38 protein-coding genes and 1 pseudogene are annotated in these 45,674 nt (G+C 71.4%); 13 read left to right on the top strand and 26 right to left on the bottom strand.

Going from position 1 to position 45,674, the window contains the following annotated elements; translation table 11 throughout:
• The first annotated feature begins 517 nt into the window (after positions 1-517).
• Positions 518-832, top strand: a complete 315-nt coding sequence (locus QSK31_RS45165; protein ID WP_285691276.1) for a PepSY domain-containing protein — start codon at positions 518-520, stop codon at positions 830-832.
• A gap of 167 nt (positions 833-999) precedes the next feature.
• Here the strand turns inward: QSK31_RS45165 and QSK31_RS45160 are convergent, their stop codons facing one another.
• Positions 1,000-1,500, bottom strand: coding sequence for an NUDIX hydrolase (locus QSK31_RS45160; RefSeq protein WP_285691275.1), 501 nt, complete (start codon positions 1,498-1,500; stop codon positions 1,000-1,002).
• A gap of 45 nt (positions 1,501-1,545) precedes the next feature.
• Between QSK31_RS45160 and QSK31_RS45155 the strand changes: the two genes are divergently transcribed.
• The 4 genes from QSK31_RS45155 (at position 1,546) to QSK31_RS45140 (ending at position 6,410) form a co-directional block, all read left to right on the top strand.
• Positions 1,546-3,192, top strand: coding sequence for a protein kinase domain-containing protein (locus QSK31_RS45155; protein WP_285691274.1), 1,647 nt, complete (start codon positions 1,546-1,548; stop codon positions 3,190-3,192).
• Positions 3,189-3,581, top strand: a complete 393-nt coding sequence (locus QSK31_RS45150) for a hypothetical protein (RefSeq protein ID WP_285691273.1) — start codon at positions 3,189-3,191, stop codon at positions 3,579-3,581. Before QSK31_RS45155 ends, QSK31_RS45150 begins: the two co-directional genes overlap by 4 nt.
• Entirely contained in the window at positions 3,578-4,237 is a 660-nt protein-coding gene (gene lepB / locus QSK31_RS45145) for a signal peptidase I (protein ID WP_285691272.1), read from the top strand. Before QSK31_RS45150 ends, lepB begins: the two co-directional genes overlap by 4 nt.
• 250 nt (positions 4,238-4,487) lie before the next feature.
• On the top strand, positions 4,488-6,410 hold the full coding sequence (locus QSK31_RS45140) for a hypothetical protein (protein WP_285691271.1): 1,923 nt from the start codon (positions 4,488-4,490) through the stop codon (positions 6,408-6,410).
• 21 nt (positions 6,411-6,431) lie between these two features.
• Here the strand turns inward: QSK31_RS45140 and QSK31_RS49040 are convergent, their stop codons facing one another.
• Genes QSK31_RS49040 through QSK31_RS45125 form a run of 4 tightly spaced genes read right to left on the bottom strand, consistent with a single transcriptional unit; the run spans position 6,432 to position 9,440 of the window.
• The gene (locus tag QSK31_RS49040; protein WP_352244658.1) at positions 6,432-7,172 is read right to left on the bottom strand and encodes an NAD(P)/FAD-dependent oxidoreductase; all 741 of its coding nucleotides are present in this window, start codon (positions 7,170-7,172) and stop codon (positions 6,432-6,434) included.
• On the bottom strand, positions 7,133-7,672 hold the full coding sequence (locus tag QSK31_RS49035; protein ID WP_352244656.1) for an NAD(P)/FAD-dependent oxidoreductase: 540 nt from the start codon (positions 7,670-7,672) through the stop codon (positions 7,133-7,135). Before QSK31_RS49035 ends, QSK31_RS49040 begins: the two co-directional genes overlap by 40 nt.
• The gene (locus tag QSK31_RS45130; protein ID WP_285691270.1) at positions 7,657-8,988 is read right to left on the bottom strand and encodes an aspartate aminotransferase family protein; all 1,332 of its coding nucleotides are present in this window, start codon (positions 8,986-8,988) and stop codon (positions 7,657-7,659) included. Before QSK31_RS45130 ends, QSK31_RS49035 begins: the two co-directional genes overlap by 16 nt.
• The gene (locus QSK31_RS45125) at positions 8,985-9,440 is read right to left on the bottom strand and encodes an Lrp/AsnC family transcriptional regulator (RefSeq protein ID WP_352244654.1); all 456 of its coding nucleotides are present in this window, start codon (positions 9,438-9,440) and stop codon (positions 8,985-8,987) included. Before QSK31_RS45125 ends, QSK31_RS45130 begins: the two co-directional genes overlap by 4 nt.
• A 195-nt stretch (positions 9,441-9,635) precedes the next feature.
• Between QSK31_RS45125 and QSK31_RS45120 the strand changes: the two genes are divergently transcribed.
• Positions 9,636-10,805: a saccharopine dehydrogenase family protein gene (locus tag QSK31_RS45120; RefSeq protein WP_285691269.1), complete on the top strand. Its 1,170-nt coding sequence runs from the start codon at positions 9,636-9,638 to the stop codon at positions 10,803-10,805.
• On the opposite strand, the gene gabT is transcribed toward QSK31_RS45120, so the two are convergent.
• The 8 genes and pseudogenes from gabT to QSK31_RS45080 form a co-directional block, all read right to left on the bottom strand.
• Positions 10,791-12,053 carry a 4-aminobutyrate--2-oxoglutarate transaminase gene (gabT, locus tag QSK31_RS45115; protein WP_285691268.1) on the bottom strand — a complete coding sequence of 421 codons (1,263 nt, stop codon included), beginning with the start codon at positions 12,051-12,053 and terminating at the stop codon, positions 10,791-10,793. The two genes, QSK31_RS45120 and gabT, sit on opposite strands and share 15 nt — an antisense overlap.
• A 2-nt stretch (positions 12,054-12,055) precedes the next feature.
• Positions 12,056-13,492 (bottom strand): gamma-aminobutyraldehyde dehydrogenase, encoded by a 1,437-nt coding sequence (locus QSK31_RS45110; protein ID WP_285691267.1) that lies wholly within the window; start codon positions 13,490-13,492, stop codon positions 12,056-12,058.
• A 1,272-nt stretch (positions 13,493-14,764) separates the two neighbouring features.
• A pseudogene (locus tag QSK31_RS49030) lies at positions 14,765-15,433 on the bottom strand (questin oxidase family protein); the annotation flags it as partial.
• A gap of 87 nt (positions 15,434-15,520) precedes the next feature.
• The gene (locus QSK31_RS45100; protein WP_285691265.1) at positions 15,521-18,109 is read right to left on the bottom strand and encodes a carboxypeptidase regulatory-like domain-containing protein; all 2,589 of its coding nucleotides are present in this window, start codon (positions 18,107-18,109) and stop codon (positions 15,521-15,523) included.
• 45 nt (positions 18,110-18,154) lie between these two features.
• The gene (locus tag QSK31_RS45095) at positions 18,155-19,594 is read right to left on the bottom strand and encodes a sensor histidine kinase (RefSeq protein WP_285691264.1); all 1,440 of its coding nucleotides are present in this window, start codon (positions 19,592-19,594) and stop codon (positions 18,155-18,157) included.
• Positions 19,591-20,271, bottom strand: coding sequence for a response regulator transcription factor (locus tag QSK31_RS45090; protein ID WP_285691263.1), 681 nt, complete (start codon positions 20,269-20,271; stop codon positions 19,591-19,593). Before QSK31_RS45090 ends, QSK31_RS45095 begins: the two co-directional genes overlap by 4 nt.
• A gap of 12 nt (positions 20,272-20,283) precedes the next feature.
• A complete protein-coding gene (locus QSK31_RS45085; protein WP_285691262.1) occupies positions 20,284-21,057 on the bottom strand; it encodes an ABC transporter permease in 774 nt (257 codons plus the stop codon).
• Positions 21,054-21,968: an ABC transporter ATP-binding protein gene (locus QSK31_RS45080; RefSeq protein ID WP_285691261.1), complete on the bottom strand. Its 915-nt coding sequence runs from the start codon at positions 21,966-21,968 to the stop codon at positions 21,054-21,056. The genes QSK31_RS45085 and QSK31_RS45080 overlap by 4 nt, the downstream gene beginning before the upstream one ends.
• Before the next feature lie 82 nt (positions 21,969-22,050).
• Here QSK31_RS45080 and QSK31_RS45075 point away from each other — a divergent pair, with 82 nt between their 5' ends.
• Positions 22,051-23,031, top strand: a complete 981-nt coding sequence (locus QSK31_RS45075; protein ID WP_285691260.1) for an LLM class flavin-dependent oxidoreductase — start codon at positions 22,051-22,053, stop codon at positions 23,029-23,031.
• Positions 23,032-23,296: 265 nt separating this feature from the next.
• On the opposite strand, the gene QSK31_RS45070 is transcribed toward QSK31_RS45075, so the two are convergent.
• The 9 genes from QSK31_RS45070 to QSK31_RS45030 all read right to left on the bottom strand — a co-directional run bounded on the left by QSK31_RS45070 (position 23,297) and on the right by QSK31_RS45030 (position 35,470).
• Positions 23,297-26,284 carry a P-loop NTPase fold protein gene (locus tag QSK31_RS45070; protein WP_285691259.1) on the bottom strand — a complete coding sequence of 996 codons (2,988 nt, stop codon included), beginning with the start codon at positions 26,282-26,284 and terminating at the stop codon, positions 23,297-23,299.
• A 98-nt stretch (positions 26,285-26,382) separates the two neighbouring features.
• Entirely contained in the window at positions 26,383-27,255 is an 873-nt protein-coding gene (locus QSK31_RS45065) for a pyridoxamine 5'-phosphate oxidase family protein (protein WP_285691257.1), read from the bottom strand.
• Positions 27,256-27,346: 91 nt separating this feature from the next.
• Positions 27,347-28,705, bottom strand: a complete 1,359-nt coding sequence (locus QSK31_RS45060) for an NAD(P)/FAD-dependent oxidoreductase (RefSeq protein ID WP_285691255.1) — start codon at positions 28,703-28,705, stop codon at positions 27,347-27,349.
• Positions 28,698-29,480: an ABC transporter permease gene (locus tag QSK31_RS45055; RefSeq protein ID WP_285691253.1), complete on the bottom strand. Its 783-nt coding sequence runs from the start codon at positions 29,478-29,480 to the stop codon at positions 28,698-28,700. Before QSK31_RS45055 ends, QSK31_RS45060 begins: the two co-directional genes overlap by 8 nt.
• Positions 29,477-30,340 (bottom strand): ABC transporter permease, encoded by an 864-nt coding sequence (locus QSK31_RS45050; RefSeq protein WP_285691252.1) that lies wholly within the window; start codon positions 30,338-30,340, stop codon positions 29,477-29,479. The genes QSK31_RS45055 and QSK31_RS45050 overlap by 4 nt, the downstream gene beginning before the upstream one ends.
• 4 nt (positions 30,341-30,344) lie before the next feature.
• A complete protein-coding gene (locus QSK31_RS45045) occupies positions 30,345-31,556 on the bottom strand; it encodes a polyamine ABC transporter substrate-binding protein (RefSeq protein ID WP_285691251.1) in 1,212 nt (403 codons plus the stop codon).
• Positions 31,557-31,594: 38 nt separating this feature from the next.
• Positions 31,595-32,698 carry an ABC transporter ATP-binding protein gene (locus QSK31_RS45040; RefSeq protein ID WP_285691250.1) on the bottom strand — a complete coding sequence of 368 codons (1,104 nt, stop codon included), beginning with the start codon at positions 32,696-32,698 and terminating at the stop codon, positions 31,595-31,597.
• A gap of 15 nt (positions 32,699-32,713) precedes the next feature.
• Positions 32,714-34,120 carry a gamma-aminobutyraldehyde dehydrogenase gene (locus tag QSK31_RS45035; RefSeq protein WP_285691249.1) on the bottom strand — a complete coding sequence of 469 codons (1,407 nt, stop codon included), beginning with the start codon at positions 34,118-34,120 and terminating at the stop codon, positions 32,714-32,716.
• Between the two features lie 192 nt (positions 34,121-34,312).
• Positions 34,313-35,470 (bottom strand): LolA family protein, encoded by a 1,158-nt coding sequence (locus QSK31_RS45030; protein ID WP_285691248.1) that lies wholly within the window; start codon positions 35,468-35,470, stop codon positions 34,313-34,315.
• 102 nt (positions 35,471-35,572) lie between these two features.
• Between QSK31_RS45030 and QSK31_RS45025 the strand changes: the two genes are divergently transcribed.
• The 3 genes from QSK31_RS45025 (at position 35,573) to QSK31_RS45015 (ending at position 38,426) form a co-directional block, all read left to right on the top strand.
• Positions 35,573-36,241, top strand: coding sequence for a response regulator transcription factor (locus tag QSK31_RS45025; protein WP_285691247.1), 669 nt, complete (start codon positions 35,573-35,575; stop codon positions 36,239-36,241).
• A gap of 12 nt (positions 36,242-36,253) precedes the next feature.
• On the top strand, positions 36,254-37,603 hold the full coding sequence (locus QSK31_RS45020) for a sensor histidine kinase (protein ID WP_285691246.1): 1,350 nt from the start codon (positions 36,254-36,256) through the stop codon (positions 37,601-37,603).
• A 67-nt stretch (positions 37,604-37,670) separates the two neighbouring features.
• Positions 37,671-38,426: a YcnI family protein gene (locus tag QSK31_RS45015; protein ID WP_285691245.1), complete on the top strand. Its 756-nt coding sequence runs from the start codon at positions 37,671-37,673 to the stop codon at positions 38,424-38,426.
• Positions 38,427-38,447: 21 nt separating this feature from the next.
• Here the strand turns inward: QSK31_RS45015 and QSK31_RS45010 are convergent, their stop codons facing one another.
• Positions 38,448-38,717: a DUF2277 domain-containing protein gene (locus QSK31_RS45010; RefSeq protein WP_285691244.1), complete on the bottom strand. Its 270-nt coding sequence runs from the start codon at positions 38,715-38,717 to the stop codon at positions 38,448-38,450.
• A gap of 98 nt (positions 38,718-38,815) precedes the next feature.
• The gene (locus tag QSK31_RS45005) at positions 38,816-39,721 is read right to left on the bottom strand and encodes an oxidoreductase (protein ID WP_285691243.1); all 906 of its coding nucleotides are present in this window, start codon (positions 39,719-39,721) and stop codon (positions 38,816-38,818) included.
• A gap of 126 nt (positions 39,722-39,847) precedes the next feature.
• Between QSK31_RS45005 and QSK31_RS45000 the strand changes: the two genes are divergently transcribed.
• Complete coding sequence (locus QSK31_RS45000) at positions 39,848-40,732, top strand: helix-turn-helix transcriptional regulator (protein WP_285691242.1); 885 nt, start codon at positions 39,848-39,850, stop codon at positions 40,730-40,732.
• A gap of 89 nt (positions 40,733-40,821) precedes the next feature.
• Here the strand turns inward: QSK31_RS45000 and QSK31_RS44995 are convergent, their stop codons facing one another.
• Positions 40,822-41,868, bottom strand: coding sequence for an NAD(P)-dependent alcohol dehydrogenase (locus QSK31_RS44995; protein WP_285691240.1), 1,047 nt, complete (start codon positions 41,866-41,868; stop codon positions 40,822-40,824).
• 97 nt (positions 41,869-41,965) lie between these two features.
• Between QSK31_RS44995 and QSK31_RS44990 the strand changes: the two genes are divergently transcribed.
• Complete coding sequence (locus tag QSK31_RS44990) at positions 41,966-42,538, top strand: TetR family transcriptional regulator (protein ID WP_285691239.1); 573 nt, start codon at positions 41,966-41,968, stop codon at positions 42,536-42,538.
• A gap of 47 nt (positions 42,539-42,585) precedes the next feature.
• Here the strand turns inward: QSK31_RS44990 and QSK31_RS44985 are convergent, their stop codons facing one another.
• Positions 42,586-45,351: an AfsR/SARP family transcriptional regulator gene (locus QSK31_RS44985; RefSeq protein WP_285691238.1), complete on the bottom strand. Its 2,766-nt coding sequence runs from the start codon at positions 45,349-45,351 to the stop codon at positions 42,586-42,588.
• An 81-nt stretch (positions 45,352-45,432) separates the two neighbouring features.
• Here QSK31_RS44985 and QSK31_RS49360 point away from each other — a divergent pair, with 81 nt between their 5' ends.
• Positions 45,433-45,603 carry a DnaJ family domain-containing protein gene (locus QSK31_RS49360; protein WP_502873115.1) on the top strand — a complete coding sequence of 57 codons (171 nt, stop codon included), beginning with the start codon at positions 45,433-45,435 and terminating at the stop codon, positions 45,601-45,603.
• The last annotated feature ends 71 nt before the right edge of the window (positions 45,604-45,674 follow it).

Here is a 45,674-nt window from a genome sequence, read left to right as displayed (position 1 = left end):
GTTCAAACTCGGTTCTACGGCCATCGCAGGTCTCTCCTTCGTGATCTAGACAATCCGAAGGATCTGCGATGGCCGCCTCTCATCACTGCAAAACTGCAGGTCATACACCACTTCGGTGGACGCGACCACCTACCACCGGCCGCGCGGGTGGTAGGACCGGATGGTCTGGCCGTCCGTCTCCGCCCGAGATGCCGCGCTGGCCTGCCACTTGCCTGCCCGGCTACCACCGTGGGCGGCGGCTGCCACCGTGAGCGGGCACCTCGGCCGCCTGGCAACCCGGCCCGACCCCGCGCAGGGCGCAGGCGGCTGCGGCAACAACGAGCAGGCACCAGGTCGCCGGGCAACCCGACTCGACCCGAACCGGGGAAGGCGACGGCATCCCGAGCCGTGTCCGCTCGTCAAGCCCGCGCGTGGATCCAGGGCCAAACGGGCAAAGCTCACGGTTGCTCATCGACAATAGTAGAAGGCTCAACTATCGTCATGCATCGATGTCCATCGACTCGATTGTGGGGGATTCATGACCAAGCGTTGGAGCCATGTGCTGGCCGTCGGTGCGTTCGTGCTGGTCGGCGTCGCGGGCACGGCGAGCGCCGCCTCGGCCGCCGTCGCGCCGCAGGCCGGTCCGAGCAGTACCTACGCCGCCGAGATCATCACCGCCGACGAGGCGAAGGCGATCGCGCTCGAGGCCAGCGGCGGCGGCACGATCACCAAGTTCGAGTTCAAGGAGGGCCACTCGGAGTACCGGGTGGAGATTCAGAACGGCCGGCTGGAGCACCGGATCCGCCTCGACGCGGCCACCGGCGAGATCACCCGGCACGACATCAAGGACTGACCGGTTCCGCCGGCTGGGACATCCGAGCCCAGCCGGCACCCGGCCGTCACGTCGCCCGGTGCTCGAGCCGCAGCCGGTAGGCGGCGAGCCCGTCCGGCACCGGCCGTCACGTCGCCCGGTGCTCGAGCCGCAGCCGGTAGGCGGCGAGCCCGTCCGGCACCCGGCCGTCACGTCGCCCGGTGCTCGAGCCGCAGCCGGTAGGCGGCGAGCCCGTCCGGCACCCAGTCCCACTCGTCGAGCTTGGCGGCCAGCTCCTCGTCGGTGAGGAAGGTGTGCCACGCGACCTCCTCGACCTGCGGCCGCACCGGCAGCGTGCACCGCACCTGGTAGGCCGCCGACCACCAGGCGTGCTCGTCGGTCTCGAACGGGAACTTGAACAGGAACTCCGGCGCCGGCAGCCCGGACACGCCCAGTTCCTCCTCGGCCTCCCGCAGCGCCGCCTGGTCGTAGGTCTCGCCGGCGCCCACGACACCGCCGACCCACATGTCGTACCGCGACGGGAACACCTGCTTGGTCGCCGTCCGCCGGTGCACGAAGATCCGGTCGTCCGCGTCGCGCACCAGGATGAACGCGCACCGGTGCCGCAGCCGCCGCGCGTACGACTCGCTGCGCCGCGCCTGCCCGATCACCCGGTCCTGTTCGTCCACGACATCGATGAGCTCGTCCACCGGGCAAACGTAGCCGGAGATCGTCCGTAGTAAGGTTCACCCTCGATGAGGGGCCCGCTGCGACCGAACGATCCGCGATGGATCGGCGCCTACCGTCTCGAGAGCCGTCTCGGCCAGGGCGGCATGGGCACCGTCTACCTGGGCTACGCCCGCGATGGACGGCCGGTGGCGATCAAGGTCATCAAACCCGAGCTCGCGTACGAGGAAGAGTTCCGCGCGCGGTTCCGCAGTGAGGTGAACCGGGCCCGCCAGGTGCCCCCGTTCTGCACCGCCGAGCTGCTGGACGCCGACGCCGACCACGAGACGCCGTACCTGGTCGTCGAGTATGTGGACGGCCCCAGCCTCGCCGACGTGGTCACCGAGCAGGGCCCGCTGACCGGCGGCAACCTGTACAGCGTGGCGGTCGGCGTGGCCACCGCGCTGGCCGCGATCCACGGCGCCGGGGTGATCCACCGCGACCTCAAGCCACGTAACGTCCTGTTCTCGCTAGGTACACCGAAAGTGATCGACTTCGGCATCGCCCGGGCGTTCGAGGCCACCAGCCAGCACACCGGTACCGATCAGATGGTCGGCACGGTCGGCTACATGGCCCCGGAGCGCTTCGACGCCGACTCCGCCCGGGCCGTCGGTCCCGCCGCGGACGTGTTCGCGTGGGGGGTCGTCGTCACGTACGCCGGCACCGGCCGTACCCCTTTCACCGGCGACTCCGCGGCCGCGACGGCCGCGCGCATCCTCACCCAGGCGCCCAACCTGGGCGATCTGCCCGCGCCGCTGCGTGACCTGGTCGCGATGACCTTGGAGAAGGACCCGGCCCGCCGCCCGTCCGCCGCCGAGCTGCTCGACCTGCTGGTCGCGGCCCGGGAGGCGCCGGCGGGTTTCGCGAACCGTCCGGAGCTGCGGCACGCGGCGCAGGCGGTGCGCATGCCGGCCGCCGACGACCGCACGACCGTCGTGTCGCGCCGCCGCTGGCGCCGGGCCGCGCCGATCCTGGCGGCCGCGGCCATCGTCGGCGTCGTGCTGGCCGGGGTGGTCGCGTTCACTCCGGTGCGTCAGCTGGTCGAGCCGGACACCGAGTCGGCGTTCGAGCCGGGCGCGGCCGCGTCCAGCCCGGCCGTCGTGCCGGCGCCGAGCGTCGAGGAGCAGCCGTCCACGCTGCCGTCGAGTGCCGTTCCCGTGCCGAGCCGGAAGCCGGCCGCGCCGGACGAGACCGGCCCGGTCATCGCGCCCACCCTGCAGGAGGACGACGCCCGTCTCTGCAAGAGTTCCGACCTGAGCGTCACGATCAGCGCGCAGAGCGACGACCCGACCGCGCTCGGCACCCAGAAGGGCCTGATCTCCGCGGTCAACACGTCGTCCTCGGCCTGCCGGGTCGACGGTCGGCTGTTCGTCAGCCTCTACAACGCCGCTGACGAGCGCATCGACGTGCCGACGACGTCGGTCAACGAGCCCGGTGCGGCGGCCGAGATCATCCTGCGCCCTCGCGGCGGCGCGTACCAGGGCATGAAGTGGCAGGCCTGCGACCGCGACGAGTGCCCGGCCGGCAACACGTTCCGCGCCAGCCTGGACTCGAAGTCCCGTGGCGTGGTCGCCGAGCCGGACGGCTTCCCCGACCCGGGCAGCAGCCAGATCGCGATGAAATCCCTCCAGCTGGGCACCCTGCAGCCCAGCCGCCAGGGCGTTGTCGCCTGGTGACCGCCCGAGGCGAGCTCTGGTGGTCCCGCGCCGACGACGAGTGGCCGATCGTGCTGCTGTCCGGCGCCGGCGAGCCCGAGCTCCGCGCCGTCCAGGTCGTCGCGCCGGCGACGGAGGACCAGAAGCGCGGTTTCGTCGTGCTCTCCCCGGAGCAGGTGACCGCCGACGTGGATCCATCGGCGGCGGGTGGGGTGGGCATCGAGGTTCCCGTCATCGTGGACGAGCACCGTGCCGGGGTCGTCCGCGTCGCGTTACCCCGGGAGGACCGCATCTTCTGCACGTGGCAGCTCACCGTCGCACCCGAGGACCTCATCGAGCGGGCGGGCATCCTGCCGGCCGGGACGATGCGGCAGTTGGAGTTCGCCCTGCGCCTGGCCGGTGTCGAGTGAGTCCGGAGAGCCCGGAGAGCCCGGAGAGCCCGGAGGGCGAGAAGCGTCGCGGTTCGTTCTGGCGCGAGCTTCCGGTCCTCGTCGTGGTGGCGGTCGTGGTCGCCGTCCTCGTCCGGGTCTTCGTGGTGCAGACCTTCTTCATCCCGTCGCCCTCGATGGAGCACACACTCGACATCGACGACAAGCTGCTGGTCAACAAGCTGGTCTACGACTTCCGCGAGCCCCGGCGCGGCGAGATCATCGTCTTCAAGGCGCCCCGGCAGTGGCGGAGCGGCGTCGAGGGCGAGGACTTCGTCAAGCGCATCATCGGGGTCGGCGGCGACCACGTGCAGTGCTGCGACGCCCAGCACCGCATCACGGTCAACGGCCACGCCCTCGACGAGCCGTACATCTACCGGGACGCCGACGGGGTTCCCGACGAGGCCGCCGGCGCGCCCTTCGACATCACCGTCCCGAGCGGCCGGATCTGGGTGATGGGTGACCACCGCCAGGCGTCCGCCGATTCCCTCGAGCACTGGCGGAACAACCCGGACATCCAGGAGGCGACGATCCCGGCAGGCTCGGTCGTGGGCCGCGCCTTCACCGTCTTCTGGCCGGTCGGCCGGGCGACGTGGCTGACCGTGCCACCGACGTTCGACGGCGTTCCCGCTTCCTGAGCCCGGCTACCTCCGGTGACCCGGCCAAGGCCGGGACCGCTTACGCGGCCAGGCGGGTCAGCTGCGCTTTCCGGACTTCCGCGCTCCAAAGGCCTCGCGGCCTGAGTCGAGTGGCCGGTCTCTTCCCGTTCGGCCCCGCAGGATGCCACGCGGCCGCAGTCCGCGTCCATGCCACACCGGTGCGGCATGGACGCCACTCCATGCACCGTCCAGGCTGTCGGAAAGGAGCCGAGACGGTAGGAGTACGCCTGTGTCATCGCCGAGCGAAGGACCACGTCTGCTCTCGCTTGCTGCCACGATCGCCCATCAGGCGGTCATGGCGATGGAGCGCGGTGAGGCCGGCACCGGCGGCGCGCTGATCGTGCAGGTCATTGCGTTTGCCCGGCACAGCGCGGATCTCGGCGTACTCGATGAGGTCTTGGTGGAGACCCGGGACCGGCTCAACCGGCCCGATCGCGGTCCGGCCGACCGCACTCGATCCACTCTGGACTGGATCGACCTGCTCTACCCGGTGCTGCTCGCCGGCCACCCCGTTCCGCCTCGGCTCGGTGCCCTGCTGGCTGCCCCGGACCCGGCATCCGAGGCAGATGCGGCACGCCGTGAGGCGCTCGGTGAGGCTGCGTACCGGCAGGCGGTCACCGCGCTACGCCGGGGCGACAAGGAAACTGCGCTCGCGTGGCAAAGGCTGGCGCACGAGAACGGCCACCCGCTGGCCGCGGCGGTTTCCGCTCCGCAACACCCGGTCATCGACCTGCCCGTTCGGCGCCGCGATCCCCGGATCGCGGCGTTGCTGAACGTGAGCGGCCTCGCCGCCGGCTACCTCTATCTGGGCCGATGGAAAAGGGCAGCGGTAGTACTCCTGGGAACTTTCCTCGTGCTCTGGTTCGCCGCTGCCCACGACGCTTCGCGGAGTCCCGGTCGCTGGCTCACGGTCGCCGCGCTCGGCGTCGGCGCCGCGACCTTCGACGCGTGGCGGTTGGCCCGGCGGCAGCACGGCGTGGCCGTCCGCGGCTCGATGCCACGGCGGCCGTTGGTGACCGCGGTGGCGCTGGTGCTGCTGATGGTCGCCGGGTTCGTCGGCTACCAGGCGGCCGGCCGGTCAGCTCTGGCCGATGCGCGCGCCGCGCATGCGGCCGGCGACTGTCCGGCGGCGTTGGACAGGTACGCGAGCGTCCAGTCCCGCTACGAACTCACCCTCACCTCCGTCACCGCCGTCGCTCGCGCGGACCAGCGCGAGTGCCGGGACCTGCTGGCCGCCGAGGCTTCCTCGGCTCCCGAGGCGTTCGATGCGCAGCTGGACGAATATCCGGACGGGTTGCTGGTCGCGCGGGCTCGAGCCGGCCGCGCGGAGGCGTACTGGCAACGCGGCAGGTCCTCCAGCAAGCGGGCGGCCGACCTGACCGACGGGATCGAAGCGGCGAACACGCGACGCCAAGCCGTCACCGACTACCAGGTGGTCGTCACCGACCATCCAGGCACCGCCCAGGCTGCCGCAGTCCGGTCCGACCTGGACGACGCCTACGCCTCAGTGATCGCCAAAGCTCTCGGCCGGCCTTGTGACGCCCTCGCGGAGCTGACATACCTCAGCACCGTGTCCCTGCCGGAGGCGAAGGCGGGGGCGGCCCGGGCCCTCGCCGCTCGTCCCGGCACGCTGTACAACTGCGCCTTGAAGGAAATCGGCGGCGGCGAGTACGACTCGGCCATCGAGCATCTGGATGAGTTCGTCGCCGACTACCCGCGCGACGCCCGGGCCGCGCAGGCCCGGCAGAAGCGGATCGCCGCCGAGGTCGCCAAGGTCAGGGCCGGCGCAACCGGCGACATCGCCCCGCTGGAACGTACCGGTAACGGCCCTTCCGGCACCGCCATCGTGCAGGTGGTCAACGACTCGCCGTACGCACTGGAGATCCTGTACAGCGGACCGGTCGCCGATCGAGTCACCGTCCCGGCCTGCGCATCCTGCCAGGTGCGCTCGTCGCCCCTGCTGAGTCGTTACTTCGCCCCGACGTGCGGCGGTACCGGCGTGCCCGCCAGGACCGTACGGCTCAAGCCCGGCAGCTACCAGGTCGTCGTCCGGGCCTCCGCGAGCGATGGTCCGAGACCGTACTCCGGATCGTGGAAGTTGGCGGGTGGAGCACGCTACGACAACTGCTACTACGCCAGCCGGGCCTTCTGAAGCGGCCCCGAAAGACGGAGGCTAGCGCCGGCCGTCCCAGCGGTCGCGCAGCATCACGGCTCGCAGCGCGGTGTTGATGCCGAGCCAGCGCGCCGGTTCCGGTTCCCAGGGCCGCGAGCGGTGGCCCACCCAGGGCAGCTTCGTGCGGTCGCCGGCACGGTTCAAGATCAGATCCGCGAGGGTACGCCCGGCGAGGTTCGCCGCGGCCACGCCGTCGCCGACGTAGCCGCCGCCCCAGGCCAGGCCGTCGTCGCGCAGTCCGACGGACGGGGTCCAGTCGCGGGGGATGCCCAGCGGGCCGCCCCACCGGTGGGTGATCCGCGGGCGGATGCCGAACAGCTCGGTGAGCGTCCGTTCCAGCCCGTCGAACACGGCGGGGACCTGGTCGTAGCCGGGCCGGATCCGCGAGCCGAAGTGGTAGGGGGCACCGCGCCCGCCGAACGCCAGCCGGTCGTCGGCGGTGCGCTGGCCGTAGACGACCAGCCTGCGCTCGTCCGAGAACGTCTCCCTGCGGCGCAGCCCGATCCGCTCCCACACCGGGGCGGGCAGCGGCTCGGTGGCGATCATCAGCGAGTACACCGGCGCCACGGTGCGCCGGAAGCCGGGCAGCGTCGCCCGCCACGCCTCCAGGGCGTGCACCACGACGCCGGCCTTGACCGTCCCGCGGTCGGTCACCACGGAGCCGGGGGAGGTGCGCAGCACGCGCGTTCCCTCGTGGATGGTCACGGTGCGGCGTTCGGCCGCGGAGGCGAGACCGCGCACGAGCGGGCGGGATGCAGGGCCGCGCAGTCGGGGCTGTAGATGCCGCCGAGCACGTCGGTCGCACCGCAGATGCCGCGGGCGGTGTCCGCGTCCACGAAACCCGGCGCCGAGGCGGACCTGCGGAGCTGGGCGCGCGTGCGTACCAGAGAAATGGTCCCGCCCTTGGTGAAGTGGCAGTCGATCCCCTCCGCGGCGGCGACCCTGCCGACCTCGTCGACCGCGTCGGCCAGCGCGGGCGCCATGCCGGGCAGGTCGGCGGGGAAGAGGCCGGAGCACCAGCCGCCGTTGCGGCCCGAGGCGCCGAAGCCGCAGTAGTTCGCCTCCAGCACGACGATGCGCAGCGACGGATCGAGGCCGGCCAGGTAGTACGCCGTCCACAGGCCGGTGTAGCCGCCGCCGCAGATGGCGACGTCGGCGGTCGTGTCGCCGTCGAGTGGCCGGCGCCGGCCGAGGTCGCCCATCGACGCCAGCCAGAACGACGGGCTCAGATACGGCTCCACGCCTCGGTCAGCACCGTACGCAGGACCTGCTCGATCTCGGCGAAGTGCTTCTCCTCGCAGACCAGCGGCGGGGCCAGCTGGACCACCGGGTCGCCGCGGTCGTCGGCGCGGCAGTACAGCCCGTTCTCGAACAGCGCCTGCGACAGGAAGCCGCGCAGCAGCCGGTCCGACTCGTCGGCGTCGAAGGTCTCCTTGGTCGCCTTGTCCTTGACCAGCTCGATGCCGAAGAAGTAACCGTCGCCCCGCACGTCGCCGACGATCGGCAGGTCGGTCAACCGGTCCAGGTACGACCGGAACTTCTCGCTGTTGGCGGTGACGTGACCGTTGAGGTCCTCACGTTCGAAGATGTCCAGGTTGGCCAGCGCCACCGCCGACGCCACCGGGTGGCCGCCGAAGGTGATGCCGTGCGCGAAGGTGGCGCTGCCGGAGAGGAACGGCTCGACCAGGCGCTCGGAGGCGATCATCGCGCCCAAAGGCACATAACCCGAGGTCATGCCCTTGGCGCAGGTGATGATGTCCGGCTGGTAGCCGTACTTGTCGGCGCCGAAGTAGTTGCCCAGCCGGCCGAACGCGCAGATCACCTCGTCCGAGACGAGCAGCACGTCGTACCGGTCGCAGATCTCCCGGACCCGCTGGAAGTAGCCGGGCGGCGGCGGGAAGCAGCCGCCGGAGTTCTGCACCGGCTCGAGGTAGACGCACGCGACTGTCTCGGGGCCCTCGAACTCGATGGCCTCGGCGATCCGGTCGGCCGCCCAGATCCCGAACTGCTCGGGCGTCATGTCCTCGTCGGGCCGGCGGTAGTAGTTGGTGTTCGGCACCCGGACCGTCGACGGCACCAGCGGCTCGAACTGCTGCTTGAGTGCGGGCAGCCCGGTGATCGACAGCGCGCCCATCGTGGTGCCGTGGTAGGCCACGTTCCGCGAGATCGCCTTGGTCTTCATCGGCTTGCCGACCTGCTTGAAGTAGCTGCGGGCCAGCTTCCACGCGCTCTCCACGGCCTCCGAGCCGCCGGTCGTGAAGAACACCCGGTCGAGGTCGCCCGGAGCCATCGCGGCGAGGCGCTCGGAGAGCTCGATGGCGGTCGGATGCGCGTACGACCAGAGCGGGAAGAAGGCGAGCTCGGCGGCCTGCTTGGCGGCCGCCTCGGCCAGCTCGGTGCGGCCGTGACCGGCCTGCACCACGAACAGCCCGGAGAGCCCGTCCAGATAGCGTTTGCCGTTCTGGTCCCAGATGTACGGGCCGGAGCCGCGCACGATCACCGGGGCCTCGCCGGCGGACAGGCGGGTGAAGTGCATCCAGAGGTGGTCCTGCGTCATCTCGTTCCCCACGCGTACGTCTGTTTTGCCAGCTTCAGGTACATGAACGTCTCCGTCCCGGCGACGCCCTCGACGCCGCGGACCTTCTCGTTGAGCAGGTCCAGCAGGTGCTCGTCGTCGGTGCAGACCAGCTCGACGAGCAGGTCGTAGCCCCCGGCGCAGATCACCACGTAGTCCACCTCCGGGATGGCGGCCAGCTTGTCGGCCACCACGCGCAGGTCGCCGACCACCTTGACGCCGACCATGGCCTGCCGGGCGAACCCGAGCGTCAACGGGTCGGTGACGGCCACGATCTGCATCAGGCCGCCGTCGAGGAGGCGTTGCACCCGTTGGCGCACCGCGGCCTCGGACAGCCCGATGGTCTTGGCCAGCGCGGCGTACGACATCCGCCCGTCGCGCTGCAGGTGCTCGATGATCTGCTTGTTGATGTCGTCCAGCGCCAGGTCCGTCACGCCGCGATTGTGCCCTCGGTCATCCAGCCTGGCAATGGAATCCGTGGTCGTGTTGCTGTCACCCCATTGAATCCGTTGCGCTAGTGGATGTACATACGTTTATCGCAGGAATCTTGGACCTTGACAAGTGTTTCCGTGGTGGCAACGCTGCGGTGACACGGTTTCAGTTCAGTGCGGCGGCAAATCGAGGCAAAGTTGCGGATTCTTCAGATAGGCGCCGGCGGGGTGGGTGCGGCGGCTGCTGGCATCGCCTCCAGACGCGAATTTTTCGACACTTTTGTAGTGGCTGACTACGATCTTGCCAAGGCCCGGGCCGCTTTGAGGGATGCGCGTTTCACGGCTGCGCAGATCGACGCGTCCGACCCGGCCGCCGTGGCCGCGCTCTGTCGCGAGCACAAGATCACGCACGTGCTCAACGCGGTGGATCCCCGTTTCGTGATGCCCATCTTCAACGGCGCGCTCGACGCCGGCGCGGACTATCTGGACATGGCGATGTCGCTGTCGGGTCCGGGGGTGATGCTGGGCGACGAGCAGTTCGCCGCGGAGCCCCGCTGGCTCGCGGCCGGCCGGCTCGCCCTGGTCGGCATCGGAGTGGAGCCCGGACTGTCCGATGTGTTCGCGCGTTACGCCGCCGACCACCTCTTCTCCCGGATCGACGAGATCGGGATCCGCGACGGCGGCAACCTGGTCGTCGACGGGTACGAGTTCGCGCCCTCGTTCTCCGTCTGGACGACGATCGAGGAGTGCCTGAACCCGCCGGTGATCTGGGAGAAGGACCGCGGCTGGTACACCTGCGAGCCGCTGAGCGAGCCGGAGACCTTCGACTTTCCCGGCGGCATCGGCCCGGTCGAGTGCGTGCACGTGGAGCACGAGGAGGTCCTGCTCATCCCGCGCTGGGTGGACGCCGGCAAGGTCACCTTCAAGTACGGCCTCGGCAAGGAATTCATCGACGTCCTCAAGACGCTGCGCAAACTCGGCCTGGACCGCACCCAGCCGGTGACCGTCGGCGGCGTGCGGGTGTCGCCACGAGACGTGGTGGCCGCGGTGTTACCGGACCCGGCCACGCTGGGCGACCGGATGACCGGCACCACCTGTGCCGGCACGCTGGTCACCGGCCTCGGCAAGGACGGGCTTCCGCGATCGGTCTATCTGTATCACCTGGTCGACAACGAGTGGTCGATGGCTTCCTACGGCGCGCAGGCCGTGGTCTGGCAGACCGCGGTCAACCCCATCATCGCGCTCGAGCTGCTCGCCGCCGGAACGTGGAACGGCACCGGCGTCCTCGGCCCGGAAGCCTTCGACGCTGTGCCGTTCCTGGACAAGCTCGTCGAGTACGGCACACCCTGGGGCCTACGGGAGCAGTAGAGCACGCTCCACGATGTCCAAGCCTCGGGCCAGCTCGTCGTCGGTGATCACCAGCGGGGGCAGGAAGCGCAGCACGTTGCCGTAGGTGCCGCAGGTCAGCACCAGCAGCCCCGCGTCGTGGCAGGCCTTGGCGGCAGTCGCGGCGCGTACCGGATCGGGCTCGATGCCGCCCGGCCGGACCAGCTCGACGGCGACCATCGCGCCCCGGCCCCGGACGTCACCGACAGACAGGGACCGCAGGCGGGGGAGCATGACGTCGCCGATGTGCCGGGCCGCCGCGGGCAGGTCCAGCTCGCGCATCGTCTCGACGGCGGCGAGCGCGGCCGCGCAGGCGATCGGGTTTCCGCCGTACGTGCCGCCCAGCCCACCCGCGTGCACCGCGTCCATGAGCTCGGCGCGGCCCACGACACCGGCGATCGGCAGCCCGCCGCCCATGCCCTTGGCCGTCGTCACGAGATCGGGCTCCAGACCCTCGTGATCGCTGGCGAACCAGTCTCCCGTACGGCAGAAACCGGTTTGGATCTCGTCGGCGATGAAGACCGCACCGGCGGCGCGCGCCCACTCCGCGAGGGCCGGCAGGAAGCCGGGCGCGGGCTCGACGAAGCCGCCCTCGCCCTGGATCGGCTCGATCAGCACCGCCGCGACGTTGGGCCCGCCGACCTGCTTCTCGATCACGTCGATGGCCTTCTGAGCGGCTGAAAAGCCGTCCAGCCCGCCGTCGCGCAGCGGATAGGACATCGGCGCGCGGTAGACCTCCGGCGCGAACGGGCCCATCCGGTGCTTGTACGGCATCACCTTCGCGGTCAGCGCCATCGTCAGGTTGGTGCGGCCGTGATAGGCGTGGTCGAACACCACGACCGCCGGCCGTCCGGTGGCGTGCCTAGCGATCTTGACGGCGTTCTCCACCGCCTCGGCGCCCGAGTTGAACAGGGCCGCCCGCTTCTCGAACGTGCCCGGGGTCAGCTCGATCAACTGCTCACAGACCGCGACGTACGACTCGTACGGCGCGACCATGAAACAGGTGTGGGTGAAGCGTTCCGCCTGAGCCTGGACGGCCGCCACCACCCGCGGCGCCGCGTTGCCGACCGACGTGACCGCGATGCCGGACGCGAAGTCCAGCCAGGTGTTGCCGTCCACGTCCCGGATCCCGGCGCCGGCCGCGGTGTCCACGTAGGACGAGATCACCGACGTGACACCCCGGGCGACGGCGGTGGCCCGGCGCTTCTGCAACTCCTCGGACGACGGCACGCTCACTCCCCGACGTTGTGCATGACGTGCTTGACCCGGGTGTAGTCCTCCAGGCCGTACACGGAAAGGTCCTTGCCGTGCCCCGAATGCTTGAAACCGCCGTGCGGCATCTCGGCGACCAGCGGGATGTGGCAGTTCACCCAGACGCAGCCGAAGTCCAGCCGCCGCGTCATCCGCATCGCCCGCCCGTGGTCGCGCGTCCACACCGACGACGCGAGCCCGTACTGCACGCCGTTCGCCCAGCGCACCGCCTCGTCCTCGTCGGTGAACCGCTGCACGGTGATGACCGGCCCGAACACCTCGTCCTGGACGATCTCGTCCTGCTGCCTGACGTTGGTGATGACGGTGGGCGTGTAGAAATAGCCGCGCTCGCCCTGCCTCGACCCGCCCGCGGCGACTTCCGCGTGATCGGGCAGCCGGTCCACGAAGCCGCTGACCCGTTCCAGCTGCCGGGCGTTGTTCAGGGGGCCGTAGAGCACGTCCTCGTCGTCGGCCGCACCGGTCCTGGTGTTCTTGGCCTGCTCGGCGAGGGCCGCCGCGAAGTCGTCGTAAACCCGCGGCCCGGCGAGCACCCGCGTGGCGGCCGTGCAGTCCTGCCCCGCGTTGAAGTAGCCGGCCTCGGCGATCGCGGCCGCCGCGGCCTCGACGTCGGCGTCGTCGAAGACCACCACGGGCGCCTTGCCGCCCAGCTCCAGGTGGGTGCGCTTGAGGTCCTTGGCGGCGGACGCGGCCACCTCCATCCCGGCGCGCACCGACCCGGTGATCGAGACCATCTGCGGCGTCGGGTGGGAGACGAGCGCCCGCCCGGTGTCCCGGTCGCCGGTGATCACGTTGAAGACGCCCGCCGGGAAGAACTCAGCCGCGATCTCGGCCAGCATCAGACTCGTCACCGGCGTGGTGTCCGAAGGTTTGAGCACCACGGCGTTCCCCGCGGCGATGGCCGGCGCGATCTTCCAGACGGCCATCATCAGCGGATAGTTCCAGGGTGTGACCTGCGCGCACACCCCGACGGGCTCCCGTCGCACATACGACTCGAAGCCCGACATGTACTGCCCCGCCGACCGCCCCTCGAGCAGCCGCGCCGCCCCCGCGAAGAACCGGATCTGATCGATCGCCGGCGGCAACTCCTCGCTGGCGGTCAGCCCCAGCGGCTTCCCGGTGTTCCGCGACTCGGCCGCGACCAGCTCATCGCTCCGCGCCTCGATCGCGTCCGCGAACCGCAGCAACGCCCGCTGCCGCTCACTCGGGGTGGTGTCCCGCCACGTCTCGAAGGCCTCGGCGGCCGCGGCCATCGCCCGGTCCACGTCGGCTTGGCCGGACACCGGCGCGGACGCGAACACCTCGCCGGTGGCCGGATCGATCAGGTCCTCGTACCGCCCGTCGGCAGGCTCAGCGGCAGCCCCGGCGATCACGTTCTTCAGCACGGTTTTCGCGGTCATGGCGCCATCCTTTGCACTGGATCCGTCGCTGGCAAGAGGGTGGGGCCGCTTTTCCGTCGCCAGTTGCTCTACTCACCGACGTGCCGCGCGCCACCTGCCATGCTTCCGCTCGCCACTTCCGTCGCCATGTCCCTTGTCGCTTCCCTCGTCGCTTCTTCGCCGCGACTCGCCGGTGCTTGCAACTGAAAACCGTTGCCATTAGCCTGAGATGTGTTCGGCCGCTGTTCCGGGGCCGGGCGGGGGTTTGCCGGCCCGGCCGCCCGGCCCTTTCTCAGATCAAAACCGTTCTCGGGTACGCGCACAGCACCTGCACGCCTCCTCGGCGGGCTGAGCGGTCGGTCCCCCTCCGTGCCGCGCCGCCGGGTTGTCCTGCGTGGTCACCCGCCCGCGCCGCCGGGTCGTATCGCGCGCGCCGCCGGGTCGTATCGCGCGCGCCGCCGGGTCGTCTCGCACGGTGACCCGGAGGTGCGCAGCGGCCGGTCAGTCGGCGGCGATCAGCATGACCGCCGCGACCGCCCTGCCCAGAATCGTGTGGTCGCCGGTGCGGTTCAGCACGTCGAGCGCGGCGTCGACAAACTTGATCGCATGCGGATCGGCCGTCCCCGCGGCGGCCTCCATCGGATCGCCGCGCAACGTCTCGACCGGGCGCGGCCCAGCGGGTGAGTAGGCAGCGGTCACCGCAGTAGTGGCCGCCCACGCCGCCTCAAGGCTGGGCGCCCACAGCCGTCCAGGCAGCGCGGGCAGTGCCCGAAGCACAGCCGTAGGCGCCGTAGCGGCATGAACGAGCATGACCGGCGCACCGTAGCCGTGCGTGAAGAACCGACCCACCGCAGCATCCACAATCGCGCCGAGCCGTTCCTCGACGCCGGCCGTCCCCAGCCCACCGCGCCGTTCCCCGACGCCGGCCGTCCCCAGCCCACCGCCCCGTTCCCCGACGCTGGATGTCCCCGGTCTCCCGGGCCGATCCTGGACGCTGGCGGTCCCGAGCCGGTCCTCAACACGAGCGGTCCCCTGGCGGCCGGGCTCTTCCTCGGTGCCCGTTGTCCCCACTGCACCCTGCCTGTGGACAACGTCGCCGGAATGTCGGACCCGGCTGCTACCTTCCTGCCCACCCACAGGGGTGGGGGAGGCGGCGGTGGGCCGCGCGGGCACCAAGATCATTTCGCCGTGGACGGTCGCCCAGGAGCCCGGAGCGGCAGTCAGGGAGCCGTATGCGTCCCGCCACGAGTCGGGGGCGGCAGTCAGGGAGCCGTATGCGTCCCGCCAGGAGCCGGGGGCTGCAGGCAGGGAGCCGGAGACCTCTGCCCGGGAGCCGGACGCGTCCGCCCAGGAGCCGGGGACGGCGGGCCAGGAGTCGAGGGCGGCCAGCTGGGCGAGCCGGTGCCGGATGCCGAAACGCTGGTCCGGCACGCGCGACACGGCGTCCAGCGCGGCACGTGGGTCCGTCGTGCGGTAGGGCCCGGCCGCCGGCAACGCCAGCGGCTGCCAGCGCGCGGCCCAGTAGGCGAGCCCGTGCGCCAGCTCGAGGATCCGCGGCGCCGTCTCCACGTCGAGCAGCGCCCGGACCGCGTGCCCAACCCGGATCACCCCGTGCGTTGCCCCGGCCGCGATTCCGGGCAGGAGCCGTGGCCACCAGAGTTCCAGGACTTCGCGCCAGGGCGAGTCGGCCAGTTCCCGCTCGAAGTAGCGGATCCAGTCCCCGGTCCGGACCGGGTCGCCCAGCGGGTCGCGCCACTGGTCCCGCGGGATCGGGTTGATCCCGCGGGGCCGTTCCTCCAGCAGGTGGTCGTAGGAGTCGAGCCACCGGTGCACCTGGTCCGCGTGACCGTGTCGTGTGAGTGCTTCGGCCGCCATCGGCGCGTGGTTGGACAGCCAGCCGTTGCGCTCGGGGCCGGTGTCCCGCAAGCGTTCCAGCGCCTCGTCGAGTATTCCGTCAGCCATTCTGGCAGACTGCAACCTCAATCGAGCTTGAGGTCAAGCTCGGGTTCAAGCCCGTCCGGCGCCGACGGGGCAGCCCGCCACAGAGGATCAGATGGTGAGGTCGACCGTCTTGGTGCCGGACTTGGGCACGGTGACCTTGTCGGGCCAGGAACCGGAGGCGTCCGCCCCGCCGCCGGTCAGGCTCCAGCGCAGAAGGACGGAGCCGCCCCCGATGACGGGCATGTCGTAGGCCGGGTTCTGGCTGGTGAACGTGGCCTGCGCCAGCACGTCGCCGGTTGCGCTGTTGACCGCGGTGACGCGCCCGGAGGTGAAGGGCCGGTTGACGGTGACGGTGCCGGTGAGCCGGCTCCCGGCGGCCAGCGTGTAGTCGTAGGCCGTGGTCGCGCCGGGCGAGACGGTGACCGTCGCCGCCTGGAAGCGGTTGCCTGTCGTGCCGGAGAGCTGCCGCGGCGCGAGCCCGGTCTTCGAGGTGAAGATCAGCGGCCAGGCGTACGGGCCGAGGCTGTAGATCCGGTAGCTGCCGTCGCTGAAGGTTCCGGCGAACGGCGGGTCGGTGTCCAGTGGCCAGGCGCTGACGTCGACGGCCACGTCCTCGACCGGTGCGCCGGCCGTGTCCCGTACGATGCCGCGCAGGTCGCCGCCCTTGTCCAGCAGGATCGTCGGCGGCCTGGTCGTCTTGCCGGCCTTGATCTTGATCTTGGCGGCTTGCCGCTGGTCGCCGGTGCCGCCGTTCTCGCCCACCCACTGCGCGCCGAGGCCTTGCGGGTCGGTCGAGTAGACGAACATCTGGTAGGTGCCGTCCGCCACCGCGGCCGTGGTGATGGCGCCGTTCTTGCGGGTGCAGCCGACGTCGTCGCCGTCGGGGACGCCGCCTTGGCCGGGTGTGGCGAGCACGACGCACCACTGCTTCCGGGCGGTGCCGGTCTCCCGGTCGGCCACCTCGACGTGGATCCGGCCGCCGAGGGCCGGCCGTACGGTCGCCGTGGTGGTCTGGCCGTCGACCAGCGTCGCCGGGGCGTTGGCGCCGGCCAGGTAGTAGTCGCCGGCCGAGACGGTGACCGTGACGGCGCCGGGGGCCAGCCCGGCCGCGATGACCTCGGTGCCGTCGGTGCAGTACGTGCCTGTCCGGCCGGCCACCGCGGCGCAGAACCCGGTGATCGGCCGGCTGGTCGTGTCGTCCAGCGCGGTGACCCGCAGTGTCGCGCCGCCGGACTGCCAGACCTGGTTCACGGTCGCCGTCTCGCCGGGTTGCAGGTTGAAGGTTCCGGGTACGACCTGCGTGCGGTCCCGGGCCGGGTTCTGGATCTTGACCTGGTAGTCCTCGCCGGGGAAGACGCTGGTGACGGCCCACTCGCCGTTGGCGTCGGTGGTGACGAGCCCGCGCTGGTAGTTGCCGGGAACGGTGCCGGCCTCGACGGTGAAGCCGGGCAGCGGGGAGCCGTCGGCCAGGGTGAGCCGGCCGCGCAGGGTGGCGGGTTGCGGTTGCCGGAAGTCCCGGACCGTCACCTCGCCGACCCGCACGGGGATCGTTTCGGCCCGCTCGGGGCGCAGTGTGCCGGGGATGTACGTCTGGGAGCCGTCGCCGTTGTCCCGGGAGATCAGGTAGCCGCCCGGCTGGAGGCCCTGGAACCGGTAGAAGCCGTCGTCGTCGGTGTAGACGCTCTTGACCTTGGCGCCGTCGCGCCACAGGGTGACGCTCCGGTCGTACACGATGTCGCCGTTGCTCCACCGCATGACGCCTTGCACCGCGCCGAGCGGGAGCAGCGTCTCGTCGGCCCGGACGGTCTGGCCGGCGGTGACCGTGTAGACCGTGGCGTCGGCCCGTTTCGTCGCCTGCGGGATGTATTGGATGCCGACGGGTGCGCTCTCGACGGTGACCACCCACCGGCCGGCCGGAACGTCGATCGTGTAGCCGCCGCCGGCGGTCAGGTCGCCCTTGATCCAGCCGCTGCCGCCGACCTGTTCCGCGGCGACCTCGATGACCTCGGCGGGTCCGCCGGTCGCCGCGGACACGACGCCGGTGATCCGGGCGGTGGGCCGCTGGGTCTCGTCGACCACGACGGTCTCGTCGGCGGTGACGGTGAACGCCGCCGCCGACGCGTAGTCGGCTGCCTGGTGCGCCCACTGGGACTGGCCGTTGCGCAGGAAGTTGATCTTCACCGGTCCGGGTTCCACGCCGACCAGGCGGTAGCCGCCGTCCGCGCCGGTCTTACCCCATCCGGTGACCCGGTTGGCCTCGCTGTACGCGTACACGTCGGCGCCGCTGATCGGGTCGCCCGCCGCGGTGCGGTACGTGCCGGTGACGGTGCCGCCGGGAAGTTGCGTCTCGTCGACGGTCACGGTGCCGCCGTCCGGCACGGTGAAGACGGTGCCGTCGCTGAGGTACCGCTTCTGGTGTGCCACCTGCACGAAACCGTCGTCGTCGAGCATGACCTTGATCCCGCCGGGCGGCAGGCCGGGAAGGGTCCAGTGGCCGGCGGCGTCGGTCGTGGTCTCACCCAGCAGGCGGGCGCTCGGCGACGCGGTGACCGTGATCTTGGCGCCCTCGATCGGCTCGCCCGCCGGGGTGACGAAGGTGCCTGTCACCGTGCCGGTCCCGGCCGCCTGGGCCGGGACGGCCCAGGCGGCGGCCGCGAAAATGCCGGCGGCAGCGGCCGCCAGTAAGCGACGAAACATCAGTAAAACCCCCGTGTGTCGGCCTTGCATCGTCCACAGGGGAGATTAGCCCGCGAGGAGCGGAAGCGAGATCCGGAAAACGGCCCCCTTTCCGATCGCGGTCGTGAGCTCGATCTCTCCGCCGTGGGCCTGGGCCAGCGACCGCGCGATGGCCAGCCCGAGCCCGGCGTTGGCGCCGCCCTCCCGGCTGCGGGAGCGGTCCGCGCGGTAGAACCGGTCGAAGACGCGTCCGGCCTGCTCGGCGGTCATGCCCGGGCCGTCGTCGGCGATCTCCAGCACGGCCCGGTCGCCGACGGTGCCCACGCCGATCCGGACCGGGGTGCCCGCCGGGGTGTGCGCGGCCGCGTTGCCCACCAGGTTGGTGACGACCTGCCGCAGCCGTGCCTCGTCGGCGTGCACCGGCGCCGGTCCGGGTCGTCCGCCGCCGGGCCCGGTCAGCGTCACCGGCCGGGTGGGATCGAGGGCGCGCAGGTCGTGGCGGGCGTCGGTGGCGAGCGTACGCAGATCCATCGGTCCTTGATCGAGCTGGCCGTCCGGGGTCTCGTCGAGGCGGGCCAGCAGCAGCAGGTCCTCGGTCAGCGCGCTCAGCCGGCCGGCCTCCCGGTCGATCCCGTGCATCGCCTCGGCGACGGCGTCGGCCGCCGCGTCCGGCCCGGTCAGCCCGCCCATCCGGTACAGCTCGGTGGAGCCCTTGATCACGAAGAGCGGCGTCCGCAGCTCGTGGCTGACGTCCGAGACGAACGCCCGCATCCGCGCCTCGGCCGCCGCCTGCTCGGCGAAGGCCCGCTCGAGCTGGCCGAGCATGGTGTTCAGGGAGATCGCGAGGCGCCCGATCTCGGTTCGAGGAGCAGCGTCGGGTACGCGCTGGGCGAGGTCACCGCCGGCGATGGCGGCAGCGGTGTGCTCGATCCGGCGCAGCGGCCGCAGCCCCCGGCCGAGCGCGAACCACCCGGCCACGGTCAGCAGGGCCAGCAGCAGCCCGCCGCTGGTCAGGGCCACCGTCCGCACCCGGGCCAGCGTGGCGTCGGCCTCGGTGAGCGGGGCCGCCGCGATCACCGTCCCGGCGCCACCCGCGGCGGGCCGGGCCACGGCACGCCACCGCCCCGAGCCGTCCGCGGCGGGCAGGCTCACCCCGATCCCGTCGGCCGGCACGGTACGCAGGCCGTCCGGCAGGGTCACCCTGCTCACGCGCGAGGAGAGGATGCCGTTGACCACCTTGCCGTCCGGGGAGAGGAACACGACGTAGGGCGTGCCGAGCAGGTCGAGCGCGGAGTCGAGCAGGTCCGGGCGGGCGGCGCCGTCGCCCGGCGGCCGCTGGGGCGTGACCTGGGACATGATCGTGGCGAACGACCGCAGCTGAGTGTCGGTCCGGGACAGCTGGTAGCGCTCCAGCTGGTCGAGGACGACCGTGCCGGAGACGGCCAGCCCGGTCAGCAGCAGCCCGGCGGTGAGCAGCAGCAGCCGGGCGCGCAGGGAGAGTCTCACCGGGGTGGCCTCCGGATCACGTAGCCGACACCGTGCACGGTGTGGATGTGCTTGGGCTCCTCGGCGTCCACCTTGCGGCGCAGGTAGGAGATGTACGTGTCGACGATGCTGGCGTCGCCGCCGAAGTCGTACCGCCAGACCCGGTCCAGGATCTGCGCCTTGGACACCACCCGGCCGGCGTTCTCCATCAGGAAGCGCAGCAGCCGGAACTCGGTGTCGGAGAGCCGCACCGGCGTGCCGCCCCGGGTGGCCTGATGCCCCTCGGTGTCCAGCGCGAGCTCGCCCACCGCCAGCACCCCCGCCGCGTAGCCGGACGTGCGCCGCAGGATCGCGCGGATCCGGGCGATCAGCTCCTCCAGGTCGAACGGCTTCGTCACGTAGTCGTCGGCGCCGAGCGACAGACCCTCCACCTTGTCGGCCTGGCGGTCCCGAGCGGTCAAGAACAGAACCGGCACTTGCGTACGCTGCTCGCGCAGCCGCCGCACCACCTCGAAGCCGTCCATGTCGGGCAGCATCACGTCGAGCAGCACCAGGTCGGGAGGGTCGTCGCGCGCCGCGGCGACCGCTTCGAAGGCGGTCGCCGCGGTGGTCACGCTGAATCCGGCGAACCGGAGCGTCGCGGCGAGCAGCTCACGGACGGTGGCCTCGTCGTCCACCACCAGCAGCCGATCACTCATCGGGTGAGGATCTCAGACATCACGGCGCCGGAAGAGCACGAACCCGGCCGCCACGACCGCGACGATGCCCAGGGACATGCCGCCGAGGTACAGCCAGGGGTGTGGCAGGTCCGGGTCGGGGACCGTGGCCAGCACGGCGGCGCCGCCCTGGGTGGGCCAGAAGAGCAGCACCTTCTGCAACCAGTCCGGGAACAGGCCACCGAAGCCCGGGACGATGAAGACGATGCCCACCAGCGTGGCGAGGGCGCCCGCGGTGGACCGCAGGATGGTGCCGAGGCCGATCGCCAGCAGGCCGATCGCCGCCAGGTAGAGGCCGCCGCCGAGCACCGCCGGCAGCACGCCCGGGTCGCCCAGGCTCGCGTGCGGCGCGTCCCGGGCGGCGAGGATCAGCTGCCCGAGCGTGAACGCGGCCACCATCAGCACCTCGCCCACCACGACGGCCACCGCGGTGGTCAGCGCCACCTTGGCGGCCAGCAGCCGGCTCCGGCGGGGCGTCGCGTTCAGCGTGGTCTGCATCAGGCCGGTCGCGAACTCGGACGTGACCACCAGGATGCCCAGCACGCCGATGACCAGCTGCGCCACGATGTAGCTGCGCAGGCTCAGGCTGGTCGGGTCCCAGACGGCCTTGTCCTCGGGGCTCAGGTCCGGGTAACCGGCGCCGGACGCGCTGGCCGCGAGCGCGGTGATGCCGAGCCCGACCACGACGAGGCAGGCCAGTGTGTACCAGGTGGACCGTACGCTGCGAAGTTTGATCCACTCGGCGTGCAACGTGTTCGCGAAGCTCATCGCGCGACCTCCTGATACTCGACGCTGTCCCGGGTCAGTTCCATGAAGGCGTCCTCCAGCGAGGCCCGCTGCGGGGTCAGTTCGCTGAGAACGGCGCCGTGCGTGGCCGCCAGCGCGCCGATCTCCGCGCTGCTCAGGCCGGAGACGATCAAAGACGATTCAAGACTTTCGCGTACGGCGGCGCCGGCCGCCACGAGCCGGCGCGCGAACACCGCCCGATCCGGCGTACGCACCAGAACAGTGCCCTGACCGCCTCCGGTGACCAGCGCGTCCATGCTGGTGTCGGCGATCAGCCGGCCGCGCCCGATGACCACCAGGTGATCCGCGGTCTGCGCCATCTCGCTCATCAGGTGGCTGGAGACCAGCACCGCGCGGCCCTCGGCGGCCAGCGCGCGCATGAAGTCCCGGATCCACCGGATGCCCTCCGGGTCCAGCCCGTTCACCGGCTCGTCGAAGATCAGCACCCGCGGGTCGCCGAGCAGCGTCGCCGCGATGCCGAGCCGCTGCCGCATGCCGAGCGAGAACCCGCCGGTCCGCTTGCCGGCCACGCTCTCCAGCCCCGTACGGGCGAGCACCTCACCGACCCGGCGGCGGGGGATCCCGTTGCTCACGGCGAGCGCCAGCAGATGGTCGTACGCCTTCCGGTGTCCGTCCACCGCGCCCGCGTCCAGCAGCGCGCCCACCTCGGTGAGCGGCACCGGCAGGTCGGCGTAGCGGCGGCCGCCGATGGTGACCGATCCGCGGGTCGGCAGCGCCAGGCCGGTGATCATCTTCATGGTCGTGGACTTGCCCGCGCCGTTCGGCCCGAGGAACCCGGTCACCTGCCCCGGTTCGACGGCGAACGACAGGTCGTCCACGACGGTCTCGGAGCCGTACCGCTTGGTCAGCCCGCGAACCTCGATCCTTGTCATGCCGCAGAGCGTGACGCGCGTCTCTGACCCGGTCCTGAGTTGTTCTGGGAGAACTCTGTGAGGGCGAGACAGTATGGGGTTCATGGCGATCCCTCTGTCTCTGCTCGACCTCGCGCCGATCGCGTCCGGGCAGACCGCGCGCGACAGCTTCTCCGCCAGCATCGAGCTGGCCCGGGCCGCGGAGCGCGCCGGCTACCGCCGTGTCTGGTATGCCGAGCACCACAACATGTCCTCGATCGCCTCGTCCGCGACGAGTGTCCTGATCGGCTACGTGGCCGCGCACACCGACTCGATCCGCCTCGGCGCCGGCGGCATCATGCTGCCCAACCACTCGCCGCTGGTGATCGCCGAGCAGTTCGGCACCCTCGCCACGCTCTACCCCGACCGCATCGACCTCGGCCTGGGCCGCGCCCCCGGCAGCGACCAGGCCACCGCCCAGGCGCTGCGCCGCGACCACACGGCCGCCGACACGTTCCCGCAGGACGTTCAGGAACTTCAGGGTTTCCTCTCCGGCCACTCCCTGATCCCCGGCGTCGAGGCGGTGCCCCGCGCTCCCCGGCCGGTCCCGCTCTACATCCTCGGCTCGTCCCTGTTCGGCGCCCAGCTGGCCGCGGCCCTGGGCCTGCCGTACGCGTTCGCCTCGCACTTCGCCCCCGACGCCCTGCACCAGGCGGTCGCCGCCTACCGCGACTCGTTCCGCCCCTCCGAGCAGCTCGCCGAGCCGCACGTGATCGCCGGCGTCAACGTGATCGCGGCCGACGACCACGACGAGGCGGTCGCCCAGATGACGTCGTCCTACCGTGCGCGCACCCGTTCCTTCCTGACCCGGGGCCCGGTCCGCCGTAACTTCACGGACGCCGAGATCGACGACTTCCTTGCCTCGCCGGGCGGGCAGCAGCTGGCCCGGATGACCCGCTACACCGCGGTCGGCACCCCCGAGGAGGTCAAGGACTACCTGGAGTCCTTCGCCAAGGAGGCCGGCGCGGACGAGCTGATCACGGCTCACCACGCCCAGAGCGTCGAGGACCGCATCCACTCCATCGAGCTCGTCGGGGCAGCCTGACGGCGAGCTCGCCGGGGCAGCCTGACGGGCGCCCAGCTCTACGTGCTCACCGGTGGCTTCCGCAACCTGGCCGACATCCCGGACGCCGCCATGACCATCCCGGCTCCAGCACCTTCGACTCACCCCTGACGGACTTCGGCAACCTCTACTACTTCGCCTGGTACGTGGGCGTCGCCGTGATCGGCACGGTCCTGACCCGGGCTCTCCGCGACGCGGCCGCCCGCGCGCAGCCGGCCCCCGGCACCTGACCGAACCGGGCGGCGCCTCACGTCAGCCGCGCGGCCAGATCGGCAACGGCGTGTCCGTCGTAGCGGGTGAGCAGGTCACGCAGCGCCTTGGTGCACGATCGGTGGGCATCGCCGTGCACCTTGAGCGACCTGATCGTGGCGGTCCACTCCTCGTGCTCCGACGCCGCACGCGCGAGCAGGACCAGCACGGGGCCGTCACCGGTCCGCCGGAACAGCGCGCGCTGACTCGCCGGCCACCGGGCCACGATCTCCGCCAGGATCACCAGATGCATGGCCTGCCTGACGAGCCCCGGCTCGCCGAGGTGGATGAGCACGCGGACGTAGTACTGCCAGATCGTCAGCATGCGCTTGGACTCGCGCACGGACAGGTTCGGCTGGTCGTTCCACCGCTCGAGGATGCGCTTGCGGATCTCGTCGTCGTCCTCCACCACGGCCACCACCCGGTCGACGGTGGATTGCGTCAGCCCGTCCGGGTATGCCGGTTCCGGCCGGCTCGGCGCCGGTTCCGGCCCGGCGGCGGGCGTTCCGTCGACGCTGTCGGCCGGCGGGGTGGGGGAGGGCGCGGCGACCGGGGTCTCGGTCCGGGCGAGCAAGGAGTCGAGGAGCTTCTCGAGCACGGCCGGGCTCATCGCCGGGACCGGGACGTGGAGCTGCACGAGCTTGCGGAGGAAGCTCCAGCCGCCGCTCGGGTCGTCGCCGGAGACGGTCAGTTCCCGGAGGGCCGAGTACGCCTCGTCGAGGTGCGCTGCCACGGCCGTCGAGTCGAGACACAGCACGAATCGCGTCACCGGGAACGTCCTGGTCACGAAGAGGTTGATCGCCTCGAACACCTCGGCCGTCGTCCGCGGAGTGCACCGGTCGATGTCGTCGATGAAGACGATCACCTGATGACCGCACGCCTTCACCTCGCCGAGCAGGTCGAAGACGTCGTGCTGGGCGAGGTAGAGGTAACCCGACCGGGCATGGTGGTACGGGTCGCGCAACGACTCGTCGCCGGTCGCGGACGTGCCGCCGAACGTGCCGCTCTGTACCGGGCCGACGAAGAGATCCGCCGGCAGGAAGTCGGCGGCCGGGCGCCGGAGATAGCGGACGGCCGTGTGTAGCAGACCCGCCAGGAGGCCGGCCACGGCGACGAGGATCGCGATGTTGGACCCGGCGATGATGACGCCGGCGAGGTTGTAGGTGTCCGTCGACCGCGCCAGCTGCGCCACCAGGGGAGCGATCAGCGCCAGTGCCGCGGTGGCCAGCCACGGGGAGAGGACCGAACGGCGCAGGGAGCGACGCAGCCGCATGCGGTCGAGCCGCTTGATGTTGCGCTCGAACCAGAACCGCCGGGCCGACTCCTCGGTCGGCGTGATGACCTCACACGTCGCCTTCACCAGGGCTTTTGTGATCCCGGCCCACACCTGGCCGGCGTTCTCATGCGCCCACGGCTCGAACTGGACGGTGATCAGACCCGTCCGGCCCACCGCCGGCGGCGACCAGAGCGGCAACCCTCTGCCGCTGAGGGCCCGGTCGGCATCCCGGACGGTCATCTCGGCCGGCGGGTCGGCGTCCGGCTTCACCGTGCGGGGCAGGCGCGCCTGGATGAGTTCGACCAGGGTGCTCTTTCCCGTTCCCCACGCACCGTCGAGAGCCACGACGGTCGGCCCCGAGTCGTCGGGGTTCTGGCCGGGCTCGGTGCCCGGGTCGATCAGGTCGCTCAGGGCGGCTACCATCGCCTCCCGCCGCAGCACGTCGACAGTGGCCGGACGATCGCCGAAGCCCCGCGTCCCGACCCGCCACTCGCGGTCCGGCACCGGGGTCTCCGTGGCGGCCGTCCATCTCGCCGGGCGGGGGAAGTCCACCGGAGTGACAGGCGAGTAGCGATCGCGTCTCCGGAGGAACTCCGCACCGGCCTGGCCCGCCAGGCGGAGGAACCACCACCGGGCGTCGTCGTCGACGGCCGGAGAGCCGAGGTATCGCATCGCGGTGGCGGTCAAGGACAGCAGGTACTGACTGCGCCAGTCGTCGAATCCGAGTTCGTCGAGCGCTTCGTCGACCGAATCGGCGACCTGCCTCAACGCCGGGCGCAGGCGGGACGCGGACTCGCGCCGTGGCGCCACGAGATGATCCAGCAGCGCCGCGCGTTCGTCGATCGGCAGTGCGGAGAGCCGCGGAGCGAGGAGCGACAGCAGCAGCGTCGCGGGATCCCGGGTCACCGGGCCCTCCGGCTCGAACCTGGCGAGGTCGATCATCTGGAACGAGCGGGGTCGCGACCGGCCGTCGGCGATCGGGATGAGAACGTTGCCCGCGTGCAGGTCGCCGTGGGAGGGGCCGACGGCCGTCTCTATCCACACGGAGGCGCCGAGCTCCGGCAGGTCCGGCATGAGCGCTGGATTGGGAACGGCGGCCGACTTGGTTCCGCCGTCGAGAAAGCGCAGGTAGAGCAGGTCAGGCCGCAACAGGCCCAGATGATCCGCGACGGCCCGCGAGTTGCCGACCAATCGCATCTCGGCGCGCAGGAACTCGCCGGCGCCCTTCGGCACCGTCGCGCCCCGGGCGGTGCGCCAGCGTAGGACGACACTCCGGACAACCGCCTCGAAGCATTCGGCGAGGTCGGCCTCCGGCAGGTCGGCCAGCGCCCGCGAACCCTCCGGACCGGCCGGTGGTTCCAGGAACCACAGGAGGCCGCCGTCCGCGATCGGGAACGGCTCATATGCATGCTTCGGCAGGTGCTCGTCGACGAAACCGGTGGGCCCGAGCGACCTGGCCCGGTGGAGAAGGGCCGGTTCGTCGGTTTCCGTGCCTCGGGACAGCGCCCTCACCAGGACGCGGCGGCCCGCCTCTCGCGGCGCGGAAACGATCACCATGGCAAGGCGGGCCCCGGTGCGGCCGGTCGTCAGAGGTGGCGACGACGGCCAGCGGACCGTCAAGCCGCGCTCCTCGGCCCACGTCGCCAATGCCTCGGCGGCGGGCCCGCCGAGAGCCTGAACGACGTTGATGAAATCCGCGCCGTCGATCATCCAGGCACCTCGCGAGGATCAGACCGGGTGAGGCGCCCACCGTATCGAGAGGACCGGCGGCCATGGGTACCCGTTACGCAGGTGATCGCCGGATCAATTCATCTTGACAGGGAGGCGCGGATGGCGCGGTAGGCGGGCCACGGGACCGCCGGGCGGGAGAGCGACCGCTTCTCCAGGTAACGGTCGGTGGCGGCGCGCAGGGCGCGCACGGTTCGCAGCGTCTCCAGAGCGCCGGCGTTGCGGCCCCCGGCCGGCTCGATGAGGCGGTCGGGGCGCAGCAGGCCGTCGGCGTCGAGGGGGCCGCGGACCACGGCGTTGTGGATGCCGTCGAGGCCGTCGTCGTGCTGGTGCACCAGCAGGCTCGCCGGTCCGACGCCGGCGGCCGCCGCTGGACGGTAGCCGTCCGGGGAAGCCGTGACCGTGGTGCGGACCAGCGTCGGCGCGCCGGCCTCGTCGACCGTGGCGAGCACCGTGGTCGGGTAGGCGGCCAGCACCGGGGAGCCGAGCAGGGTGCCCGCGGCGGGCGGGGACGGCTGCGGCAGCGGGGCGGTGGTCACCGACGTCGGGGTCACCTTGATGAGCAGGCGCATGAAGTAGAAGTCGGTGAAGCGGGTCGCCGGCCAGGTGAGGTAGCGGCGGCTCCTCGGCTGACGTTCGAAGATCATCTTCCAGAAGTCGCCCAGGTCGCCGGACGGGTCGGTGTGGATCTCGGCGGGGCAGGTGGCGACGCCGCGGACCAGGATCTGCCGCGGGTCGGGGAGTCCGCTGGCCGTGGGGTCGGAGAAGAGCAGCGCCACCCGGGCGTCACGGCGCACGTTGAACGCCTTCTGCGGATAGCCGAGCGCCGTGGTCAGCAGGAAGCCGCCGTCGGGCGTGCGGATGCCCGAGGTGGGCCAGGCGATCGGCGTGCCGTCCCGGCTGAGGGTCGCGAACTCGCACGTGCGGTAGGCGTCGATCGTCTCGGGCAGCATGCACACACTCTAATTAGGAGTCGAGGCCGACGCCGAGGATCAGGAGTCGAAGCCGACGCCGAGGATCAGGAGTCGAAGCCGACACCGAGGATCAGGAGTCGAAGCCGACGCCGAGGCGGTCCAGGGTGCGCAGCCACAGGTTGCGGCGGCCGTTGTCGCGGTCGGCGCGGGCGATCGACCAGCGGGTCAGCTGGATGACGCCGTTGCGGACCGGCTCGGGCGGGAACGGGACCGGCTTGCGGCGGACCATCTCCAGGCGGGTCAGGTCGGTCGGCTGCCCGGTGAGCAGGTCGAGCATGACGTTCGCGCCGAAGCGGGACGCGCCCACGCCCAGGCCGGTGTAGCCCGCCGCGTACGCGAGCCGGCCGCCGTACGCGATGCCGTAGAACGGGCTGAACCGGCTGCACACGTCGATGACGCCGCCCCACTTGTGAGTGAAGCGAATGCCGTCGAGCTGGGGGAACGTGGCCGCGAAGTGCCGGGCCAGCCGCTGGAACGTCTCCTCCCGCTGGTCCCGGGCGGGACTGATCCGGCCGCCCCGGTAGTAGACGGCGTCGTAACCGCCCCACAGAATCCGGTCGTCCGTCGTACGCCGGAAGTAGTGGAACTGGTTTGCCGCGTCACCCAGGCCCTGCCGGTTGGCCCAGCCGATCGACGCGAGCTGCGCCGCGGTCAGCGGTTCGGTCATCAGCGCGTAGTCGTAGACCGGCACGACGTAGTGCTGGAGCCGCTGCAGCAGCTTGCCGTGCGCGCCCGTGGCGAGCGCGACATGCCGTGCGGTGACCTCGCCCCTCGGCGTGTCCAGGCGCAGCCCACCGCGGGAGGATGAGATGCCCAGCACGGGAGTGTTCTCGAAGATCCGCACGCCGAGCGAGAGGCACGCGCGACGCAGCCCCCAGACCAGCCGGGCCGGATCGACCATGGCACACCCGGTCCGGTCCCAGACCCCGCCGAGGAACCGCGGCGACCGCACCTCGGCCTGCACCGCCTCCCGGTCGAGGAAGCCGTCGGCGGAGGAGAGCGAGGCCAGCTGCCATGGAGCGGTGGCGACGACCAGCTCCCCGGTCAGCTCCCAAGCACAGTCGATGTCATACCGGACGATGGCGGAAGCGATGTCGGAGAGGTTGGAACGACCGAGCTCCTCCAGAAGAGGCAACGAGGAAGGAAAGTGACGGAGTCCGTTCTCATAGCCGTGCGTCAGCGACGCCGAGACGAACCCCCCGTTCCGCCCCGACGCGGCCCACCCCGCGGTGCCGGCCTCCAGCACCACGACGTCCCGGGCCGGGTCGCGTTCCTTGGCCAGCAACGCGGTCCACAGCCCGCTGTACCCGGCGCCGATGACGGCCAGGTCCGTGCGCAGCGGGCCGGCGAGCGGGTCGAGAGCCGGCGGCGCGCCGTCCTGAGAGAGCCAGTAGCAGGACGGAGCGGCGTCGGCGAGCGGGTCAGCCACGGCGGCGGCGCGGCCGGGAGCGCACCCCGGACAGCACCGCGATCAGCACCCCGACCGCGAAGATGAGTGTGCCCATGACGTTGACCTGCGGCGGCAGGCCGACCCGGGTGGCGCCCCAGATCCAGAGCGGGAACGTGACCGTGGTCCCGGCGGTGAAGTTGGTGACCACGAAGTCGTCGATGGACAGCGCGAACGCGAGCATCATGCCGGAGCCGACGGCCGGCAGGATCAGGGGGAACGTGACCCGCCAGAACGTCGTCCAGCCGGTGGCGCCCAGGTCGGCGGCGGCTTCCTCCAGCGACCGGTCCAGGGTGAGCACGCGGGCGCGGACCACCACGGACACGAACGAGATGGAGAACATGATGTGCGCGACGGAGATGGTGGTGACGCCGAGGCCGACGCCCATCGACACGAACAGGGTGAGCAGCGAGGCGCCCATCACCAGCTCGGGGGCGGACATCGCGGCGAACAGGATCAGGTTGACCGTGCCGGAGCCGCGGAACCGGTAGCGGCCCAGCGCGTAGCCGATGCCGGTGCCCAGCGCGCCGGCCACCACCGCGGTGATGATCGCGATGACCAGCGAGACCAGCAGCGCCTCGGTGAGCGCGTCGATGCCGAAGACCCGCCCGTACCACTTGAGCGTGAAGCCTTCCCAGGTCTGGTTGTAGCGGCCGGGGGTGTCGTTGAAGCCGAACGCGATCATGACCGCGACCGGCAGGGTCAGCCAGGCGACGACCACCCAGGTGTAGATGTGCAGCGCGCGGGAGTTCCTCATCGGGCCGCCACCTTCATCACGTCCTCGGTGCCGAGGGCTCGCGCATAGGTGAAGACCCCGATCAGGAGCACGGCCATGAGTACGAACGACAGCGCCGACGCCGTCGGATAGTCCGCCGTGGCCAGGTACTGCGCCTGGATGACCTGCCCGATCATCGTGGTGGACGAGCTGCCCAGCACCGCCGAGTTGACGTAGTCCGAGCTGGCCGGCACGAACGTCATCAGCACGCCGGCGAAGACCCCGGGCAGGGCGAGCGGGAGGATCACCTTGCGGAAGGCGGTGGCCGGGTCGGCGTACAGGTCGCGGGCGGCCTCGATGACCCGGGGGTCGATCCGTTCCAGGGCCACGTACACCGGCAGGACCATGAACGGCAGGAAGTTGTAGACCAGCCCGGCGATCACCGCGAACGGCGTGCCCAGCACGTGGAACGAGTCGCCGAGCAGGCCGATGTCCTTGAGCGGCCCGAGCACCGGCCCCTCGTCGGTGAGGATCTGCCGCCACGAGATGGTCCGCAGCACGAACGACACGAAGAACGGCAGGAGCAGCAGGAAGAGGTAGGTGGCCTTGCGCCGGCCGCCGTAGAAGGCGATCCAGTACGCGACCGGGAACGCCAGCACGATCAGCGCGATCGTGGCGATCGCGCCGTAGAGCAGCGACCGGAACAGCTGGGTCCGGTAGTTGCCGATGGCGTCCACATAGGTCTGCCAGTGGCCGGTGAACGCGTACCCGTTGACGATGTCGCCCTGCTGCAGCGACAGCGACAGCATGGTGATCATCGGCACCGCGAAGAACAGCAGCAGCCACAGCCCGCCGGGCAGGACCAGGAGGTAGGGCGCCAGGTTGCGGCGCAGGCGGCTCACCGCTTCACCCCAGCACGACGGGTTCGAAGACGCGCTGGAAGTCCTGGTACTCGGCCGGGGTGGCGAAGTTGCGGTAGTAGTGCAGTTTCGCGTAGTCGGCCTCGGTCGGGAACACCAGCGGGCTCTCCGCGACCGCGGTCAGGGTCTTCTTGTCGTCGCCGGTGGCGGCCGCCGCCTTCTGCTTCATCAGTTCCTGCGTGGCCGGCACCGGCGTCACGTAGTTGATGTAGGCGGCCACGTCGGTGGCGACCTCCGGCCGGTAGAAGTAGTCGATCAGGGTGAGCGCGGACACCGCGTTCGGCGCGGTGATCGGGATGGAGAAGTTGTCCGTCCAGATCGTGCCGCCCTCCTCCGGGATGATGAACTTGAAGTTCTTGCCCTCGGAGACGTTCTTCTGGAACACGTCGCCGGACCACGCCTGGGTGATCCACACCTCGCCCTTGCCGAGCGCGTCGATGTAGCTCTGGTCGTAGTAGTTGCGCAGGATGCCCTGCGACTTCTGTTCCTTGAGCTTGTCGGCCGCCTTCTTCCAGTCGTCCGGGGTGGACTTGCCCGGGTCGATGCCGAGCACCAGCAGCCCGAAGTTGGCGAGTTCCTGCGTGTCGGAGAACATGCCGACCTTGCCCTTGAACTTCGGATCCCACAGGTCGGCCAGCTTGGTGATCTCGCGGCCGGTCTTCGCCGGGTCGTACGCGATGCCGGTGATCCCGGACGTCCACGGCACGCTGTAGACGTTGCCCGGGTCGAAGGCCTCGTTCTTGTACGCCGGGCCGGCGTTCTTCGCGTAGTTCGGCAGCTTGGCCAGGTCCAGCGGCGCGAGGAAGCCGGAGTCCTTGAACTGCTTGAACTGCACGCCGTTGGTGATGATCTGGATGTCGAACCCGATCGGCTGCTTGGCCGCCAGCTGCGGTTGCACCTTGGCGAACCAGGGGCCCATCTCCTGGATGACCTCCTGGTAGTTCACCGTGATGCCGGTCTCGGAGGTGAACGCCTTGAGCTCCGGCTGCTTCGGGTCCATGTAGAGCGGCCAGCTCGCCACGTCGACGTGCTTGGTGGCGGTCTTGCCCTCCCAGAACTTGGCGACCGCGTCCGGGGCGGGGGCGCTGGCACCGGGGTTGCCCTGGCCCTTGACGCCACAGGCGGCAAGGAAGGCGCTGAACGAGGCGAGCCCGCCCATCCGAAGGGCGTCCCGGCGGCCGAGGCGACGCTGGGTCATGCCACGCCAGAGCTGGCCAGAAGAGTGGAGGGAATTCATCAGACTCCGATCGGATACGAGTGCTGCGCGTTCCAGTAGAGGAAGACCTTGTCGCCGCGTACGGCGAGATCGTCGGCGTTGGCCGCGTTCTGGTCGAAGACCGTGAACTCGGGGCCGGCCGCCGTCGTCACGGCGTAGTTGGTCGAGGTGCCGTGGTAGACGACCTCGCTGACCGTGCCGGCGACGACCGAGCAGTCGCTGGGCGCCTCGGTGCCGCGCTCCAGTTCGATCTTCTCCGGGCGTACCGAGATCTCCAGCTTGTCGCCGACCGCGACCGAACCCGGAACCGGCACCAGCACGCAGTCGCCGGGCGCGGAGGAGAGCGTCGCGATGCCGTCGTCGATGCTCCGCACCTCGCCCTCGAGGAGGTTGGAGGTGCCGATGAAGCCGGCCACGAACCGGGTAGCCGGCTTCTCGTAGATCTCCCGCGGAGTGCCCAGCTGGTCGATCCGCCCGCCCTGCATGACCGCGATCCGGTCCGACATCGTCAGCGCCTCGCCCTGGTCGTGGGTGACGTAGACGAAGGTGATGCCGACCTCGCGCTGGATCCGCTTGAGCTCGACCTGCATCTGCTGGCGCAGCTTCAGATCCAGCGCGCCCAGCGGCTCGTCGAGCAGCAGCGCCCGCGGCCGGTTGACCAGCGCCCGGGCCAGCGCGACCCGCTGCTGCTGGCCGCCGGACATCTCCCGCGGCGCCCGCTTCTCCATGCCGGTCAGCGACACGATCTCGATGATCTCGCCGACCCGGCGGGTGATCTCGGCCTTGGCCACCTTCCTGCGCTCCAGGCCGAAGCTGACGTTCTGGAACACGGACATGTGCGGGAACAGCGCGTACGACTGGAACACCATGTTGACGTCGCGCTTGTTCGGGGCGACGCCCGTGACGTCCTTGCCGTCCAGGAAGACGGTGCCGGCGCTGGGGTCCTCGAACCCGGCGATCATCCGCATCGTGGTGGTCTTGCCGCAGCCGGACGGGCCGAGCAGCGAGAAGAACTCGCCCTGCCCGATGGCCAGGTCGAGCGTGCGCACGGCGTGGACGGTCTCGCCGTGGGACTGGAACTCCTTGTGTACGCCGACGAACTCGATCGCGGGGGTGTCGCTCATCCGGGGGTACCTCTATCAGCCGACGTTGTGCATCACATGCTTGATCCGGGTGTACTCGTCGAACCCGTACGCGGAAAGGTCCTTGCCGTTCCCGGAATGCCCGAAGCCCCCGTGCGGCATCTCCGAGACGAACGGGATGTGCGTGTTGACCCAGACGCAGCCGAAGTCGAGGCGCCGCGTCATGCGCATCGCCCGGCCGTGGTCGCGGGTCCACACGCTGGCGCTCAGGCCGTACCGGACGTCGTTGGCCCAGCGCACCGCCGCGTCCTCGTCGTCGAACTCCTGGACCGTGACGACCGGCCCGAAGATCTCGTCCTGCACCATCTCGTCGCGTTGCTCCAGCCCGGTCACGACGGTCGGCTCGATGAAGTAGCCGCGGTCGCCGAACTGCCGGCCGCCGGTCACCACCCGGGCGTGTTCCGGCGCCCGGTCGAGGAACCCCAGAACCCGGCCCAGCTGGTTCGCGTTGTTGACCGGGATCACCTCCTGCCGGGACGCGGCCTCCACCAGCGCCTCGGTGAAGTCGGCGGCGACGCCGCGGTGGACCAGCACCCGGGAGGCGGCGGTGCAGTCCTGCCCGGCGTTGAAATACCCCGCGTCGGCGATCCGCGCGGCGGTCGACGCGAGGTCGGCGTCGTCGAAGACCACGACCGGCGCCTTGCCGCCGAGTTCCAGGTGCACCTTCTTGAGGTCGGCGGCGGCCGCGGCGGCCACCTCCATCCCGGCGCGGGTCGATCCGGTGATGGAGACGAGCGCGGGGTCCGGGTGGGCGATCAGGTCGCGGCCGGTGTCCCGATCACCGCACACCACGTTGAGTACGCCCGGCGGAAGCACCTCGGCGGCGATCTCGGCCAGCAGCAGCGTGCTCACCGGCGTGGTGTCGGACGGCTTGAGCACCACCGCGTTCCCCGCCGCGATGGCCGGGGCGAACTTCCACACCGCCATGACCATCGGGTAGTTCCACGGCGCCACCTGCGCGCAGATCCCGATCGGCTCGCGGCGCACGTACGACTCGTACCCGCGAAGGTATTGCCCTGCCGACCGTCCCTCGAGCAACCGTGCCGCCCCGGCGAAGAACCGGAGCTCGTCCAGCAGCGGGGCCATCTCCTCGTCGCGGGTCAGCCCGACCGGTTTGCCGGTGTTGCGGCACTCCGCCTCGATGATCTCCCCGGCCCGCGCCTCGACCTTGTCGGCGAGCCGCAGCAGGGCCAGTTGCCGTTCGGCCGGCGTCGCGTCACGCCAGGTGGCGAACCCGTCCCGGGCCGCCGCCATCGCCGCCTCGACGTCTTTGCCCGTGGAGAGCGGCGCATGCGCATACGTCTCTCCGGTCGCCGGGTCGATCACGGGGGAGGTGGCGCCGTCCGCCGGGTCCGTGTAGGTCCCGCCGATGAAGTTCCGCAGCACGGGCAGCGCATCGCTCACGGTCGGTCCTCCTGCCCTCACTGACGTGGGGGGACCTTGACATAGAGAACCGTCCGGAGACAAGGGAATCCGAACTATTTTGCAGAGCCGAAACGGAATCAGCCGCCGATGGATTCATCGACGGCTGATTCCGGTGACGATCGCGTAGGCCCCGCCGGAAAGCGCACCGGCCACGCGAACCGTCGTTTTGTCTTACTTCTGCCCGGCGACCTCGTACAGCTTCTCCGGGGAGACCGCGCCGACCAGGACCCGGCCGTCGTCGGTCAGCAGCGCGCTGAACAGCGTGCTGGACAGCAGGTGCCCGCTGCCCCAGGCGCCCTTGACCTCGGGCAGGCTCTTCAGCACGCCCTCGAGAGCGGCGGCCTCCTGGCCACCGGCCTTGGCGTCCGAGCCGGCCTTGCCGTCCGAGCCGGTCTTCGGCGCCTTCGCGACGTACACCGACGTCCAGCCCTCACCGACGACCTTGGAACCGGCCGGCTCCTTGCCGGCCGCGGCCGGGGCGCCGTGCTGCTTCTTCGCCTCGGCGGCCTTCTTCTCCCCCTCCGCCTGCAACTGCTCCGGCGTCTGGGTCTCCACCTTCGCGCCCGGCGGCGGGTTGAACTTGAACTGCTCCGCGTCCGGCTTGGCGAAGCTGATCTGCTGGAACGCCACCCGGACGGCCGGGTTGTTGGCGTCCTTCGCGTAGACGTCCACCCGCAGCGGGATGTGCTCCTTGGCGTCGATCGCCAGGCGCACCTGGCCGATCAGCGACGCCTTGTCCTTCGGCGCGAGCACCAGCTCGTAGGCGTCCCGCCCGGCCACCTCGGCCGCACCGGTCGTGCTGACCGCCGTGGTCGGGTCGATCGCCGCCAGCGCGGCGTCGGCCGCCTCCTGCGGCGTCGACGGCAGACCCGTCGGCGACGCGGCCGGCTGCTTCGTCTTGCCCTCGGGCACCGTCAGGTGCGAGGCGGTGTTGCCGGCGCTCCGCCAGATCCAGACGTCCTTGCCGTTCCGGATCACGTCGGTCTGGCCGAGCACACCCTGGATCGCGATGCGGGCCTGATCCTCACCGGCGTACCAGACCCGGGCGGTGTTGCTGCCCGCGATCAGCTTGGTGAGCTCGTCGCCCTGGCCGGTGACGCCCGGGATCGACGGAACGCCGAGATCGGCGGTCTGCACGATCGTCCCGGACAGGCCGTCGACCTTCGCGTTCTGTACATCGACCAGCAGCTGGGCCGCGCTGCGCTCCGGCAGGGCCGGGTCCGCACTGGCGACGATGGTGCCTGCCGCCGCGCCGCCACCGATCACCACGACCGCCGCGGCCGACGGCACCAGCCAGCGCAGTACCGGCCTGGACCTAAGAACGTTCACTACGTCCACCTCCCGTTGTCTGCCACCACCATGCTCCGGCAGCGCTGTGACTCCGCTGAGAAGGTCCCCTAGGGGTGGCCCCGCGCATGCCACAGTTGGCAGGTGCGGTTACTGGTGGTGGAGGATGAGGAACGGCTGGCCGCGGCGTTGCGCCGCGGGCTGCAGGCCGAGGGCTTCGCGGTGGACATCGCCGGGGACGGCCAGGACGGTCTGGAGATGGCCCGCCACGGCGGGTACGACGCGATGATCCTGGACGTGATGCTGCCCCGGCTCTCCGGCTACCGGGTGGTGCGGCAGCTGCGGGCCGAGCGGCACTGGCTGCCGGTGCTGATGCTGTCGGCCAAGGACGGCGAGTACGACCAGGCCGACGGGCTCGACTGCGGCGCCGACGACTACCTGACCAAACCCTTCTCGTACGTGGTGCTGCTGGCTCGTCTGCGCGCCCTGCTGCGCCGTGGCAGCCGGGAGCGCCCGGTGGTGCTGGCCCACGGCGACGTCGAGCTCGACCCCGCCGAGCGCCGGGTCCTGGTCGGCGGCAGCGAGGTGGCGCTGACCGCCCGCGAGTTCGCCCTGCTGGAGTACCTGATCCGCCACCCCGGCCAGGTGGTCTCCAAGACCGAGCTGCTCGACCACGTGTGGGACGCGGCGCTGGAGACCGCGCCCAACGCCGTCGAGGTGTACGTCGGCTACCTGCGCCGCAAGATCGGCCGCGAACGCCTGGAAACGGTGCGTGGCGCCGGTTACCGCCTCGCGGCCCTCCCTACCTCCTAGAAGGGCCGGCCCATGAGATGGTTCCGGCGGCTCAGCCTGCGCGCCCGGCTCACCGGCGTCTCGGTGGCCGCGCTCTGCGCCGGGCTGCTCGCCGGCGGGCTCGCGCTGATCGCGGTGCTCAACTTCGCGCTGCTGCGCACCATCAACGAGGACGCGCTGGACACCGCGAAGGCGGTCGCCGCGCTGGTCGAGCAGAACGCTCTCAGCGACCCCATCCCGGTCAGCCCGGGCATGCAGGTCCAGGTCGTCGACGACCAGGATCGGGTACGCGCGGTGAGCGCGACCGCCGACCGGCTGGTGCCGATCCTCTACCCGGACGAGCTGAAGGCGCTGTCCAGCGGCCGCGGCACGGTCATCGGCGGCGACCGGATCGGGGTGGACGGCGCGGTCCGGGTGGTCGCGGTCGACGCGCGGCAGGGCGCCGACACCGTGCACGTCCTGGTCGCCCGCAGCACCGCCGACGTGGCCGCCGGCATCCGGCTGCTGCGGATCACCCTGCTCGTGGTGTTCCCGCTGCTCATCCTGGTGCTGGCGGTGGTGTCGTGGCAGGTGGTGGGCGCGGCGCTCAGCCCGGTCGAGGCGCTGCGCTCCGGCGCCGAGGAGATCACCGGCCGGGCCCGCACCGACCGTCTGCCGGTGCCCGACTCCAGCGACGAGATCCACCGGCTCGCGGTCACCCTGAACGACATGCTGCGCCGGCTGGACGCGTCCCGGGCGCGGCAGCGGGCGTTCGTGGCCGACGCCGCGCACGAGTTGCGCAGCCCGCTGACCACCATGCGGACCGAGCTGGAGGTGGCCCAGCGGCTGCCCGACGACACCGACTGGCCCGGGCTCTCCGCCGACCTGCTCACCGATGTGGAACGGCTCAGCCGGCTGGTCGACGACCTGTTGCTGCTCGCCCGCGCCGACGACGCCGCCACCCGCCCGGTGGCACGGATCCAGGAGATCCCGGTGGGGGAGTTGCTCTCGGCGGTGGCTTCCCGCTACCCGTCCGTACGCGTTTCTCTCCCGCCCGCGCCGGTGCTCGTGGCGGGGGAGCCCGACGCGTTGAGCCGGGTGGTCGCGAACCTGCTGGACAACGCCGTCCGGCACGCCTCCACCTCGGTCGAGGTGACTCTGTCGTCCGAACCGTCCTGGGGTCTGATCACGGTGACGGACGACGGCCCCGGCATCCCGGAGGGCGACCGGGAGCGCGTCTTCGGCCGTTTCACGCGGCTCGACGACGCCCGCGCGCGGGACGCGGGCGGCTCCGGGCTGGGCCTCGCGATCGTCCGGGAACTCCTTCGCCAGCATCACGGAACCATTACCCTCGGTGACGCCGAGCCGGGCCTTCGGGTCGAGGTCAGATTGCCGAAATCGTAGGGAACTTTTCCGCCTCGGCTGCCGACCAATGGCCGTACGTCTCATACGTCTGGAAGGCCGAGAGAAGATGACCTTGTTCAAGCGGGCCGCCGTGGTGGCCGGAGCGGTCGCCGCGCTCACCCTCGCGATCGCCGCCCCCGCATCCGCGCACGTCAGCGTGAGCTCCGCGAGTGCCACGCAGGGCGGCTACTCGAAGGTGACCTTCCGCGTCCCGAACGAGAGCGACACCGAGTCCACCACGAAACTCGAGGTGAACCTGCCGATCAAGGAGGCCCCGGTGGCGTCCGTGTCGGTCAAGCCGGTGCCCGGCTGGACGCCGGTCGTCACCAAGAGTCCGCTGGACAAGCCGCTGGAGGCCCACGGCACCCAGATCAAGGAGGCCGTGTCCAAGATCACCTGGACGGCGACCGGCGACGCGGCCATCAAACCCGGCCAGTTCCAGGAGTTCGACGTCTCGCTGGGCCCGCTGCCCGAGGTCGACCAGATGGTCTTCAAGGCCCTGCAGACCTACTCCGGCGGCGAGGTGGTCCGCTGGATCGACGAGCCGGTCGCCGGCGCCGAGCCGGAGAGCCCCGCGCCCGTCCTGAAGCTCGCCAAGGCCGCGCCCGAGGGCACCGCCCCGGCCGCGGCGACCGGCCCGGCCGTCACCGCCGAGGGGCCCGCCGCCGAGGAGTCGTCCAACACCGGCACCGTCCTGGGCGCGGGTGGCCTGGCACTCGGCGTGATCGCGCTGATCATCGCGCTGCTCGCCTACCGCCGGTCGAACCGCACGCCCGCCGCGGCGCCGGCCACGGCTCCCGACAAGGTCTCCGCGGGCAAGTAACGCGTTCCGGGTCCGGGCGGATCAGGAGGCGTACCGCTTCTCCGCCCGGGCCCGCGCCTTGACGGCCTCGACCTCGCGGTCCTTCTTCGGCCCCACGTTGACGAGCTCGTCCAGCAGTTCCTCGGTCGCCCGGGCCACCGCGGCGACCGCCCGGTCGAAGGCCTCCTGGTTGCGCTGGCTGGGCTTGGTCGCGCCGGCCACCTTGCGGACGTACTGCAGGGCGGCCGCGTGCGTCTCGTCCCGCGTGGCCGGAGGCTCGAAGTTGTTCAGCGGTCGAATGTTTCGGCACATGAAACCCGAGTTTACGCTCCGCGGCCCCGCCCCTCGACACCGTCGATCCCGTGCCGGGGCTGCTGCGACCTGCACCGAGACGCCGGCATCAGGGGCATTCAGAGGTAGCTGACGCCGGTCAGTTCTTCGGCGGCCGCCCAGAGCCGTCTGCCGACCGACGGATCGGCCGCCTCCCGGCTGAGCCGGGCCTCGGTGACCCGGCCGCGTGTCTCGCCGAGCCCGCCCGGGCCGAAGAACTGACCGCCGCGCACGCCGGGATCGGTCGCGGCACGCAACTGCGGCAGCGCGCCCTGCTCGACCGGCTGGGTGACCAGCAGACCGGCCCACGCGATCAGCCGTCCCAGCCGGGGACGGTGCTCCCAGGCCCGCGGGGTCAGGTTGGTGCGGGTGAGACCCGGGTGGGCCAGCGTGCTGACGATCGGCGATCCGGCGGCGCGCAGCCGGCGGTCCAGTTCGAGGCCGAAGACCGTGGTGGCGAGCTTGGACCGGCCGTACGCCGGGGAGGCCCGGTAGGCACGCTCGAACATCAGGTCGGCGAAGTCGAGATGCGCGCGCTTGTGGGTGATCGAGCTGAGGCTCACCACCCGTGGCGCCCGGGCCGCGGCCAGGCTGCCGAGCAGCAGGCCGGTCAGCGCGAAGTGGCCCAGCATGTTGGTGCCCAGCTGCAGCTCGAAGCCGTCGGCGGTCGTGCGGCGCGGGCCGAGCAACACCAGGCCGGCGTTGTTGACCAGCAGGTCGATCGCCGGGTGGTCGGCGGCCAGCTTGGCCGCGAAGTCCCGCACCGAGGCCAGCGAGGCCAGGTCCAGCTCGCGGACCTCGGTGTCGCCGCCGATCCGGCGGGCGGCCTCCTGGCCGGCGGCGGTGTTGCGGACGGCCAGCACGACGCGGGCGCCGTGGCGGGCCAGCTCGGTCGCGGTGATCAGGCCGAGGCCCGAGTTCGCGCCGGTCACGACGGCGACCCGGCCGTGCTGGTCCGGGATGCGGTCGGCGGTCCATCCGGTCATCTGCTGCTCCTTCGCTCGGATGTGGCAGACCGACGCTAAGAGCCGCGGAAGAAGGTTCGGTCGTACTCGGCTGCCTAGGTCTGGAAGACCTACCGTCGGTGGACCGGGCCGCGGCACACTTGCGGCATGGCCCATCCGTACGCTCGTGAGCTCGGCGATTTCCTGCGTGCCCGGCGCAGCCGGCTGAGTCCGCGTGACGTCGGCCTGGAGCCCGGCGGCCGGCGCAAGGTGACCGGGCTGCGGCGGGAGGAGCTGGCCCTGCTGGCCGGGCTGAGCACCGACTACTACCAGCGGATGGAACAGGGCCGGGAGGTGCACCCGTCCGACGACGTCCTGGACGCCCTCGCCGGAGCGCTCGGCCTGGACGACCAGGAACGCCGGCACCTGTTCACGCTGGCCCGTGCGGCCCGCAGGCCGATGCCCGGCCCGGTGGACCATGTCCGGGAACAGGTGCCGGACAGCACCCGGCGGCTGCTCCGAGTGCTGGACACCCCCGCGGTCGTGCTCGGCCGGCACCTCGACCTGCTCGACTGGAACCCGATGGCGGAGGCCCTGCTCGGCGACCCGGGCGACTACCCCGGCGACCGGCTCAACATGCTGCTGCTGATGTTCGACGACACCCGGACCGGTCAGCACAGCTGCCCCGGCTGGGAGCAGCAGGCCCTGGACTACATCGGAATGATGCGCGCGGCCGTCGCCACCGACCCGACCCATCCGCGCGCCACCGCGATCGTCGGCGAGCTGAGCATCCGCAGCGCCGAGTTCCGGCGGTTGTGGGCACGCCACGACGTCCGCGAGTCGGTCAGCGGCACCAAGATCTTCCGGACGCCCGAGGCCGGCGACATCACCCTGGCCTGGGACACCTATCCACTGCCCGGCAACCCCGGCCCTGTCATGCTGGTCTTCACCACCGAACCGGGCAGCCCCGATGCCGACCGCCTCCAGCTGCTGGCATCACTGCACGCGACCCGCTCTGCCAGGCCGCGTCCCATGCCCTCCGCGGGCTACTAAGTCCTGTCCCGTGGATCACCCGGGTGCGAGGCGCGCTCTGGGCCCTCCGCAGCCCTGGGTGATCCACGAGACAGGACTTGGGTCGCGTTTCAGACCCCGGCCACGGCGGTGGTCATGTCGAGGACGAAGCGGTAGCGGACGTCGTTGCGGGCCAGGCGGTCGAGCGCCTCGTTGACCCGCCGCTGCGGCAGGATCTCGATGTCGGCGGTGATCCGGTGGCCGGCGCAGAAGTCGAGCATCTCCTGGGTTTCGCGGGTGCCGCCGCTGCCGGCGCCGGCGAGGGTCTTGGCGCCCTGGATGAGGCTCAGCGGATTGACCGAGAGGTCGCCCTCGGGGATGCCGACGACGCAGAGGGTTCCGTCCATGGCCAGGGCGGCCACGTAGGGCTCGATGGAGTGCGGCGCCCCGGCGGTGTCCAGGATCAGATCGAAGCGGCCCCGCTGGGCGGCCATCTGCTGCTCGTCGGTGGAGAGCACCACGTCGTCGGCGCCCAGGGCGCGCGCCTCGGCCGCCTTGTCGAGGGTGCGGGTGAACTGGACGACCTCGGCGCCCAGGTGGTGGGCGATCTTCAGGGCCAGGTGGCCGAGTCCGCCCATGCCGACGATGCCGACTCGCTTGCCGGGGCCCGCGCCCCAGCGCTTGAGCGGGACGTAGGTGGTGACTCCCGCGCACATCAACGGCGCGACGGCGGCGGGGTCGAGCCCGGCGGGCAGGTGGTAGGTGAACTTTGCCGGCAGGACGTACTCGGAGGAGTAGCCGCCGCGGGTCGGCATCCCGTCCTTGGGGTCGACATTGCCGTAGGTGAGCGTCGGGAACCGCGCGCACCAGTTCTCCCGGCCGGCCAGGCAGGGCCCGCACTCGCCGCAGGAGTCGATGATGTTGCCGACGGCGACCTTGTCGCCGATCCGGAAGCCGGTCACCGCAGCGCCCACGGCGGTGATCTCGCCGGTCATCTCGTGGCCCGGCACCAACGGGTCGTCCCCGCGGTGGCGGATGGCGGAGATGTCGCTGGAACAGACCCCGCAGTACTCGACGCGGACCGCGACGTCGTCCTCGCGCAGGTCACGGCGCTGAAAGGCCCAGGGGCGCAGCGGTGCGTCCCTGTCCAGCGCGGCCCATCCGATGGTGTCCCTCATGACGTCACTCCCGTCGCAGCAAACGAACTGGTTCGTTCGCCACGGTAGGCGATGTGCCGCCCGATGACAAACGAACGAGTTCGTTTAGGATGTGACCATGGTTGACAGGTCCCAGGCCAGCCGCCGTCGCCTGCTGGACGCGGGCGCCGTGGAGTTCGCCGCGTACGGCGTCGCCGGCGCGCGGGTCGATCGCATCTCCGCCGATTCCAAGGTCAGCAAGGCCCAGATCTACTCCTACTACGCGGGCAAGGAACGGCTGTTCGACGCGGTCCTCGAGGACCAGGTCAACGACATCCTGGACAAGGCGCCGCTCACCGCCGACCTCCCCGACTACGCGGTCCGGCTCTACGACGCGTACCTGGAGCACCCTCAACTGGTCCGGCTGGCCACCTGGGCGCGCCTCGAACGCACCCCGGCCGGCCCGCTGTTCCCCCGGACCGACGAGTCCACCAAGATCGAGGTGATCGCCGCGGGCCAGCGGGCCGGCGAGATACGCGCCGACATCCCCGCGGCCGACATCCACTCCCTGGTGATCGCGATGGCCATGACCTGGTCGCCCAGCAGCCTGACCCACACCGCGACGCCGGCCGACCCGGCCGAGGACCACCACCGCCGGCGGACCGGCCTCGCCGCCGCCGTCCGTGACGCGTTCATGCGCAGAGAGACCTAGGCGCTGCGGCCGCTCCGACGACGACCGCCATCGGTGAGGACGCCCGATCACGGCTGTGAAAGCTGGGCGCGCACGTCCTCGGCCTCGGGGTGGCCGATGTCCTCCAGGATGGACAGCGCCTCTCGCCAGGACCGCCCGGCCGCCTCGCGGTCACCCGAGGCGTGCTGGGTCGTGCCCTGGTTGCGCAGCGTGTCCGCGATCTTGTAGCGGTCGTCCAGCCGCCGATAGAGCACCAGCGCCTGGCGGTAGTTGTCGGCGGCCTCGGACCACTCCCCGAGATGGTGGCGCGCGAAGCCGAGCGTGTCCCAGGTGGCCGCCTCGCCGTCCACGTCGCCGATCCGCCGATGCAGGGTGAGCGACTCCAGCGCGTAGCCGACCGCCTCCGCCGGCTCGCCGACCTGGACGAGCAGGTAGGCGACCGAGTTGGAGGCGCTGGCCATGCCAAGCGTGTGGTCCACGCCGCGGAACAGTTCCAGCGCCCGCCGCGCGTGCGCCACCGCGTCGGGCGCCCGGCCCATCAGCGACAGCAGCGGTGACAGGTTGTCGTGGGTGATCGCCTCGCCGTCCGCGTCCCCGACACGGCGGTAGATCTGCAAGGCCCGCCGGTAGTGGAGGTCCGCGTCCTGGAGGCGGCCCAGACGCTGCAGCACCCGGCCCAGACTGCGGTGGGCGTCGGCCTCCCCGCCGCGGTCGCCCCGCCGCTGAGCCGCTTCCAGCGCGGCCCGCTGGGCGGTCTCCCAGTCGTGCCACAGTCCTCGGCGCAGCTGGAACGTCGTCAATGTCCAGGCCAGCCGGCCGATCAGCTGGTCCAGGCCCAGCTCGGCACTGCGCCGGATGGCGGCCAGCACGGCGTGGTGCTCGGTCGCGAACCACTCCTCTGCCTGCTCGTAGGAGTCGAGCGCCTCCACCACCGCACCGGGAGCGACCGGGCCCGGATCCATCGGCTCCCGGCCGGGGAACAGCAGCAGGGCGGCCTCCTTGCCGGTGTGCACGAAGTGATCCAGGACCCGGCGAAGAGCCTGCTGCCGCTCGGCCGGTGGGTCGATCGCCTCGGCCAGTTCCGCGGCGTACGCGCGGAGCAGGTCGTGCATGCCGTACCGGCCCGGCTGGTGCTCGAGAACCAGGTGCACGCGGGCCAGGCCGGCCAGCAGCATCCGGGTCCGGCGTACCGGCTCGCCGATCAGGCTGGCCGCGGTGGCCGCGCTGACGTCCGGCCCGCCGTGCAGACCGAGCAGGCGGAACAGCCGCGCCGCGCCGGCGTCGAGGGCGTGATAGGACCAGGAGAGGACCGCGCGTACGTCGCTGGCCGGATCGCCGGCCGCCAGAGCGTCGAGCGCGAGACGGGAGTCGCGCAGTTCGCCGGCGACCGCGGCCAGGGTGAACGACGGGTTGGTCGCGGCGCGTACCGCCACCACCGCCAGGGCCAGCGGCAGGCCGGCACAGCGCGCGGCGATCTCGGCCACCGCCGCCGGTTCGGCGTGGGTCCGCGGCCGGCCGATACGCCGGTCCAGCAGGTCGCCCGACTCGCGCGCGGAGAGCACCTCCAACATCACCGGGTACGCGCCCTGCGCGATCAGCCCGCCGAGGCTGTCGCGGCTGGTCACCAGGGCGAGGCTACGCGGGGTGCCGGGCAGCAGCGGACGCGCGTGCTCGGCGTTGCGGGCGTTGTCCAGCACGATCAGGATCTGCCGCTCGGCCAGCAGGCTCCGGTAGAGCGCGGTCCGCTCGCTCAGCGTCGACGGCACCCGTGGCGGCGGCACCCCCAGCGCGACGAGGAACCCGCTGACCGCCTCGGCGGCGGTGGCCGGCGAGCCTCGGGGGTCGAAACCGGCGAGGTTCACGTACAGCTGACCGTCGGGAAACCGGTCACGGACCCGATGCGCCCAGTGCACGGCGAGCGCGGTCTTCCCCACGCCCGCCGTGCCCGCGACGGTCGCCACCGCAGGAGTGCCGTCCCGGTCGAGCATCTCGTCCAGGCGTTTGAGTTCCACCGCGCGGCCCACGAAGCTGGTGACCTCGTGCGGCAGCTGCGCCGGCGCCGACGTGCCCGGCGGCTCCTCCCGATCGCCGCTCGGATCACGGCCCTGATCACCGCGAAGCACCGTCAGCTGGGCCTGCCGCAGCTCGGCGCCCGGCTCGATGCCCAGGTCACCCACCAGCCGCTGACGGACCTTGGTGAAGTGGTCCAGGGACTCGGCCGTACGGCCGGCGGCGTGCAGGGCCAGCAGGTAGGCCGCGGCGAGCGGCTCGACCAGAGGATGCTCGTCGACCAGCGCGGTCAGGTGGCCGAGGACGGCCTCGGCATCGCCGGCCGGGATCGCCAGCCGGGCCCAGCCGATCACCGCGTCCAGATGCTGCCGGCGCCACCTCTCCCTGACCTGCCTCGCCCACGGCCCGGGCAGGTCGGCCATGGGTTCGCCGTGGAAGAGCTCGACCGCCGCCCGCTGCAGCCGGGCCCGCTCGGCGACCGGCCGCTCCGGCTCCCGCGCCCGGCGCACCAGGTCGTTGAACCGGCCGATGTCCACACTCTCCGGTGGCGCATCCAGCTGGTAGCCGCCGGACCGCCGGATCAGCTCGGCCGGTTCGACCACCTGGCGGAGCCGGGCCAGGTGCGCCTGCAGCGCGCGGCGACCGCGTTCCGGCGCGGCCGGCCCCCAGACGCGGGCGATCAGCGTGTCGACCGGCACCGGGCGGCCCGCGTCCACGGCCAGGGCCGCCAGAACCAGCCGACGCTGCGGTGGTCCGACGTCGACCGGCTCGCCACCCCGGACCAGCTCGACCGGGCCGAGTAGCCGTAGCTCCCACACCGGCACGTGTCGAGGCTAATCGATCGCGCGGCGGGCAGGGGCCGGAGGACGGCGCTCGTATCAGAGTTCTCGAACTAGAGTTGACGTGTGGCGGATTGGTACGAGTCGGCGGTCGACCGGCAGCTGCGGGAGGCGCAGGAGCGCGGGGAGTTCGACAACCTTCCCGGCGCCGGGAAACCGTTGCGGGGCGCCGGCAGCGAGTGGTCGCGTCCGCTGGCGTGGTGTAAGAGGCGGCCAGCGCTGATCCGTGTGGGTTGATGTTAGGCGGCTATCTCGGCGGGTTCGAGGTCGGGTTGGGTGTCTTGGCTGGTGGTGATGGGTGTGAGGCG

This window comes from Actinoplanes sp. NBRC 103695 (assembly GCF_030269485.1).
Lineage (GTDB): Bacteria > Actinomycetota > Actinomycetes > Mycobacteriales > Micromonosporaceae > Actinoplanes.
Note: the sequence above shows the minus strand (reverse complement) of the source record. Positions and strands in the feature narration are given on the sequence as shown.

Bases quoted from the DNA above. Each gene is read 5' to 3' on its own strand.
- QSK31_RS45130 (WP_285691270.1), bottom strand. From the start codon at position 8,988: ATGACGCAGGACCACCTCTGGATGCACTTCACCCGCCTGTCCGCCGGC.
- QSK31_RS45165 (WP_285691276.1), top strand. From the start codon at position 518: ATGACCAAGCGTTGGAGCCATGTGCTGGCCGTCGGTGCGTTCGTGCTG.
- QSK31_RS45065 (WP_285691257.1), bottom strand. From the start codon at position 27,255: ATGCTGCCCGAGACGATCGACGCCTACCGCACGTGCGAGTTCGCGACC.
- QSK31_RS44995 (WP_285691240.1), bottom strand. From the start codon at position 41,868: ATGAGGGACACCATCGGATGGGCCGCGCTGGACAGGGACGCACCGCTG.
- QSK31_RS45075 (WP_285691260.1), top strand. From the start codon at position 22,051: ATGGCGATCCCTCTGTCTCTGCTCGACCTCGCGCCGATCGCGTCCGGG.
- QSK31_RS45045 (WP_285691251.1), bottom strand. From the start codon at position 31,556: ATGACCCAGCGTCGCCTCGGCCGCCGGGACGCCCTTCGGATGGGCGGG.
- QSK31_RS45090 (WP_285691263.1), bottom strand. From the start codon at position 20,271: ATGAGTGATCGGCTGCTGGTGGTGGACGACGAGGCCACCGTCCGTGAG.
- QSK31_RS45055 (WP_285691253.1), bottom strand. From the start codon at position 29,480: ATGAGGAACTCCCGCGCGCTGCACATCTACACCTGGGTGGTCGTCGCC.
- QSK31_RS45100 (WP_285691265.1), bottom strand. From the start codon at position 18,109: ATGTTTCGTCGCTTACTGGCGGCCGCTGCCGCCGGCATTTTCGCGGCC.
- QSK31_RS45005 (WP_285691243.1), bottom strand. From the start codon at position 39,721: ATGACCGGATGGACCGCCGACCGCATCCCGGACCAGCACGGCCGGGTC.
- QSK31_RS45020 (WP_285691246.1), top strand. From the start codon at position 36,254: ATGAGATGGTTCCGGCGGCTCAGCCTGCGCGCCCGGCTCACCGGCGTC.
- QSK31_RS45110 (WP_285691267.1), bottom strand. From the start codon at position 13,492: ATGACCGCGAAAACCGTGCTGAAGAACGTGATCGCCGGGGCTGCCGCT.
- QSK31_RS45000 (WP_285691242.1), top strand. From the start codon at position 39,848: ATGGCCCATCCGTACGCTCGTGAGCTCGGCGATTTCCTGCGTGCCCGG.
- QSK31_RS45040 (WP_285691250.1), bottom strand. From the start codon at position 32,698: ATGAGCGACACCCCCGCGATCGAGTTCGTCGGCGTACACAAGGAGTTC.
- QSK31_RS45085 (WP_285691262.1), bottom strand. From the start codon at position 21,057: ATGAGCTTCGCGAACACGTTGCACGCCGAGTGGATCAAACTTCGCAGC.
- QSK31_RS44990 (WP_285691239.1), top strand. From the start codon at position 41,966: ATGGTTGACAGGTCCCAGGCCAGCCGCCGTCGCCTGCTGGACGCGGGC.
- QSK31_RS45010 (WP_285691244.1), bottom strand. From the start codon at position 38,717: ATGTGCCGAAACATTCGACCGCTGAACAACTTCGAGCCTCCGGCCACG.
- QSK31_RS45155 (WP_285691274.1), top strand. From the start codon at position 1,546: ATGAGGGGCCCGCTGCGACCGAACGATCCGCGATGGATCGGCGCCTAC.
- QSK31_RS45080 (WP_285691261.1), bottom strand. From the start codon at position 21,968: ATGACAAGGATCGAGGTTCGCGGGCTGACCAAGCGGTACGGCTCCGAG.
- QSK31_RS45070 (WP_285691259.1), bottom strand. From the start codon at position 26,284: ATGATCGACGGCGCGGATTTCATCAACGTCGTTCAGGCTCTCGGCGGG.
- QSK31_RS45015 (WP_285691245.1), top strand. From the start codon at position 37,671: ATGACCTTGTTCAAGCGGGCCGCCGTGGTGGCCGGAGCGGTCGCCGCG.